The 57427-nt window shown below is 52.9% G+C and carries 55 protein-coding genes (1 of these 55 running past the window's edge); 29 read left to right on the top strand and 26 right to left on the bottom strand.

All coding sequences use genetic code 11. The annotated features are described in order from the left end of the window. Positions 1-204 precede the first annotated feature (204 nt). The gene (locus tag FBY13_RS15215) at positions 205-891 is read right to left on the bottom strand and encodes a hypothetical protein (protein WP_145394549.1); all 687 of its coding nucleotides are present in this window, start codon (positions 889-891) and stop codon (positions 205-207) included. A gap of 591 nt (positions 892-1482) precedes the next feature. On the opposite strand from FBY13_RS15215, the gene FBY13_RS15220 reads away from it, so the two are divergent. From FBY13_RS15220 to FBY13_RS15230, 3 genes are all read left to right on the top strand, one after another. After that, on the top strand, positions 1483-1671 hold the full coding sequence (locus tag FBY13_RS15220; protein ID WP_063877794.1) for a YjfB family protein: 189 nt from the start codon (positions 1483-1485) through the stop codon (positions 1669-1671). A 361-nt stretch (positions 1672-2032) separates the two neighbouring features. Continuing rightward, positions 2033-2668 (top strand): LysE family translocator, encoded by a 636-nt coding sequence (locus tag FBY13_RS15225; RefSeq protein WP_145394550.1) that lies wholly within the window; start codon positions 2033-2035, stop codon positions 2666-2668. Positions 2669-2956: 288 nt separating this feature from the next. Further along, positions 2957-3172: a YdgH/BhsA/McbA-like domain containing protein gene (locus FBY13_RS15230; protein WP_063877799.1), complete on the top strand. Its 216-nt coding sequence runs from the start codon at positions 2957-2959 to the stop codon at positions 3170-3172. A gap of 3 nt (positions 3173-3175) precedes the next feature. On the opposite strand, the gene FBY13_RS23765 is transcribed toward FBY13_RS15230, so the two are convergent. Then, the gene (locus FBY13_RS23765; RefSeq protein ID WP_255474497.1) at positions 3176-3307 is read right to left on the bottom strand and encodes a hypothetical protein; all 132 of its coding nucleotides are present in this window, start codon (positions 3305-3307) and stop codon (positions 3176-3178) included. A 207-nt stretch (positions 3308-3514) separates the two neighbouring features. Between FBY13_RS23765 and FBY13_RS15235 the strand changes: the two genes are divergently transcribed. Next, a complete protein-coding gene (locus FBY13_RS15235) occupies positions 3515-4831 on the top strand; it encodes a PAS domain-containing methyl-accepting chemotaxis protein (protein WP_145394551.1) in 1317 nt (438 codons plus the stop codon). Positions 4832-5003: 172 nt separating this feature from the next. Beyond that, positions 5004-5903 (top strand): LysR family transcriptional regulator, encoded by a 900-nt coding sequence (locus tag FBY13_RS15240; RefSeq protein ID WP_063877801.1) that lies wholly within the window; start codon positions 5004-5006, stop codon positions 5901-5903. Here the strand turns inward: FBY13_RS15240 and FBY13_RS15245 are convergent. From FBY13_RS15245 to FBY13_RS15275, 7 genes are all read right to left on the bottom strand, one after another. Beyond that, positions 5878-6684 carry a substrate-binding domain-containing protein gene (locus tag FBY13_RS15245; RefSeq protein WP_145394552.1) on the bottom strand — a complete coding sequence of 269 codons (807 nt, stop codon included), beginning with the start codon at positions 6682-6684 and terminating at the stop codon, positions 5878-5880. The two genes, FBY13_RS15240 and FBY13_RS15245, sit on opposite strands and share 26 nt — an antisense overlap. Positions 6685-6699: 15 nt before the next feature. Next, positions 6700-8001: an MFS transporter gene (locus FBY13_RS15250; protein ID WP_096012585.1), complete on the bottom strand. Its 1302-nt coding sequence runs from the start codon at positions 7999-8001 to the stop codon at positions 6700-6702. A gap of 715 nt (positions 8002-8716) precedes the next feature. Beyond that, on the bottom strand, positions 8717-10096 hold the full coding sequence (locus tag FBY13_RS15255; protein ID WP_145394553.1) for a carbohydrate porin: 1380 nt from the start codon (positions 10094-10096) through the stop codon (positions 8717-8719). A 183-nt stretch (positions 10097-10279) separates the two neighbouring features. Continuing rightward, positions 10280-10585 (bottom strand): PTS lactose/cellobiose transporter subunit IIA, encoded by a 306-nt coding sequence (locus tag FBY13_RS15260; protein WP_145394554.1) that lies wholly within the window; start codon positions 10583-10585, stop codon positions 10280-10282. An 11-nt stretch (positions 10586-10596) separates the two neighbouring features. After that, positions 10597-11979, bottom strand: a complete 1383-nt coding sequence (locus FBY13_RS15265; RefSeq protein WP_145394555.1) for a glycoside hydrolase family 1 protein — start codon at positions 11977-11979, stop codon at positions 10597-10599. A 12-nt stretch (positions 11980-11991) separates the two neighbouring features. Then, positions 11992-13329 carry a PTS sugar transporter subunit IIC gene (locus FBY13_RS15270; RefSeq protein ID WP_063877806.1) on the bottom strand — a complete coding sequence of 446 codons (1338 nt, stop codon included), beginning with the start codon at positions 13327-13329 and terminating at the stop codon, positions 11992-11994. A gap of 12 nt (positions 13330-13341) precedes the next feature. Further along, positions 13342-13656 (bottom strand): PTS sugar transporter subunit IIB, encoded by a 315-nt coding sequence (locus FBY13_RS15275; protein WP_145394556.1) that lies wholly within the window; start codon positions 13654-13656, stop codon positions 13342-13344. 288 nt (positions 13657-13944) lie between these two features. On the opposite strand from FBY13_RS15275, the gene FBY13_RS15280 reads away from it, so the two are divergent. Next, complete coding sequence (locus tag FBY13_RS15280; protein WP_096012587.1) at positions 13945-14910, top strand: LacI family DNA-binding transcriptional regulator; 966 nt, start codon at positions 13945-13947, stop codon at positions 14908-14910. On the opposite strand, the gene FBY13_RS15285 is transcribed toward FBY13_RS15280, so the two are convergent. The 4 genes from FBY13_RS15285 to FBY13_RS15300 form a co-directional block, all read right to left on the bottom strand. Further along, positions 14907-16040, bottom strand: a complete 1134-nt coding sequence (locus tag FBY13_RS15285) for an ROK family protein (RefSeq protein WP_096012566.1) — start codon at positions 16038-16040, stop codon at positions 14907-14909. The genes FBY13_RS15280 and FBY13_RS15285 overlap by 4 nt on opposite strands. A 212-nt stretch (positions 16041-16252) precedes the next feature. Next, on the bottom strand, positions 16253-16993 hold the full coding sequence (gene dnaC / locus FBY13_RS15290; RefSeq protein WP_063877809.1) for a DNA replication protein DnaC: 741 nt from the start codon (positions 16991-16993) through the stop codon (positions 16253-16255). Further along, positions 16993-17529 carry a primosomal protein DnaT gene (gene dnaT / locus FBY13_RS15295; RefSeq protein WP_063877810.1) on the bottom strand — a complete coding sequence of 179 codons (537 nt, stop codon included), beginning with the start codon at positions 17527-17529 and terminating at the stop codon, positions 16993-16995. Before dnaT ends, dnaC begins: the two co-directional genes overlap by 1 nt. Positions 17530-17702: 173 nt before the next feature. Next, positions 17703-18308: a hypothetical protein gene (locus tag FBY13_RS15300; RefSeq protein WP_096012569.1), complete on the bottom strand. Its 606-nt coding sequence runs from the start codon at positions 18306-18308 to the stop codon at positions 17703-17705. A gap of 210 nt (positions 18309-18518) precedes the next feature. On the opposite strand from FBY13_RS15300, the gene FBY13_RS15305 reads away from it, so the two are divergent. The 10 genes from FBY13_RS15305 (at position 18519) to FBY13_RS15350 (ending at position 28725) form a co-directional block, all read left to right on the top strand. Next, the gene (locus FBY13_RS15305; RefSeq protein WP_109717934.1) at positions 18519-19079 is read left to right on the top strand and encodes a DNA-3-methyladenine glycosylase I; all 561 of its coding nucleotides are present in this window, start codon (positions 18519-18521) and stop codon (positions 19077-19079) included. A 116-nt stretch (positions 19080-19195) separates the two neighbouring features. Further along, positions 19196-19858 carry an OmpA family lipoprotein gene (locus tag FBY13_RS15310; RefSeq protein ID WP_063877813.1) on the top strand — a complete coding sequence of 221 codons (663 nt, stop codon included), beginning with the start codon at positions 19196-19198 and terminating at the stop codon, positions 19856-19858. Positions 19859-20018: 160 nt separating this feature from the next. Beyond that, positions 20019-21002, top strand: a complete 984-nt coding sequence (locus FBY13_RS15315) for a LacI family DNA-binding transcriptional regulator (protein WP_096012570.1) — start codon at positions 20019-20021, stop codon at positions 21000-21002. Between the two features lie 68 nt (positions 21003-21070). Beyond that, positions 21071-22096 carry a LacI family DNA-binding transcriptional regulator gene (locus tag FBY13_RS15320; RefSeq protein WP_063877815.1) on the top strand — a complete coding sequence of 342 codons (1026 nt, stop codon included), beginning with the start codon at positions 21071-21073 and terminating at the stop codon, positions 22094-22096. A 138-nt stretch (positions 22097-22234) separates the two neighbouring features. Next, a complete protein-coding gene (locus FBY13_RS15325; RefSeq protein WP_145394557.1) occupies positions 22235-22984 on the top strand; it encodes a sugar phosphate isomerase/epimerase in 750 nt (249 codons plus the stop codon). A gap of 9 nt (positions 22985-22993) precedes the next feature. Continuing rightward, positions 22994-23947 (top strand): sugar kinase, encoded by a 954-nt coding sequence (locus FBY13_RS15330; protein WP_145394558.1) that lies wholly within the window; start codon positions 22994-22996, stop codon positions 23945-23947. 33 nt (positions 23948-23980) lie between these two features. Then, positions 23981-25261, top strand: a complete 1281-nt coding sequence (locus tag FBY13_RS15335) for an MFS transporter (protein WP_145394559.1) — start codon at positions 23981-23983, stop codon at positions 25259-25261. A 71-nt stretch (positions 25262-25332) separates the two neighbouring features. Next, the gene (ghrB, locus tag FBY13_RS15340) at positions 25333-26307 is read left to right on the top strand and encodes a glyoxylate/hydroxypyruvate reductase GhrB (protein WP_145394560.1); all 975 of its coding nucleotides are present in this window, start codon (positions 25333-25335) and stop codon (positions 26305-26307) included. 81 nt (positions 26308-26388) lie between these two features. Further along, positions 26389-27639 carry a valine--pyruvate transaminase gene (locus tag FBY13_RS15345; protein WP_063877820.1) on the top strand — a complete coding sequence of 417 codons (1251 nt, stop codon included), beginning with the start codon at positions 26389-26391 and terminating at the stop codon, positions 27637-27639. A gap of 174 nt (positions 27640-27813) precedes the next feature. After that, positions 27814-28725, top strand: a complete 912-nt coding sequence (locus tag FBY13_RS15350) for an EamA family transporter (protein ID WP_063877821.1) — start codon at positions 27814-27816, stop codon at positions 28723-28725. Positions 28726-28782: 57 nt separating this feature from the next. Here the strand turns inward: FBY13_RS15350 and FBY13_RS15355 are convergent, their stop codons facing one another. Further along, the gene (locus FBY13_RS15355) at positions 28783-29721 is read right to left on the bottom strand and encodes an amidohydrolase (RefSeq protein WP_145394561.1); all 939 of its coding nucleotides are present in this window, start codon (positions 29719-29721) and stop codon (positions 28783-28785) included. 525 nt (positions 29722-30246) lie between these two features. On the opposite strand from FBY13_RS15355, the gene FBY13_RS15360 reads away from it, so the two are divergent. Beyond that, positions 30247-31176 carry an Rpn family recombination-promoting nuclease/putative transposase gene (locus FBY13_RS15360; protein ID WP_145394562.1) on the top strand — a complete coding sequence of 310 codons (930 nt, stop codon included), beginning with the start codon at positions 30247-30249 and terminating at the stop codon, positions 31174-31176. Positions 31177-31385: 209 nt separating this feature from the next. Here the strand turns inward: FBY13_RS15360 and ibpA are convergent, their stop codons facing one another. Then, the gene (ibpA, locus tag FBY13_RS15365; protein WP_014332924.1) at positions 31386-31802 is read right to left on the bottom strand and encodes a small heat shock chaperone IbpA; all 417 of its coding nucleotides are present in this window, start codon (positions 31800-31802) and stop codon (positions 31386-31388) included. Between the two features lie 282 nt (positions 31803-32084). Here ibpA and FBY13_RS15370 point away from each other — a divergent pair, with 282 nt between their 5' ends. Beyond that, positions 32085-32447 carry a YceK/YidQ family lipoprotein gene (locus FBY13_RS15370; protein WP_096012575.1) on the top strand — a complete coding sequence of 121 codons (363 nt, stop codon included), beginning with the start codon at positions 32085-32087 and terminating at the stop codon, positions 32445-32447. On the opposite strand, the gene FBY13_RS15375 is transcribed toward FBY13_RS15370, so the two are convergent. The 6 genes from FBY13_RS15375 to dnaA all read right to left on the bottom strand — a co-directional run bounded on the left by FBY13_RS15375 (position 32428) and on the right by dnaA (position 40976). Continuing rightward, positions 32428-33681, bottom strand: coding sequence for a DUF3748 domain-containing protein (locus tag FBY13_RS15375; protein WP_145394563.1), 1254 nt, complete (start codon positions 33679-33681; stop codon positions 32428-32430). The genes FBY13_RS15370 and FBY13_RS15375 overlap by 20 nt on opposite strands. Positions 33682-33787: 106 nt before the next feature. Further along, entirely contained in the window at positions 33788-34597 is an 810-nt protein-coding gene (gene yidA, locus FBY13_RS15380; RefSeq protein WP_063877826.1) for a sugar-phosphatase, read from the bottom strand. Positions 34598-34786: 189 nt separating this feature from the next. Further along, on the bottom strand, positions 34787-37195 hold the full coding sequence (gyrB, locus tag FBY13_RS15385) for a DNA topoisomerase (ATP-hydrolyzing) subunit B (RefSeq protein ID WP_063877827.1): 2409 nt from the start codon (positions 37193-37195) through the stop codon (positions 34787-34789). Positions 37196-37212: 17 nt separating this feature from the next. Then, the gene (recF, locus tag FBY13_RS15390; RefSeq protein ID WP_063877828.1) at positions 37213-38298 is read right to left on the bottom strand and encodes a DNA replication/repair protein RecF; all 1086 of its coding nucleotides are present in this window, start codon (positions 38296-38298) and stop codon (positions 37213-37215) included. Positions 38299-38464: 166 nt separating this feature from the next. Further along, positions 38465-39565: a DNA polymerase III subunit beta gene (gene dnaN / locus FBY13_RS15395; RefSeq protein ID WP_063877829.1), complete on the bottom strand. Its 1101-nt coding sequence runs from the start codon at positions 39563-39565 to the stop codon at positions 38465-38467. Positions 39566-39569: 4 nt separating this feature from the next. Further along, complete coding sequence (gene dnaA / locus FBY13_RS15400; protein ID WP_063877830.1) at positions 39570-40976, bottom strand: chromosomal replication initiator protein DnaA; 1407 nt, start codon at positions 40974-40976, stop codon at positions 39570-39572. A gap of 597 nt (positions 40977-41573) precedes the next feature. On the opposite strand from dnaA, the gene rpmH reads away from it, so the two are divergent. The 7 genes from rpmH (at position 41574) to FBY13_RS15440 (ending at position 47171) form a co-directional block, all read left to right on the top strand. Beyond that, positions 41574-41714 carry a 50S ribosomal protein L34 gene (rpmH, locus tag FBY13_RS15410; protein WP_003849659.1) on the top strand — a complete coding sequence of 47 codons (141 nt, stop codon included), beginning with the start codon at positions 41574-41576 and terminating at the stop codon, positions 41712-41714. A 14-nt stretch (positions 41715-41728) separates the two neighbouring features. Continuing rightward, complete coding sequence (gene rnpA, locus FBY13_RS15415) at positions 41729-42088, top strand: ribonuclease P protein component (RefSeq protein WP_013023999.1); 360 nt, start codon at positions 41729-41731, stop codon at positions 42086-42088. Next, positions 42052-42309, top strand: coding sequence for a membrane protein insertion efficiency factor YidD (yidD, locus tag FBY13_RS15420; protein WP_006121380.1), 258 nt, complete (start codon positions 42052-42054; stop codon positions 42307-42309). The genes rnpA and yidD overlap by 37 nt, the downstream gene beginning before the upstream one ends. 2 nt (positions 42310-42311) lie before the next feature. Continuing rightward, positions 42312-43958: a membrane protein insertase YidC gene (gene yidC / locus FBY13_RS15425; RefSeq protein ID WP_063877831.1), complete on the top strand. Its 1647-nt coding sequence runs from the start codon at positions 42312-42314 to the stop codon at positions 43956-43958. Between the two features lie 89 nt (positions 43959-44047). Then, the gene (gene mnmE, locus FBY13_RS15430; RefSeq protein WP_096012580.1) at positions 44048-45412 is read left to right on the top strand and encodes a tRNA uridine-5-carboxymethylaminomethyl(34) synthesis GTPase MnmE; all 1365 of its coding nucleotides are present in this window, start codon (positions 44048-44050) and stop codon (positions 45410-45412) included. A gap of 241 nt (positions 45413-45653) precedes the next feature. Then, positions 45654-46244 (top strand): malonic semialdehyde reductase, encoded by a 591-nt coding sequence (locus FBY13_RS15435; RefSeq protein ID WP_063877833.1) that lies wholly within the window; start codon positions 45654-45656, stop codon positions 46242-46244. A gap of 183 nt (positions 46245-46427) precedes the next feature. Further along, a complete protein-coding gene (locus tag FBY13_RS15440) occupies positions 46428-47171 on the top strand; it encodes a 4'-phosphopantetheinyl transferase superfamily protein (protein WP_109717961.1) in 744 nt (247 codons plus the stop codon). A gap of 45 nt (positions 47172-47216) precedes the next feature. Here the strand turns inward: FBY13_RS15440 and FBY13_RS15445 are convergent, their stop codons facing one another. Next, a complete protein-coding gene (locus FBY13_RS15445; RefSeq protein WP_145394564.1) occupies positions 47217-48530 on the bottom strand; it encodes an NCS2 family permease in 1314 nt (437 codons plus the stop codon). A 149-nt stretch (positions 48531-48679) separates the two neighbouring features. Here FBY13_RS15445 and yieH point away from each other — a divergent pair, with 149 nt between their 5' ends. Further along, complete coding sequence (gene yieH, locus FBY13_RS15450) at positions 48680-49342, top strand: 6-phosphogluconate phosphatase (RefSeq protein WP_063877835.1); 663 nt, start codon at positions 48680-48682, stop codon at positions 49340-49342. A gap of 3 nt (positions 49343-49345) precedes the next feature. On the opposite strand, the gene FBY13_RS15455 is transcribed toward yieH, so the two are convergent. Next, positions 49346-50341 (bottom strand): acyltransferase, encoded by a 996-nt coding sequence (locus FBY13_RS15455; RefSeq protein ID WP_063877836.1) that lies wholly within the window; start codon positions 50339-50341, stop codon positions 49346-49348. Between the two features lie 281 nt (positions 50342-50622). Here FBY13_RS15455 and glyQ point away from each other — a divergent pair, with 281 nt between their 5' ends. Together glyQ and glyS are read left to right on the top strand one after the other, a co-directional pair. After that, a complete protein-coding gene (glyQ, locus tag FBY13_RS15460) occupies positions 50623-51534 on the top strand; it encodes a glycine--tRNA ligase subunit alpha (protein ID WP_109717925.1) in 912 nt (303 codons plus the stop codon). Between the two features lie 9 nt (positions 51535-51543). Then, a complete protein-coding gene (gene glyS / locus FBY13_RS15465) occupies positions 51544-53613 on the top strand; it encodes a glycine--tRNA ligase subunit beta (protein ID WP_145394565.1) in 2070 nt (689 codons plus the stop codon). A gap of 321 nt (positions 53614-53934) precedes the next feature. On the opposite strand, the gene FBY13_RS15470 is transcribed toward glyS, so the two are convergent. After that, positions 53935-54675, bottom strand: a complete 741-nt coding sequence (locus FBY13_RS15470; RefSeq protein WP_063877838.1) for a MipA/OmpV family protein — start codon at positions 54673-54675, stop codon at positions 53935-53937. A gap of 622 nt (positions 54676-55297) precedes the next feature. On the opposite strand from FBY13_RS15470, the gene FBY13_RS15475 reads away from it, so the two are divergent. Next, a complete protein-coding gene (locus FBY13_RS15475) occupies positions 55298-55858 on the top strand; it encodes an Ail/Lom family outer membrane beta-barrel protein (protein WP_063877839.1) in 561 nt (186 codons plus the stop codon). A 176-nt stretch (positions 55859-56034) separates the two neighbouring features. On the opposite strand, the gene FBY13_RS15480 is transcribed toward FBY13_RS15475, so the two are convergent. Together FBY13_RS15480 and fdhE are read right to left on the bottom strand one after the other, a co-directional pair. Continuing rightward, positions 56035-56646, bottom strand: a complete 612-nt coding sequence (locus tag FBY13_RS15480) for a glutathione S-transferase (protein WP_145394566.1) — start codon at positions 56644-56646, stop codon at positions 56035-56037. Positions 56647-56685: 39 nt separating this feature from the next. Then, positions 56686-57427 carry the 3' portion of a formate dehydrogenase accessory protein FdhE gene (gene fdhE / locus FBY13_RS15485; protein WP_096012915.1) on the bottom strand. The gene runs 182 nt beyond the window's last position, so 742 of the gene's 924 nt are visible here — the last part of the coding sequence; its start codon lies off the right edge, out of view; it ends in the stop codon at positions 56686-56688.

Consider the following 57427-nt stretch of genomic DNA (forward strand, 5'->3'; position numbering starts at 1 on the left):
CCTGAGTCTGGCACCGAAAATGAAGAGTTAAATAGGCTGTTTTACCGTGTTGCCCTTTATTCTACAAATGAATATCACTCTGTTTAATCATGGAATTTTCACCCTTACATCGTAAGTTTGACGCTCAACATGCTAATTAAACGTAGTTAAGAAAGTCAGGATTAAAGCTTAAAGTGATTGAATTCATAACGCTTAAATTAACTTTTACGACGACCAGCCGCAGGCGTCAGCCATTGATGAGGCGTCTATACCCAGTTGCGTAAGAAATGCACCCATTAGCACTAATTCGCCGATAAACGCAGCGCCATCGGTTGCTAACAATGCCACCGCTTGGGCAGTAATCACGGTTGCCATGAGCACCCAGTTATACCAGGCCATGTTATCCTCAATTGCTCCCAGGATTTGGCGGATACCTGTTAATTTATAAATGGCAGAAATAAGGTTGAAGATTGCCGTTGCAGTATTCAGTGCCCCCTCTGCATTACTGATTGCCTGGAATAAACTGGAGAGTCCGTCCAGTTGAGTTCGGGTAAGGCCGTTAACAACTTCTGTAGCGGCTTCACCACAAACTTTACCTGTGATGCCAAGAAACTGAAAAAAAACGGTAAAACAATCAATCGCCACGATTATTTCTTTACTTGTGCATTCACTAATCGCAACCGATCTTCCGGCTGTTGATACAGAACGCGAACCTGACGAATCCGACCATGGAATATCATACTGACCGTGAACCAAGTCAAACATGTCACGAATTGCTTTATCTTTATCCAGCGTTTCACCAGCGGGAGGCGGATTTTCTGCAACGATTTTGTCGAGAAAAGGCGATGTTACGTTTTGAAATGTTAAAAAGTCTAATTCTTTTAAACTGTTATCAGAAAGAGGCTGGCTCATGAGTGACTATTCCTTTTGATATTTACTAAGAAAGTGGCTGTTTCCGGGTATGCTAACGGGTAATCCTGTTAGTAATTTTATTTAAAGTTAGCCCTTTTCTTTAAAAATTAAGATGGTTGTTTGCCTATTAATTTTTCAATATCAATAGGTGTTTTTTATTTTTTATGCGTTTTTGAGCATTAGTTAAGTTTAGATAGTTTAATGTTTTTAAAGAGTGTGGGAAAATAAAAAAATATAGTTTATTATTCTTTTTAAAATTTTTTATTTATTTTATTCAGTTGGTTGTACATTTTTATACGACGATGGTGGTTAAGGTGGGTAGAGTTTTTCGCTCATAATTTTCATATTTTATATAAGTTTATTTTTTCAGAATCTCAATTTCACGAAAGTACTATGAGCGCGCTGATATCACTATCCTAAAATCCTGTGTGGTGCTTAAATCTGGAAGAAATTTTCCTCTTTTCGTATTCATTCGTCAGAGTTATTAAAGTATTTTAGCCCCAGGCCGATACTTTATGCGCAACTGGCGAAATCCGTCGCCGGTATTATGTGACCCCCGTCTGGGGCTCAGTCAACATAAGGAGCAACTGCATGGATATACAGCAACTCACCACTCTGTCTGCAGGTTTAGAACAATGGCAGGCTCGCGGTGAAGCCAATGCGAATCTGTTGAAAAAAACGCTGAATCAACAGGCAGATACCATCACCACGCTTGTTGAGGGTGTGACAGCTCTTCCCTCTAATCCGGCTGTAGGGCGTAACATCAACACCACCGCCTGATCATGCCGTTACGGATCCCCGGGCGGCTTTCGCTGTGCCGCCCGTTTTAATGCATGGCGTAGTTTATTCCCTTGTCTGAATCTGGCTGAGTCAACGGCCTTGACTCAACGCTTTTATCACCGCAATTTCTTCCAGTATCCGTGAACCTCATCTGGATTAAATAGGGCATCGCTCATCTGTTGCCTGGGAATGCGATGTCTGCGCGCCTGTTATCGATTGGTTATTCAATGCCTAAAATACGTTTATTCGCGACGTACCCTTTAGATGTTCTTCGCACGACATTGAGGGGTTTTTTGACCGCTTTATGCTTCTTCACTATCACGGCCCACGCAGAGCGCCTTAAATCTGAGGAGCCATTGTTATGATGTCTTTTTCAACGGGTTTCCTGTTGAGCCTGTCGCTGTGCCTTGATATCGGCATTGCCAACATTGCCATGATTACGCTGGCGATGCAGCGTGGCTATTTTCAGGGGTTCTGGTTGGGAGTCGGCACCTGTGTGGGTGATTTGATTTATGCCGTTCTGGCGCTGGCTGGCATGGCGGTGTTGCTGCAGTTCGAGGTCGTACGGTGGATCATCTGGATAGGTGGTGGTGCTTTGCTGGTGGGGTTTACCATCAAAATGCTGCTGTCCGCCTTTCGTAACGTCAACGATATCGATACCACGCTGAGTGCGCCCAGACGGTCAATGTGGCGTGAGTTCCGGCACGGTATCGTGCTGGCAATGTCGTCGCCGACTGCCATTGTGTGGTTTGCCACGGTGGGTGGTGCATTGATTTCCCGATTCGGGCAGCAAAGCATTACGGGATCGGCACTGTTTCTGAGCGGTTTTTTTCTGGCGGGGATCGTATGGACAGCGGCCCTGTGCCTGGTCGGTAGCCTCGGCGGCAGGTTGTTAGGGCAAAAGCTATTGAGATATTCCTATATGGCTTCCGCGCTCATCTTTGCCTACTTTGCCTTATATGTGATCGTGTCAGGATATAAAGAATTTATTCTTTAGCACGAGTTGGCATTAGCAACAGGTTGTTAGTCCTGTCACGGCTTGTCCGTTTGCAAAGACGTTTTCTCACGCCACCCACTGTGCCTTGATAGATATCCCGTTCAGCGACGGCCAACATGATCTTCTGCCAGGCCACGCGGCACCGATCACAGGCGAGAGCTATCAGTGCAATAGATAGCATGATTACAATAACTGCACTTATTGTTAACTTTGTATTAATAACATTGGTTATCATAACCCCATCGAAAGCGAATTGCTTTCACACTTACAACATTAAGGAACAGGATTATGAAAACCATTAAAACACTGTCGATTGCTGCCGTTGCTGCACTGTCATTCATGTCGGCCTCAGCTTTTGCACAAACCGTTACCGCAACGGGTTCAACGCTGGACGGTACAGAAGCCAAAATTGCCGCTCAGGCCGAGCAGCAGGGCGCACAGTACAAAATCATCGAAGCCAATACGAACGATCGCGTTCACATGACAGCTGAGCTGTATAAATAAGCGTTACGGATGCGCCGGCGCGAAAAAGGGCTGCTTAATGAGCAGCCTTTTTTGTGTCTGTACAGACAGCAGCGCACCAACCTTGTCAGATTGAATCGCCGCCGTGCGCCGTTTGCGCTCTGCAAGCAGCGTCATGAATAAAAGGCCAGGCTTCCCCGCACATAAACCGCGCCAGATCAGCGTAATCTTGATGCCGTACCCGCTTCATTCAGCCATAACGTAAATTTTACAGAAGAGGTTAGCCCGGTCACAATCTTATGGTTGTTTATTCGCCATTGTCTCAAGCCCGTTCTTTATCCTGCCGATAAACCCTCCAGACCACTCAACATGGCAGTATAAAAAATGACAATTTTTAAAAAAATATTTTCTATTTTTCCTAAACACCAGCATAAACACGCCGCCGATTCGCTCAGAGCTTTGGACGATGCGGTTCCGATCATCGAATTTACCCCGGATGGCACCATCCTTCGGGCAAATGCACTGTTTCTAAGCAAGATGGGTTACGAAGCGCAAGAGATCGTGGGCCATCACCACAGTATGTTTTGCCCGCCATCATTGGTGAACTCATCTGAGTACCGCCAGTTCTGGCAGCGCCTTGCCAGCGGCAAGAGTTTCAGCGGCAAATATCTGCGTCTGGGCAAAGACAGCCATCCGGTCTGGCTGGAAGCCAGCTATGTCCCGGTGAAAGACAAACATGGCCGCGTCATCAAGGTCATCAAGCTGGCGGCAGATATCTCCGAGCGCATCAGTGAGGCACAGCAGCAGGATGCCCTGGTGCAGGCGATCAGCCGCTCAATGGCGGTCATCGCATTTAACAAAGCCGGGGAAGTGTTAGAGGTTAACGAAAACTTTCTCAAAGCAACGGGCTATAAAGCCGACGAGATTCTGGGCAGGCATCACCGTATGTTCTGTTCCGAGGAACTGCGCAGCAGCAAGGAATACCAGCAGTTTTGGCAGCGTCTCAATCAGGGCGAATTTTTCTCTGGGCAGTATCCGCGACTTAATCGTCATGGCGAAACTATCTGGCTGCGCGCGACGTATAACCCGGTTTTCGATGCCGATGGCCGGTTATATAAGATTGTAAAATTCGCCAGCGATGTTACCGAGCAGGTGCTGCAAAACCAGCAAGAAAATGAAGCGGCTCAGCACGCGTGGAAGATGGCGCAGCAAACCCGCGAAAGCTCGGTAACGGGTGCGGATGTGATTGAAGACAGCGTCAGAACCATGGCCGAGATCGCCAAAGAGATGAACAGCGTTTCCGCTGACGTCTTTGGGTTAAACGGCCAGTCAGATCGCATTGCCGATATGGTGCACACCATTCGCAACATCGCTGAGCAGACGCGTTTTATCGCATTAAACGCGGCAATTGAGGCAGCCCGTGCCGGCACGTCCGGCCGCAGTTTTGCCATCGTGGCCGCCGAGGTGCGTACTCTGGCTGCCCGCATCAATGAAGCCACTGAAGAGATAGGTCGCGTAGTCTCCAGCAATAATCAGCTGGCAAAAAAGGTGCTGGAAGATATCGAAAATAACCTGAAAAACACCGCTCGCGGCGTCAACCTGATGCGCCAGGCCGGAGAGGTTATCGCCAGCATTCAGAGCAATTCGGAGCGGGCAGAAGAGGCGGTCAGAAACGTTTCACGCTCGACGTCGCCTATTTAGCGCTTAACCCTGCAGCAGCAGGTCACCCGTCTGCGCGGGTGACCTGCTGCCTGTCCGGCTGTTTTCTGTCAGGCGCTCCGCCAACATTTCACTTTGTTTGCCACCATTCGATAAGGCACTATTAGCCCTCTCTGTCCCTGCCACATCATTGTTGAAAGGAACGCCAGCCCACATGCCCGTCAATTTCGATCTCAACGATCTGTATGCGTTTCGCGCCCTGGTTGAATATGGCAATTTCCGTATCGCCGCGGAATCCATCTGCCTGTCCCAGTCGGCGCTGAGCCGCAGGATTGAGAAGCTGGAAACGGCGTTGGGGATAAAGCTGTTTGACAGGACCACCCGCCGGGTCACGCTGACGCTTTACGGCCAGACGTTCGCCGCGCGTTCCGAGCAACTGCTGACCAACTTTGAAGAAGTGATGGCGGATATCAGTAAAGTCAGCCAGGACAGAACCGGACTGGTGACGGTTGCCACGGTGCCTTCCGCCGCCTATTACTTTATGCCGGATGTGATTCGCCGCTTTCAGGTGCGCTATCCTCGGGTGCGGGTCAAGATTATTGACAGTAGCGCAGGCAACGTTATTGAAGCTGTCACCAGTGGTCAGGCAGATTTTGGCATTTGCTTCTCGGGCAATCCGCCGCCCAATACTGAGTTTTTACCGCTGGTGGAGGATGTTTACGTCGTGGCTTGCCGACACGATCATCCCCTTGCTAACCGCAAAAGCCTGACGTGGCAGGAGTTTTACCAGCAGGATTATGTCGGACTGGATAAGACCTCTGGCAATCGAAATCTACTGGATTCCGCACTGGGCCATGTTGTTCCGGCGCGCCCGAGCATCTGCGAAACCCGGCATGTAACAACGATGCTGGGCATGGTCGAAGCGGGAATCGGCATTGCTGCCGTTCCCGCGATGTCGATGCCGTCATCAGGCCATTCGGTGCTGGTTCACCTGCCGCTTACCGATCCGGTCGTGAAACGCACCGTTGGCCTGATCAGGCGCAGTGGACGCATACAGTCTTATATCGCTGCAGAGCTGGAAAAGCTGATTACTGAACAGTATCACTCTGCTTAACGGGTTGCTGCGCGTTGACCGAGTGCAAACCCGTGGCATGGACGACTTCCTGAGCCGGGGCAGACGCCAGGAAATCCAGTAACGCTTTGCCTTCCTCAGGATGGTCTGCTTTGGCAGGAACCGCGCCGGCAAACCGGGTGATGTACTGCACGTCCTCAGGCAGTTCACCTACAAAGGTCACGCCCGGCACGGGCAGGAGTTCACTGACCTGCTGGAAGCCCAGCGCATAGTGGCCTTTTGCCACTTCAGACGCTACCGGGATGCGTTCCACCTCGTGCGCTTTGTCTTTCACCTTGTCTTCAATGCCTAACTTTTTAAACAACTGGCTGCTAATGTACTGACCGCTGGCGCTGTCTGAGTAGGCAATCGACTTCGCATTTAACAGGGTTTTACGCAGATCGGCATCCGTTTTGATATTGGGTTTAGCATCCCCTTTCTTCACGACAATCCCGATCGGCGAGTCAGCCAGCTCAACGCGGGAGTCCGGTTTTATCCACTTACCTTTTTCCAGCTGACTAAGCGCATCGCCGACCATAATCACCACATCGGCTTTTTCCCCGCGCGCCAGACGGTTGGGAATCGCCTGCGGTGTTTTACCCATCGACGGCCCGGACACCAGAATAATGTTGTCGCCACTTTTAGCTTCAAACTGCGGTGTGAGTTTTTCCAGCGCGGCTTTAAAGCCGCCAGAAATCATCACGGTCACCTCTTTTGCCAGCACACCGGTGCTGACGGAGGAAAGGACCAGCGTGGCAAGGAGTGAACGGTAAATTATTTTCATTATGTAATCCCTGACTTAGTGTTTAACGGCGGTTTGAAGATTTACAGTGCTGCGCCGGTACAGATACAGCGTTGCCAGTAAGGCGCAGACGGCAGCAAAGCTCATCCAGTAACCCGGGGAGGCTTTATCGCCTGTGTACTCAATCAATGCGGTTGAAATCACCGGCGTAAAGCCGCCAAAGACGGCGGTTGCCAGGCTGTAGGCCAGTGAAAAGCCCGCCACCCGAACTTCCGCTGGCATGATTTCAGTCAGTGCCGGAATCATCGCGCCGTTATACAGACCATAGATAAATGACAGCCACAGCAGAACGGTGAGCATCATGGAAAAGCTGGGTGCAGCAGCCAGCATCGACAGGGCTGGGTAGGCGGTCGCCAGCGCGATCAGCGTCATGGTAACCAGTACAGGTTTACGTCCGAAACGGTCAGACAGCGCCCCGCCAACCGGTAACCAAAGGAAGTTAGAGATGGCAACCAGCAGCGTGACTAACAGGCTATCGGAGGCGCTGAGCATCAGCACTTTCTTGCCGAAGGTCGGCGCATAAACGGTGATCAGATAAAACGCTGTGGTGGTCATGGCCACCATCAGCATGCCTGCAATCACAACCTGCCAGTTGGCCAGCAGAGTTTTAAACACGTCGCGCATCGCCAGATGATGACGGCGGGCGTTGAACTCCTGGGTTTCTTCCAGCTTGCGGCGCAGGAAGAAAATGAAAGGCACAATCATGCAGCCAAACAGAAACGGAATCCGCCAGCCCCATTCACGAATCGCGCTCTCTTCCAGCACGGCGTTCAGGGCAAAGCCCATCGCGGCGGCGACCATAATGGCCACCTGCTGGCTACCTGACTGCCAGCTGGTATAAAAGCCTTTGCGGCCCGGTGTGGCGATCTCAGCCAGATACACAGAAACGCCACCCAACTCCGCTCCAGCGGAGAAACCCTGTAGCAGGCGGCCGATTAACACCAGCATCGGTGCCCAAAGCCCGATGCTTTGATAAGACGGAATCAGGACGATCAGAAAAGTACCTGCTGCCATAATCGACAGGGTGACGATCAGACCTTTACGTCTGCCGACCTTATCAATGTAGGCGCCCAGCACCACTGCGCCGACAGGACGCATCAGAAAGCCCGCGCCGAAGACGGCGAAGGTCATCATCAGCGAGGCAAATTCACTGCTCGCCGGAAAGAAAGTGTGGGCGATATAGGTGGCATAGAACCCAAACAGAAAAAAGTCGAACTGTTCCAGAAAGTTGCCCGAGGTAACGCGTAATATTGCGCCGGCTCTGGCGCGGGTGGTCATCGGTGAAGTCGAGGAATGCATCGGTATCTCCAGTTTATCGTTGACGCTTTTTGCCGCGTCTGTTGCTGAAGACTGGATCAGGTAAATAAAGTAAATAAGCGCAATAAACTCATCGACTAATGCGCGCTGTGCATCAATGGCAGTTAACAATTACCTGAGGCTATGCGCAACAAGCCTTTAACAAGATAGCGAGATAAGCGCTTACAGATGAGGGCCGGGAAACTTAATGCGCGTTTTGTGACAGGGTTCATACGGGTATTTGAATCAGAAAGCACAGCGTAAAGCGTTTGTAAGGCTATATCAGTCGATGCGGACGCTCAGGGCTTAATGGCCGCAAAAAAGGGAGAGCAGTAAGACGTGCCAGCGCCGCTAGCCAGGCGATCAGCGCGGCTGAAAAAGCGCCGTTTCCACGGTGCCTCGCGCTATAAAATTTCAGCCCAGCCAGGCGAGAAAATCCCCGTATGTCGACATATCTGGCTTCGCTGTCCTGAATAGCCTGAACCGATGACGTTGTTGCTGATAGCCTTCAGGGTGCATTTCTTATCTGAGGTCATGATGTGAAACAGCAGGGATACCGTTGAGACAGCAGGGCGTAACAGCAAGCGTGATCCTGACGACATAAAAGCCGATCGGGCATACGGCAGAAACGCCCGAACGGGGGGGTTTATCAACGTTGCTGATAAACTTCTGTGCCTGTCATTCGTGAGAACGGGGTTATAAGGCTTGTCGCCTGTCCTCAGAACCAGGCTTCCCACATTGCACCCAGATTGAAGTCGTCCTGGATGTCGTTTTCACGGCCATTCACGCGCGCGGTGCGCGCATCGTCGACTTTGCCGCCGGTGACATAGAAGCGCAGCATGGGGCGAAACTCCGGTCCCATATCAATGGCGATGTTTTGCGACAGGGTCAATTTCCAGCCATTGTTACTGCCGCCTTCATCATAATTTACGCGCTGATAACCGGCTTCCAGCCAGGTTGAATGGACGTCATTCCAGAAATACATCGGGCGAACAATCGCGGCGTAGTTTTTCCGATTGTCGCTTTTCAGTCGACGGTTGTCGTAATCGTGATAACCCAGCAAATACTCCACCTGTGCCTGCTGGGTAAACTGATGCTTACCTTCAAAGCTGGTGTAGACAGTGCGAAGGCCCTCGGTTTTGCTGAAAACGCTGTTATCCGAGTTGTCAGAGTAGCGGGTAATCACTTTATTCACGCCGTGGTCGTTGGTGTGGCTCAGCACAAACGCGCCCTGCCAGGCTTTCAGGCGATCGTCACTGTCCACCGCTTTGGAGTCGAAACCATAATTAGCGTAGATCTCCAGATCCAGTGCGCCCAGCTTCATGCCGTGAATTTTAGACGTCGCGGCGTAGTTGCCTTTATCCCCGGTACCCGAACCGCCCGTACAGGTGATGCGCGACGGATTGGACTCGTCGCTGAGCACTTCAGGGCTACAGGATTCCACGGCAGCAACAGCAGCAACGTCAAATTTTATCCCGCCCACGTCGAAGTTTTTCACCCCCGCGCCCTGGCCATCATGGTTCATCCAGAAATAATCATTGATGTTCTGCTGTGGACGCTGATGAAAGTCCCGTCCGGCCCAGAGATAGGCGTCAGGATTTGATGCCAGCACATTGGTGACGCCGGCATAGGCTTTTTTCAGGTTAACTTCATCGCCCCAGTGATCGATCATCACATTGACGTCCCAGAGGGCGCCACTTTGGCTCTTAAATGCTTTGGAGAGCTGGAACTCGCCACCGTTGCCTTCGTTGCCCAGACGACCGATACCGGAGGCCCCGTTGTAAGAGCCGTCTACGCCAACATATTTCTGATCGCCGCTTTGGTAATGCGCACCGTAGCGTGCGTAGCCGCTGAACGTCACCCCAAACGGAATAGCCCGGTCCGGTGACTGAACCGGACTTTGTGGTTCGGTCACCTCATCCGTTGTCTTCGCCACTGCCGCATCCCTCTTTGCCTGACGTTCTGCCAGGGCTTTATCAATGGCTTTGGCGACGATAGCGTCGATTTGTTCCTGCGTAAATTCCTGTGCTGCGCTCACAGCAGGGCACAGCGCGGCGACCACCGCCAGAGGTAATGGAAGGTTTCGAATAATATTCATGGTTGTCTCGTTTGCACAGCGTCCTTCAGGTTGATTATGTTCAACCCGAATAACGGCGTGTGTTAATGAACAGACAATAACCATCCTGCACCGGTTAATTGATCACCAGAACAAGTTGATTTTTATATTATAGTATTTTCCAGAGGACGCTTATTTTTCCGTTTTTCTCCTGTGATATATGTTTTATTGCCGTTGATAGAGATGAATAATTTCTTCTGAGAGTTCACGCGCCAGTAACGACGTCATTAAATGATCCTGAGCATGAACCATAATTAACGTCATAGGCTGTCGCCCTTCGCCAGCGTCCTGCTCAATTAATCGGGTTTGCATTTGATGAGCCAGGCGAGAATAGTTATCGGCTTCCCTTAGCCGATCTTTGGCCTCGTCGACGTTACCCTTTCTTGCCGCCTGCAGGGCTTCGAAACACAGGCTGCGGGCATGTCCTGCATTGACGATGATCGTCATTACGGCCTCTTCAAGTTCAATCATAATCGCTGCTCTCAATTAAAACCGTTATTTGCGGCAACCTCAGCAAACCATTTGCCGCTCTTTTTAATCGTACGTTTTTGCGTTGCCAAATCTAACTGCACAAAACCGTAACGGTTTTTATAGCCGTTCAGCCATGACCAGTTATCGATAAATGTCCACATATGATAACCCAGGCAGTTACAGCCTTCGCTAATGCCTTTATGGAGCCATTTAAGATGTTCGGAAACAAATTCGATACGATAATCATCCAGTATTTCACCGTTCTGGATAAAACGCTGTTCATTCTCTACGCCCATGCCATTTTCAGAAATAAAACAGCGTGGATTCCCATAATTAACGCGTAGGTTGGTCAGAATATTGTACATACCGGGCGCGTAAATTTCCCATCCGCGGTATGGATTCATTTTTCGTCCTGGCATTTCGTAATGATCGAATAACCATTCCGGCATAAAAGGTGCCTCAGGATTGACGGCGCTATCCCGACACTTAACACGGCGCGGCTGATAATAGTTAACGCCCAGCAGGTCGATGATGCCATCGGCCATGACTTCGCGGTCCCCGGGCTGGCAGCGCGGAAGCTGATGGTACTGACTCAGTAAACTCATCAGATCCATTGGGTATTCGCCCTTAAGAACCGGATCTAAAAAGCTGCGGTTAAACAGCAGGTCTGCATGATGCGCGGCTTGTACATCTGCCGGATTCGCCGAGCGCGGATAGGACGGCGTGAGATTCAGCACTACGCCAATCTCGCCGTCATAACCGCCGTTACGCCAGGCCCGCACCGCCAGCGCGTGAGCCAGCACAGTGTGCCAGGCCACGGTCGCGGCGCGTCTGAAATCCACCACGTTCGGGTAGTGAAAATCATACAGATAGCCACCTTCGACCGGCACAATCGGCTCGTTAAAGGTAAACCAGTGCTTCACCCTGTCACCGAACAGGTCGAAACAGCGCTGGGCGTAGCGGCTAAACGCTTCCACCACTTCACGGTTCTCCCAGCCGCCTTTTTCCTGCATGGCCAACGGCATATCGAAATGAAACAGGGTTATAAAGGGCGTAATGCCCTGCGCCAGTAACGCATCGATCACCTTGTTATAAAAATCCACGGCTTCGGGATTCACTGTATCGGTGCCGTCAGGCATCAGGCGCGCCCAGCTCAGCGACGTGCGAAAGCTGTTGTGTCCTAACTGCTTCAGTAACGCGATATCGTGCTGCCAGTGCTGGTAAAAGCCAGAGGTGTTCTGCGGGCCAATGCCCTGATGGAAACGGTGGGGTTGCCGTGCAAACCAGCGATCCCAGGTGGTCGGGCTTTTACCGCCATTCAGGCTGTCACCTTCGGTTTGCAACGCCGAACTGGCGCTGCCCCACCAGAAATTTTCAGGAAAACGGTAGTTCATGTCACTGGCTCCTTAAGCGTGTGGATGACCGTGCACGGGATGGCCTGCAGGCGCGGCATCCTTGATTTTTTTCTCTTCTGCCTTAATCAGACTGCGTTCATAGGCTCGCAGGAAGGGTAGGTACATCAGCGCCGACATCAGCATACAAACAAGGCACATTACCAGCGGGCTGAGCGCCCAGTTGGCTGCCCAGGATGCACCAATCGGGGCGGGTGTGGTCCAGGGCGTGAGCGAAACCACCTGAGCGATCCAGCCGAGTTTTGTCGCGGTGTACGCCAGCACGGCGTTAATCATCGGAACGCACACGAAGGGAATAAACAGCAGTGGATTCATAATGACCGGGGCACCAAACAGGATTGGTTCATTGATATTAAAAAAGCTGGGTACCACGCCCATTTTACCGATGGTGCGCAGATGCAGCACCCGGCTACGCAGCAGGAGGAAGGCCAAGGGTAAGGTGGAACCCACGCCGCCAATCAGCAGGTAGTGATCCCAAAAGCCCTGCAGGTAAACATGCGGCAGGGCGGCACCGGCGGCCAGGGCTGCCTGGTTAGCAGACAGGTTAGCCATCCAAAAGGGGTTCATAATGCCGGTGACGATCAGGGCACCGTGAATACCGGCAAACCAGAAAATCTGACAGAGCAGTACGGAAAGTAAAATGGCGGGCAAGGAGTCCGAAGCAGAGACCAGCGGCTCCAGTAAATGCATGATGGCCTGCGGCATAATCATGCCGGTTTGCGCTTCGATAAACAGGTTGAGCGGATGTAACGTTGCGATAATCACCAGGACTGGGATCAGAATCTCAAAGGAGCGGGCCACGCCGGTGGGCACTTCTTTGGGCAGTCGGATAGTGACATTATTTTGCTTTAGCCAGGCATAAACCCGGGTGGCGTAAATGGCGGTAATCAAGGCAGTAAAAATCCCCTGACCGGAAAGATACTGGGTTGAGATCTTTTCATCCGCATAGGGCGCGGCCACCAGTAAAAACGCCATAAACGCCAGCAAACCCGACATAATGGGGTCAAGGTTAAACTGGCGGCCCAGGCTGGCACCAATCCCGACCGAGATGAAAAAGGTCATAACGCCCATGCTGAGATTAAATGGCAGCATCAGCTGTTGGCGATAGGTGATGGAAAAGTCGAGCCACGCACGGGCAACGCTGTTAGTGGTGTCCGCTGAAAATGGCGGGAAGATAAATACCAACATAAACGACCCGATAATCATAAACGGCAGTGCCGCCGTAAAGCCGTCACGAATCGCTATCACATACTTTTGCTGACCTAACTTTCCGGCGAGTGGCGTAATGGACTGTTCAATTACCGTCACCATCGACTGATATAACGAACTCATAATGACACCTTTCTAGTGTGCCGCTTCAATAAGCGACAGAGCGTAATCCAGCACCTTGTCACCGCGTTGCATGCCGTAATCCGTCATATCAATAGCCCGGACAGGAATGCCGTGGGTGGCAGCTTTTTCAGAGAGCATGGCTAACATGTACTTTACTTGTGGGCCGAGCAGGACAACCTGATAGTTTGGAAACTGCGTATCAAATTCTGAAACGCCCCAGGCATCGATCTGCACACTGAGACCACGCTGTTCCGCAACCTCTACCATTTTACGTACCAGCAGGCTGGTGGACATGCCCGCTGAACAACACAACATAATCCTGATCATGAGTAACGCTCCTTTAAATGAAAACGTGGACGGATATGATTTGATACGATACGGAAACCGGTTTCCATTTGTCGCAAAAGGAACTGTGACAGGCGTCATGATCTTAAGGAAACGAGGTGTTTTATTACGATTCAGATCACGTAATTGGGGTTTTTTGTCGGAAATTGAGAAGAGATGGAAAATCGGTTTCCACAAAAAAATGAAAACGCTATACTGCCAATGGTGATAATTTGAGCCGCAGCGTTAGTCAGTAATTCAGGGGGGCTGTGGTTTTTTTAGGGGAAAATGATGTCTACTATCAACGATGTATCGCGTCTGGCTGGTGTGTCAAAAGCCACGGTGTCACGCGTGTTGAGTGGGTCACGCGGCGTAAAAGAAGCCAGCCGCGTCGCAGTATTAAAAGCGGTGGATGAACTGAATTATCGTCCAAACGTGATCGCTCAGTCCTTGCTGAGCCAGTCCACCGGTTGTATTGGCGTAATTTGCGCGCAGGACAATATTAACCAGACGACCGGTTATCTTTATGCGCTGGAAAAACATCTTAGTCAGCACCAAAAACACCTGTTGCTCCGTTTCGCGAACAGCAAATCGGAAGTGATGCACTGTCTGAATGAGCTGACCTGTGGCTTGTGTGATGATGTATTGATTATCGGCGCTCGCTTCCCGCTCAATCTTCAGCAAAAAAACGTGATTCTGGTGGATTGTCTGGAAACAGGGGATGACGTGAGCAGTATCCAGTTCGATCACGCTTTCGCTGCTGAAACCGCCTGTCACTATCTGATAAGCCAGAATCGCCGCCAGATCGCCCTGATCCATCCTGACGGAATGGGTTTTTCCGAGCAGGTGCTGCTGGGCTATAAGCACGCCCTGGAAAAAAACTTTCTGCCTTTTAACCGTAACCTGGTGTTTATGGACTCCACATCCTCCTCGGTCGCCCTACAGGAGTTGTTGAATAACGCGTCCACGCTGAACTTTAGCGCATTGCTGGTGGCGGATGAACAGCAGGCCCAAAAAGTCATTCCACAGCTGCAGGCATTCAACAAACAGGTTCCCACCGATATTATGGTTTTTAGCCTGGCTGGATCGCTGAATTTGCCCGGCATCCCAACCATTCCGGCGATTGAGTATTCAATGGACGCCATGGCTGCGCGCATCGTTAAGGCACTGACGGAACAGACGCGAAGCGTGCTGAACGCCTATGTGATGCGGGGTGACCTGATTATTCCCGATTTTCGCCAGCGCGAGCACCGTTAATCCATACGTTGCTCCATCTGCTCAATGATTGCCAGCGCCAGGCCTGTTGCCGGCGCAAGATGTGAGGTCAGGAAATGCACCTGAGTATGGGCGGCAATAAACGCCAGTTTGTTTGCCTGCGTCTGATTCAGTACGGCCTGGCAAAATGTCGGACTGATGCTCCAGGGGCAATCAATAATGATATTGGCGGGATTCAGTAACAGCATGATCTGGCTGAGCGCGATGCCCAGATAGTTGCCCGCCAGTTGCATGACTTCGTTCACCACGTTAGGTGCGCTGTCACGGCTTTGCCAGGTCAATCCCGGCTGACGCTGAGCCAGTTGCTGATTAATGGCGGGTTTGCTGATCATGGCTTCCAGACAACCCTGACGGTTGCAGCTACAGCGAGGGCCATTAGGTTGCACGGTAAGGTGACCGGCTTCACCTGCGGTCCAACTGTTGCCCGTGAAAACGACACCGTGCTGTACCAGCGCACCGCCAATGCCTTCAGCGATACGTAAATAAAAATGCCCGCTCTCGGCGGGCAATTTAAGTTGTTGCACAGACAGCAGCGCAGCCGCTCTGACGTTATTCATAATGCGAATCGGCAACTGTACCTGTTTGCGTAGGTTGCTCGCCAGGTCAACGTCCTGCCAGCCCAAATGGGTGGATAAATGCATCCAGCCCCGCCTGGGATCAACGACGCCAGGAAAACCCAGCCCGATGCCTAACAGACCCGGCCACTCCTCGGTAAGTTTGTCACATAAGGCGGCCACCTCGGCCAACAGCGGCCCCGGCCTGCTGGTATCTGTACGCAGGGTTTGCTCGGCAATCGTCTGGGAAAAATAATCACACACCTGCCAGTGAATCAGGTTCTTTTCCACCATGATGCCGGCGCTGACCAGCTTTTCCGGGCGCAGGGTGATATGAATTTTAGGGCGGCCCGCCGCAGAGACGCTGGCCTTTCCCAGCTCCTGCACTAAATCCTGTTCCAGCAGGTCATCAATAATCTGCGACACGGTATTTTTACTGATTGCCAGTATGTGTGCCAGATCCTGACGCGACGTGATACGCAGCTGACGCAGTTGTGCCATCACCCGCTTTTGGTTATTCAGCCGCATTAATGCAGGCCCTTTGCCAGTTACTTTCATGGCGGCTTACCCCAGATGTGAAAATCGGTAGCGGACCTACCAACGATGAAGTCTTATTAGTTTGATGTCTAATCAAAACTTAGCATTGGGCAGATAGGCTGCCAAACGGCAATAGCATCTGGACGGGGGAATTAAGTCAGAAATGGGTGCCAGGCCACACGATTGTGTAATGGCAGGATAACGTGCTGGCCCGCCTTAGCGGGCAGCACATATCAGTATTCATCACCGCGAACGCGGCTGCGATAGCTTTCCCAGTCAAAGCGAACCCACAAACTGTTGCCCAGGCGCATACGATCCATAACGCGCTCACCCAGCAACGCATTCATACCGGCGTGATCAAGGTTAGAGAGCATACCTGTGGGGCGTTTTGAGGATGAACGGCGGTCCACGATCTGGTTAATAATCACTTTCTCGTAGCGCGATTCACTTTGCATACCGATCTCATCGATCACCAGCAAATCAACGCTGCTGAGATCCTGAATCAGTCGCTCTTCCGTGATTCCGCTGCTGCCGCTAAAGGTGCCTTTCATGCTCGACATCAGGTCAGCTACCGTGACGATGAGCACGCTCTTACCCCGTAAAATCAGGTCGTTACCAATGGCTGCCGCCAGGTGATTTTTACCGGTACCGGGACGGCCTGAGAAAACGAAGCTGGCAATACTGCCGTCAAATTCTGCCGCGTACTGGCGAGCAAGTTCCAGGGCTTTGCGCTGGCCTTCGTTTTCAACCCGATAGTTATCGAACGAGCAATTGATGTGTAACTCGCGAATACCAGAACGGCCCATGATACGCTGCATTTTCATGGCGCGGTTCTCACGCACAATGGATTCTGAGCGCAGGCGGCCTTGTTCCTGATTCCAGGCCAGTAACTCTTCACCATTGGTGAACTTTGGGCGAGTGCCCGCGGGCATCATCCGTTTCAGACGGTTAAACAGATCGTTCGGCGTTTTCATTATTCACCCCGGAAACCATCAGGAATTGTGCTGTCAGGATTCGGCAACTGCGTAATATCACGTCTGGGCTGTCCGCCATTCGCGGCGCGGTTCATCTGCAGGCTGCGCGCCAGTTTCTGCTGCCACTGCACATGATGAAACAGACGGCCTTCGGCCTGCCAGTAAGCCACAAAAGCAGCCAGTTCGGCCGCCGTGACCGGCTCGCTTAGCGCCACGCCCCAGATGGCCGCCTGACGCGTAAAGTCAGCGTCCGGTTGCCAGCCATCATACATGGCGAATTTACCCACCGGCGTATGCAGCGTAGCAGAAACATCGTCATACAGGCTGTCATCCAGCGCCACATCAGTGGGTTGCTGAGAGGCTGCCTCAAGTGCCAGCAGCCGTGCCAGACGTGCTGGCGTGATGGCGTACATCACGGGCGTGTAATTTTCCAGCACCGCCAGCGTGCCGTCTTCAGCCTGCTGCAAGGCGCTGAGTGGATCCTGACGGAAAGCCTCAAGACCAATAAGCGTTGACGTTAAGATTTTGACTGACATGAAAAGACCTGCGGTTAACTTACACCGAACACCGAATAAAATAATCCGGTGCAGAAGCGCATATTGTACCTTTTTTAACGCGCAGGATCGCTGAAAAAGCGTTGTGGATAGCAACCCAACCTAATGCGTTAGCACAACCGTTGGGTTGACGTGGCAGTGTTTACCTGGCGCGTTTAGCGCCGGGTTTGCCACAGATAGCGAAGCCCGGCCAGCCAGCACAGGCTGTAACCCAGCAGTTCAACGCCTTCTTCAGCCATATTTTTGACGCCTCGATTATAGTGATCGGGCATCAGGTGCTCCCACAGCGCGTTCATACCAAACAGCCGGGAGAAAACCAGCACAATCATCAATCCGGCCGCCATGACGGGCCAACGATTGTGATTCAGCAAATCCGCCAGCGCGCTGATGGTTTGCTTAGGTGTTCGCATGGCTACCGCTAAACTGCCCAGCGCAATCGCCAGCGCAAACCACACCCAGCTACCATGACGGATGAGATCGAAGAAAAAATCCAGTTCACGGATAAGCATACAACTGTAAAAACCGGCAATTAAGGTTAATCCACCCCGTTGTTCGGGCCGATGACGGGCGGCAATAAAAAACAGCGCGGCAAGACTGACCAATAACAATTCCTGCACGGTTTCGGTAAAAGACGCTTCATGCAGCGCATTATCCATCCAGACCACATCCACATAGAGGGGTCCGATCATTAAGGTGATAAACAGAGAAGTAAAAAGAAATACCGTGAGCTCACGGCCAATAAGGATTACATCGTTACGCATGGAGTTACCTGAAAATGACTATCGTTATCATTATATTTTTATTCGTCGCACCTGCCTTCGCTTTTTATGCGTGATCGATTCAGCGAACAACATAACCTGCGTTGATAGCTGAAGCGGCCTCGCAAATTACGCGGCTTAGGGTTCAAAACGTCAGGGATTGCCTCTACTATCGGGGAAATCAAAATAGCGCGCTATATAAGGACTAATGCAATGCAACGATGTGGCTGGGTAACGCAAGATCCTGTCTATCTGGCCTACCATGACAAGGAGTGGGGCATCGCGCAGAGAGATAAACAGGCGCTGTTTGAAATGTTGTGCCTGGAAGGCCAGCAGGCGGGGTTGTCCTGGATTACCGTGCTGAAAAAACGCCAAAATTACCGCGCCGCGTTTCACCAGTTTGATCCGCAGGCCATTGCGTTGATGGATGAGCAGGATATCGCGCAGCTTATGCAGAACAGCGGCATTATCCGTCATCCAGGCAAAATCGCGGCGATTATTGCAAATGCCCGAGCCATGTTGGCAATGGAAGCAGAAGGCGAGGATTTTGCCCGTTTTGTCTGGCAGTTCGTCGATAATCAGCCCATTGTCCATCACTTCGCCGACTATAAACAGAGCCCGACAACCTCCGCGCAGGCCACTGCGCTTTCAAAAGCACTCAAAACACGTGGTTTTAAATTCATCGGCCCGACAATTTGTTATTCATTTATGCAGGCCTGCGGCCTGATTAACGATCATCAAACCAACTGTTTTTGCCATCCTGACAACATTTAACGCCGATCCTTTACAAAATAAGACATTGTCTCAGGATTTTCCTCACTTTTGCGCGGCATAATCAGTACCACTTAGGGGATAAGATGCCTCGTTGTGATGAACGTAAGGGATAAATAATGCAGAAAAAGTTAATTGCTCTCACCCTGTTGTTAAGCGGTAGCCTGGTGATATCGGGTTGTACCACCAATCCTTACACTGGCGAATCTCAGGCCGGTAAATCCGGTGTAGGTGCAGGCCTTGGCGCATTAGTGGGCGCAGGCGTTGGCGTACTTTCTTCCTCGAAGAAAGATCGCGGTAAAGGGGCATTAATTGGTGCGGCCAGCGGCGCGGCATTAGGCGGCGGCGTGGGTTATTACATGGATGTCCAGGAAGCGAAACTGCGCGACAAAATGAAAGGAACCGGCGTTAGTGTGACCCGTCAGGGCGATAACATCGTGCTGAATATGCCGAACAATGTAACCTTTGATTCCAGCAGCAGCAGCCTGAAACCGGCGGGGGCCAATACATTGACCGGTGTGGCAATGGTGCTGAAAGAGTATCCCAAAACGGCCGTCAATGTTGTGGGACATACTGACAGTACCGGCTCGCGTGCGTTAAACATGCGTCTGTCGCAGCAGCGTGCCGAAAGCGTTGCCAGCGCGCTGATCGTTCAGGGTGTTGCAGAGAACCGTTTGCATACTCAGGGCGCAGGGCCAGACAGCCCGATTGCCACTAACAGTACTGAAGCCGGTAAAGCGCAGAACCGCCGCGTTGAAATTACGCTCAGTCCGTTGAATTGATTATCCCGCCCCCGTCTCCGGGGGCGAAATACGGCTCGCTGTCATTTTTTCGACAATTTTCGGTAATAAAATTGGCAAGGGTTCCAGTTGGGAACCTGCGCACGGTGCCTGTCAACGCTTTATGCCAGAATGATTCAAATTGAACAATGGATAACGCATCATGTCACTGAAAGCCATTGCGTCAGTATTAGGTCTCTCCGTTACCACAGTGAGCCGTGCACTCAACGGTTATGAGGATGTGGCCAAACAAACACGCCAGCGTGTGGAAGAAGAAGCACAGCGACGCGGCTACCGTCCCAATGTTGCCGCCCGACGTTTAAAAACCGGGCGTGCCAACGCGGTAGGACTGGTTTATCCGATGAGCGCTCCGCCACTCAGCGACACGCACTTTAACAAGATATTAGTGGCGCTCGATCAGCGTCTTTCTCACTACGATATCGATCTCCTGTTATTAACCGATAAACCGCATGACGGGCAGCGTTCACTGATTCGCATGCTGCGCAGCCGGGCGGTCGATGCGATCGTCGTAACGCACACCTCGCCTCATGACGAGCGCCTGCTCAGCCTGCAGCAGAAAGGTTTTAATTTTCTGACGCTGGGACGGAGTGATGCACAGCAGGATCATGCCTGGTTTGACGTTGACAATGCCGCCGGTTCGGTTCTGGCCGTGAAGCACTGTCTGGCGCTTGGCATGCAACGTATCGCCTGGCTCGGTGGCAACGAGACCTGCACGTTTGTGCGCGATCGCCGCCAGGGTTATCTGAATGCGCTGGATTCCGTGCCACCTTATGCCACCGCCGTGGTTGAACCGTCGCGTCGGGCGGGTTATCAACAAATTACAGACTGGCTGGCGCAAGGGCTGCAACCTGAGGCAATTATCACCGATTGCAGCGCGCTGGCGGAAGGCGCGCTAATGGCATTGCAGCAGGCGGGTCGCCTGCAGGGTAAAGACGCCATCACCTTAATTGCGTGGGACGGGCTACCGGCTGATGCCATTATCGATTACCCGATTATCGCCATTCGCCAGGCCAGCGAGCAGCAGAGAGGGGAGCAGGTAGCGACGATGATAATGCGCCTGCTGGAAGGCGCGCCGTTGGCGCAACTGCAGGTACTGTGGCAACCCTGGCTGCAACTTCCCCAATGACGCTATCTTTTTTGCCATGTTGTATGCCTGTGGTAGTCTCGCCGGATGCTTAATTTGCGGAAGACTTTATGAAAACCAGGCCGTCTCGCGCCACGATCAGCGATGTTGCTCACGCGGCAAAAACCGGTAAAACCAGCGTCTCACGCTATTTAAACGGTGAGCAACATTTGCTCTCTGCCGATTTAAAAGCGCGCATCGAGCAGGCGATTAGCGATCTTAACTATCGGCCAAGTCAGATGGCGCGTGGCCTGAAACGCGGGCGTACCCGACTGATTGGCCTGATCATCGCCGATATTACGAATCCCTATTCTGTGGACGTGATGTGCGGCATTGAAGCCGCCTGCCGCGAATGTGGCTTTACATTGCTGATGTGTAATACCAATAACGAAGTCGATCTGGAGCAGCATTACCTGCAGTTGCTGAGCAGCTATCAGGTTGAAGGCATTGTGGTCAATGCGGTTGGCATGCATGAAAAGGTCCTGAGCCGGTTACAACAGTCGTTGCTGCCCATGGTACTGATCGATCGAAAAATCCCTGATTTCCCATGCGATGTTGTCGGGCTGAATAATGCCGAAGCGGCAGAAACGGCCACCGGCCATCTTATTGATAACGGCTATGAGTCACTGCTGTTTCTCAGTGAACCGCTTGGAAGCGTGAATACGCGTCGGGAACGACTACAGGCGTTTCGCCAGCGTTTAGCTGCGCATCCCGCGATCGTCCATGAGAACGCCGAGGTCGCGCTGCACCAACCGGAGCTGATGGATAACGTCCTGCGCGACTTTCATCAGCGCCATGCGGGAAAACGCTGTGCGGTAATGGTTGCCAATGGCGCGCTAACCCTGCAGGTGGCCCGCTCTCTCCAGCGTCTTGCGCTGCACTGGGGCAGCGACATTGGTCTGCTGGGATTTGACGAGCTTGAGTGGGCTGCATTGGCCGGGGTGGGTATTACTACCTTAAAGCAGCCGACCTGGCAAATCGGTTATCACGCGCTTGAGCGTCTTATTTCCCGTATCGACGGTCACGATCATCCCCCTTGCGAACAGGTTTTCTCGGGCGAACTGATTGTTCGCGGTTCCAGCCAACGCCTGCGCTGATTTTCAGACTCTTCCTTTCGATTACGTGCTCACTTCGTGAGCACGATCATAATTCCGCGTTTTGCCACTTTGCTTTGGAACCGGTTCCATTTAACGTTTTTGTAACGCAAATGCCGATTTTCACATCAGGAGCCCGTAATGAAGCCCGAAATCATCGTCGTGACCGCTGCTTATGGTCATCAACAGGTTGCTGCACTGGGCGGGCAGTTAGCGCTTTTGCCCATTATCCAGCAGGCCGGTGCCGACGGTGTGGAAATCCGCCGTGAACTGTGTGATGACACCACGCTAACGCATTTACCCGCGCTGGCGCAGGCGGCGCGGCAGCACCAGTTACGCGTCAGTTATTCGGTGCCCGACACCTTGTTCAGCGAGGACGGCAGGCTAAACCCACTGTTGAAAAGCTACTTTAGCGAAGCACTTCAGCTCAATGCACAACGGTTGAAAGTGGCGCTGGGAAACTTCACAGGTGCGCTGTACAGCGAAATGCTGCGTAAGCTTATGACGGAATATGGCATTCCCCTCACCGTAGAAAATGATCAAACGCGCTTTGGTAAGCAGCAGCCCATGTTGCGTTTCTTCAACGCTGCCCAGGAGGCGGCGCTGCCGATCGGCATGACGTTTGATATGGGCAACTGGTACTGGATGGATGAAGACCCGCGCCAGGCGGCGGACCTGCTGGCGGGCCATGTGGATTACGTGCATGTCAAAGCGGCGGCGCCGCAGGGAACCAGCTACCGCGCGATAGCGCTGGATGACGCTCCGCCTGGCTGGCAAAGCCTGTTACACCGGTTACCTGCAACAGCGCCTCGCGGCATTGAGTTTCCGCTGGAAGGCAACGATTTGATTGCGGTTACGCGCCATTATGTGACGCTGCTGCGTAACGTCTGAGGAGTACATATGACAACCCATTCAAACGGCACGCTTGATGTGATCACCATCGGTGAGGCCATGGCCATGTTTGTCGCCCGTGAAACGGGCGATTTGGCCGCTGTAGAAACCTTTGTTAAGCGTGCCGCTGGCGCTGAACTGAATGTGGCAATCGGTCTGGCGCGCCTTGGCCTGAAAGTGGGCTGGGTAAGCCGCATTGGGCAGGACGCCTTTGGTCGCTTTATCTGTCAGGTGCTGGACAAGGAAAATATTGACCACCGCCAGGTGATCGTCGACTCGCAGTATCCCACCGGTTTCCAGCTTAAATCCAAAGTCGATGACGGTTCAGATCCGCTTGTGGAGTACTTCCGTAAAGGCTCCGCTGCCAGTCATCTGTCGCCAAAGGATTTTGACCACGACTATTTCGGTTCCGCGCGCCATTTGCATCTTAGCGGCGTGGCGGCGGCGATTTCAGACAGCTCGCTTGCGCTGACAAAGCAAGCGGCTAAAGAGATGCGGGCACGAGGCAAAACTATTTCGTTTGACCCCAATCTGCGACCTGTGTTGTGGCGCAGCGAAGATGAAATGCGCAAGCAGCTCAATCTGTTAGCGGAATACGCTGACTGGGTACTGCCTGGAGAAAAAGAGGGCTATATCTTAACCGGCTATCGTCAGCCGCAGGATATCGCCGATTTTTATCTCGATAAGGGCGTGAAAGCGGTCATCATTAAAACCGGTTGTGACGGTGCCTGGTACAAAACGGCCAGCGGTGAGCAGGGCCAGGTTGAGGCGATGAAAGTCGATAACGTCGTTGATACTGTGGGGGCGGGAGATGGTTTTGCCGTGGGTGTGGTGAGTGCGTTGCTGGAAGGGAAGCCACTGGTACAGGCGATTCGCCGGGGTAACAAAATAGGTTCACTGGCGATTCAGGTTATTGGCGATAGCGAAGGTTTGCCGACACGTCAGCAGTTAGGCGATGCGTAGCCCAGCCCGCAAACACAGACAGAGGAGTTTCCGATGAAAACGCAGACTATCGCGCCAAAACGCTGGTGGTTCATCATGCCCATCGTGTTTATTACTTACAGCCTTGCCTACCTTGACCGTGCAAATTTTAGTTTTGCGTCGGCAGCGGGCATTAATGACGATTTGGGCATCACGAAAGGCATGTCATCATTACTGGGCGCCCTGTTCTTTCTGGGGTATTTCTTTTTCCAGATCCCCGGGGCAATTTATGCCGAACGCCGCAGTGTAAAAAAACTGATTTTCTGGTGCCTGATTCTGTGGGGTGGCTGTGCTTCACTGACCGGTATCGTCAGTAACATTCCCATGCTGGCGGCCATTCGTTTTGTTCTTGGCGTTGTCGAAGCCGCCGTGATGCCCGCCATGCTGATTTATATCAGTAACTGGTTTACTAAATCTGAACGCTCGCGGGCCAATACCTTTCTGATCCTGGGCAATCCGGTCACGGTATTGTGGATGTCAGTGGTGTCCGGTTATTTAATCGAGGCCTTCGGCTGGAGGGAAATGTTCATTTTTGAAGGCATTCCCGCGGTTATCTGGGCCGTGGCCTGGTGGTTCTTAGTGCAGGACAAACCGTCGCAGGCGCGCTGGATGAGTGATGCAGAAAAAGCCGCGCTGCAGGCTGAGCTGCAAAAAGAGCAGGAAAGTATTAAGGCGGTACGCAACTACGGCGAAGCCTTCCGCAACCGCAATGTCATCATTCTCTGTTTGCAATATTTTGCCTGGAGCATTGGCGTTTACGGTTTCGTACTGTGGTTGCCTTCAATTTTGCGTAATGGCACTCAAATGGGCATGGTTGAAGCCGGCTGGCTGTCAGCCGTACCTTATCTGGCGGCCACCATTGCGATGGTGCTGGTTTCCTGGGCCTCAGACAAAACGCAAAACCGTAAGCTATTTGTCTGGCCACTGCTGCTGATTGGTGCACTGGCGTTCCTGGGCTCGTATCTGGTCGGCTCCGGCAATTTCTGGCTATCCTATACATTACTGGTGATTGCGGGGGCGGCGATGTACGCGCCATATGGACCGTTCTTTGCCATTATTCCGGAAATGTTGCCGCGTAATGTCGCGGGTGGTGCAATGGCATTGATTAACAGTATGGGCGCGCTGGGTTCCTTTATCGGTTCCTGGATTGTGGGTTATCTGAATGGTGCGACCGGCAGTCCTTCTGCCTCCTATATCTTTATGAGTGGCGCGTTACTGCTGTCAGTGGTACTGACGCTTATCGTCAAACCCGCACAGAATAAGACGCCGCCGCTTCACGGGGCGAAACCGGCCTGAAAGCGTAAGCGTTAGCACCTTCTCCGGGCGGCCTTAGCGTTGCCCGTCATTCATTTACAGGGAGCCATCTGATGAAACCCGCCGTCATTCTCTATAAAAAATTGCCTGACGATCTGCGTACGCGCCTTGCAGAACATGCCACGGTGACCGAAATCGACGATCTGTCGCCAGAAAGCCAGCAGCAGCATGAAAAGGCGCTGCAACAGGCCGAAGGATTATTAGGCTCGGGCGGTAAAGTCAATGGGGCGCTGCTGGCAAAAATGCCTAAGCTACGGGCCTGTTCCAGCGTTTCTGTGGGCTATGACAACTTTGATGTAGAGGCGCTAAATCAACGTGGCGTGGTGCTAATGCATACGCCAACGGTGCTGACAGAAACAGTCGCCGATACCATTATGGCACTGGTCCTCAGCAGCGCACGACGCATTCCGGAACTGGATGCCTGGGTGAAGGCGGGTAACTGGCAAAAAAGCATTGGCCCGGATCGCTTTGGTACCGATGTGCACCATAAAACCTTGGGAATCCTTGGGATGGGCCGCATTGGAATGGCGCTGGCCCAGCGGGCGCATTTCGGTTTTGGCATGAAAATTATCTACCAGGCTCGCCGCCAGCATGAGCAGGCCGAATCACAGTTCGCGGCGCAACGCTGTGAATTGGAAACGCTGCTAAAACAGAGCGACTTTGTCTGCATCAGCCTGCCGCTGACCGAAGAAACCCACCATTTGATTGGCGCGGAACAGTTAAAGCTGATGAAGCCTGATGCCATACTGATCAATGCCGGTCGTGGCCCGGTGGTGGATGAAAAGGCGCTGATTGCCGCCCTACAGGACGGTACTATTCGTGCCGCCGGACTGGATGTGTTCGAGAAAGAGCCCTTACCCACTGACTCGCCACTGCTGTCGTTGCCGAATGTGGTGACGCTGCCGCACATTGGTTCAGCAACCCATGAAACCCGATACGGGATGATGCAGGATGCGGTGGAAAATCTGATCGCAGCGCTGAACGGCAAAGTAGAAAAAAACTGCGTTAATCCGCATGTGCTGACGTAATCCCTACGGCTTTCCATTGCGCCCGCCGGGAGCGGGCGTTATGGTGGTTCCCCCATTCTTTATTACAAATTTTTAACCGTTATGGCCTTTTCTCAGTTCGGCGACAAATTTACTCAGCATTCTGGCATCTCACGTCTGATGGAAGACATGGGCGCAGGCTTACGTACGCCTGGCACTATCATGCTCGGCGGCGGCAATCCTGCGCAGATCCCGGCAATGAACGACTATTTTCAGCAGTTGCTGCAGCATATGCATGATGAGGGCAAGCTGAGTGAGGCCCTGTGCAATTACGATGGCCCACGCGGTAAAGCGGTGCTGCTGGATGCGCTGGCGGCGATGCTGCGCGAGCAGCTTGGCTGGTCCATCACTGCACAGAATATCGCCCTGACCAATGGTAGCCAGAGCGCGTTTTTCTATCTGTTTAATCTGTTTGCGGGCCGCCGCAGTGACGGCAGCAAAAAACGTGTGCTGTTCCCACTGGCACCAGAATACCTGGGTTATGCCGATGCGGGCCTGGATGAGGACCTGTTTATTTCGGCTAAACCGAATATTGAGTTGTTGCCGGAAGGACAGTTCAAGTATCACGTCGATTTTGAACATTTACCTATGAATGACGACGTCGGCCTGATTTGTGTCTCGCGCCCAACGAATCCCACCGGCAATGTGATTACTGATGATGAGCTGCTGCAGTTGGATGCGCTGGCGCAGCAGCATGAGGTTCCGCTACTGATCGACAATGCTTATGGTGTGCCGTTTCCGGGCATTATTTTTAGCGATGTCCGGCCTCTGTGGAATCCCAATATCATTCTTTGCATGAGTCTGTCCAAGCTCGGTCTGCCTGGCGCGCGCTGCGGCATTATTATCGCTGATGAAAGCACCATTGCGGCGATTGGCAACATGAACGGCATTATCAGCCTGGCACCAGGCAGTATTGGCCCGGCCATCGCCTGTGAAATGATCCAGCGTGGCGATTTGCTGCGACTGTCTGAAGCGGTGATCAAGCCTTTCTATCAGGACAAGGTTAGGCAGACGATCGCCATTATTCGTCGTTACTTAACTGCGGATCGCTGCCTGATACATAAACCCGAAGGGGCAATTTTCCTCTGGCTGTGGTTTCGCGATTTGCCGATCAGTACTGAGTTGCTGTATCAACGACTTAAGGCGCGAGGCGTGCTGATGGTACCCGGACACTTTTTCTTCCCTGGGCTGGAACATGACTGGCCGCACACACATCAGTGCATGCGTATGAACTATGTGCCGGATGCTGAAAATATTGAAAAAGCGGTACAGATCCTTGCAGAAGAAGTGGAAAACGCCTGGCGCGACAGCTGATTTTGCGGCTGCATCATCACAAAAGGCCGCCGTGTGCCCATGGCTAACCTGTGCTTTAACGTGAAGCTGCCTCAACCTGGTGTTGCCGGGCAGTAGACGACTATTTTTGCATTATCGGTCAACGCGGTTGGGCTCATGGCTGTTGTGGCCTGAGACGAGCAAAAGGAGTGTGCTGTGTCGGGAAAAGATATGCTGTTGGCCCTTTGCGTGGTGGTTGCCTGGGGCGTGAACTTTGTGGTGATCAAACTGGGCCTGCAGAATATGCCGCCCTTCTTGCTGGCCGGACTGCGTTTTGCTCTGGTCGCCTTTCCCGCCATTTTGCTGGTGCGTCGTCCTGCCGTACCACTGCGCTGGATTTTACTGTACGGCATGACCATCAGTTTTGGGCAGTTTGCGTTTCTGTTTTTGGCGATCAAGCTGGGCATGCCGGCAGGCCTGGCCTCGCTGGTGCTTCAGGCACAGGCGTTCTTTACGTTGCTACTCGGGGCACTGTTTCTGGCAGAGAAACTCCGCTGGAATCATATCGTGGGTATTATTATCGCCACTCTGGGTATGTTTTTGTTGGCGACCTCGGGAATGGCGGGCCAGAGTGCAGCCGGTATTACGCTGACGACGATGATGCTGATGCTGGCGGCGGCGTTCTCCTGGGGACTGGGCAATATCACCAATAAGATCATTACGCGTCACTATCCCGTACCGGTGATGTCATTGGTGGTCTGGAGCGCCCTGGTTCCGGTTCTTCCTTTTATTGGCTGTTCGCTGCTGTTTGACGGTGAATCGGCGATAATGAGTAGTCTGACGCAGATTAACCTGCAAACGATACTGGCGCTCGTTTATCTGGCGTTTGTCGCGACCATTATGGGCTACGGCATCTGGAGTACCTTGCTCAGCCGCTATGAAACATGGCGCGTTGCGCCGTTGTCTCTGCTGGTGCCTGTGGTGGGGATCGTCAGTGCGGCCTTGTTGTTGGGGGAAACGCTATCACTCCAGCAGGTTGTGGGCGCAGCGGTAATTATTGTCGGGCTCCTGGTGAATATGTTTGGTGGCATGATCAGGCAGCGATGGTTTATGCGTTCGCAAACATAAATCATCCGGCTGAGATTGCAGGCATCTGACGAGCGTACCATATCCTTTACTGCATGTTTATCCGAGGGCGCGGTTATCAAAGCCGTAGAGCTCAGATGGGTTATCACGCAGAATTAACATCCTGTCTGCGGACGAGGGTGCCCAGCGCGCCAGTAAATCGAGTATGGCGGCATCATCGGGCTTATCGTGTTCTTCTTTTGTAGGATGTGGCCAGTCACTTCCCCACAACAGGCGGTTAGGCCGAATCCTTACCAGTTCCGCGGCGACCTGACCCACGTCCTCATAGCCCGGGGGGCCGACGCGGGACTTGATGTATGGCCCAGACAGTTTTACCCAGGTGTTACCTGCTTCAAGGAGACGGGTTACTGTCTGGAAACAAGGAGATGTGATTCCCTCTGGTTGCGGAATATGCCCCATATGATCGATAACCAGTTTTGTGGGCAGCGCCGCCAGGCGCGATTCCAGCTCAGCCAGTTTTTCGCCGGGCGCAACGACCTGAATATGCCATCCCCACTGTGCTATTCGGGAAGCAAGAGGCTCCAGATTATCCAGAGATGTTCCTCCTCTGCTCAGATTAAAACGAATACCACGTACGCCATGCCGATCCATTTCTTGTAGCTCTGCATTACTCACTGACGTATCGATAACGGCCACGCCCCTTGCATGGCCTGCACTCTGCTTAAGGCCCTCCATCAACAGCCGGTTATCTGTGCCGTAGGTTGAAGGCGTGACAATGACCATGCGGTGAAGTCCCAGGCGGGCTTGCAACGAGGAGTAATCGGCAAGCGATGCATTGGCGGGTTGTAAGCTTGCACCGGGTACAGCAGGATATTTATCGTCATAAAGGTGCATATGGCAGTCCACGCTGCCTACGGGGACGTTCAACACAGGTTGTTTTTCCCCTGAGCTAAAAGGCGTGTTGCTGAGGGCGTTAAAAACGGTAAGCGCACTTAGTGCACCTCCGGCTTGTAAAATAAAGCGTCGGGTTATTGCCATAAAGAGACTCCACGTATGTCGGAAAGGACGTTTAATGCAGTGTCGTATTCGATAATAATCTAACCTGTCCTTTTGGTAGCCTCTAGCAATAAGCGTTTTTCGTCAACACGATTGATCCGGCTAAACGTGATCCTGTATGAGCCTATGGGAATTAAACAGTATAATTTTTTTCAAAAAATTAATTCTTATGATCAACTTCTGAATAAGTTGTTATTACATAAACATGATTTACATGAAAATATAGATTGAGTTATCTAAGCATTATTCATCATGGAATTTTTTGTGATGTATCTGCTTTTTTAAAATCATGGAGGCGCTGGTCTTTTTTAGTAGAACCCGATTGGCAAGCGCTAATATGGAACCCATTACTCATAAAAGAGCGTTAACCTGGACACCTCGCCCTCTGCATGAAAGTATCACCCTCCCTGGCAAGATAAAAGACCAGATACATCGCACGACGCTCTCAACCTTTTGCGTTATTCCCGGGTTGAGAAACGCTGATTCTTATCATTCAGGCCCGATGCCATGAAGAAGAAAAACTCAACGCCAACACCACACGATGCGACTTTCCGCCAGTTTTTAACCCAGCCTGAGATTGCGCGCGATTTCATGGATCTTCATCTTCCTGACGAGCTGCATGCTATTTGTGATCTGAGTACCTTAAAGCTGGAGTCAGGTTCCTTTGTCGAAGCGGATCTGCGTCAGTATTTCAGCGATGTGCTTTATAGCCTGAAAACCGCATGCGGTGAGGGATATATTCATGTGCTGATTGAGCACCAGTCTTCGCCCGATAAACATATGGCGTTCCGGCTTCTGCGCTATGCGGTTGCGGCGATGCAGCGCCATCTCGACGCCGGTCATAAAAAGCTGCCGCTGGTTATACCGGTGCTGTTTTATATGGGTAAACGCCGGCCCTATCCTTATTCCACCTGCTGGCTGGATGAATTTATCCAGCCGGCGCTGGCCAGCAAACTGTACAGTACATGTTTTCCCCTGGTTGATATCACGGTTATACCTGATGATGAAATCGCGGGCCATCGCAGTATGGCCGCACTGACCCTGCTGCAAAAGCACATCCATCAGCGCGATCTCGCCGATCTGATGGACAGACTTGTCCCTGTGCTGCTGTCCGGTTATCTTTCATCATCACAGGTCGTATCCTTAGTACATTATATTATGCAGGCGGGGGAAACCCTGGCCGTCGAGGCTTTTATCCAGGAACTCGCCCGGCGGGTACCGCAACACGGAGACGCGCTAATGACTATCGCACAGCAGCTTGAACAAAAAGGCATTCAGAAAGGCATTGAGCGAGGGATTCAGCTCGGACGACAGGAAGGCCGCAATGAAGGTAAACGCGAAGTCGCGCGAACCATGCTGCAGAATGGTCTCGATCTCTCTACCGTAATGAAAATGACGGGCCTGAGCGAAGAAGAGCTGGCACAGATTCAGCACTGATTTTAACGCCACCGCAACGTGCTCCATGAGGCTATTGCAAACCTGATGCCTCATTATGCTTCGCTTTGCCCGTTCCCGCGTCAGTCGCCGCATCGCCCTGATACACGCTTCAACGAGGCAGGGCTGCAAAACGTCTTTATTGCCAATGTCATCCATAAAAAAACGGCCACAGCAGCAATGCTGTGGCCGTTATCCAGAATGACTTAGTTTTATTTCAGAATTTCAATCCGGCGTGGTTTTGCTTCTTCAGGCACCAGACGCTCAAGATCAATGCTCAATAACCCATTTTCCAGACGCGCATCACGCACGACGATATGGTCAGCCAGCTGGAATTTGCGCTCGAAATTACGCTCGGCGATGCCCTGATAGAGATACTTACGTTCAGTCTGCTCTTCTGGATGGGCACCACGCACGATCAGCACGTTATCGTGGGCAGTAATATCAAGTTCACTCTGGGCAAAACCGGCCACCGCGATGGTAATGCGATAATGGTTTTCATCAACCAGTTCGACATTATAAGGAGGATAACCCCCATTGCTCTGATTTTGATTGGACTCAAGCAGGTTGAACAAACGATCAAAACCGATAGCAGAGCGATAAAGTGGAGACAGATCAAAGTTACGCATAAAAATACTCCTGAATGTCAGCAAGTTTTGGCAACCTTCCAGCAGTGGACAGGTTGTGTCGTACCGCATTGCCCCTTACGGCGGCAACCTTAACGGCCTGCTATAAAAATGGGTGCAGGTAACATGCTTTCAAGGTGCCGTACGTAATTTTTTCGCCAAATCGGTGAAATGACATACACTCAGGGGTACATAGCCGGACCAGAACGGACTTCACTAGCGGGTGATAAGGTATTCTGGCGAGCCAACTCAGTCAGGTGTTGCCAGGACTGAAGGGATGACGATATGAAAATGATGAAAAGGTTACCGCTGGCAGGCGTGATGTGCTGCGCGGTCGTTTCAAGTGGATGTTCCAGTGTGATGACGCATACCGGAGCAAGCCAGGGCTATTATCCGGGCACGCGCGCCAGCGCTGATATTCTTACCGACAGCAATGCCAGTTGGGCGCTTAAGCCGCTGGCGTTGGTTGACCTGCCTTTTTCTGCGGTAATGGATACGCTGTTGTTACCCTGGGATTATTATCGTAGCGATAGCGACCAACGTCTGGATTCACCGCGCGCCCGGGTGCTGCAGAGTGAAAAGCTGGCGCACACCGAGGAAAACCTGGCCCATGCTCAACCCATGCCCGCTATGCAACCGCAACGGTAAACAGTTGCCGCCAGCCCTCTTTTTCACGCATAAAAGCAATCTGCTTTCCGTCTGGTGACCAGACCACGGCCTCACCGGACGGTGCCTCACGACGTCGTACCGTCAAGCGTTGACACTCACCGGTTGCCACGCGGCAAAGCATAACGCTGTTATCGCAGATAAAGGCAATGGCTTCGCCACAGGGCCGCCAGCTAAACGCCGACTGGATGCTGCTGGGCAGGCGGGTCACCTGATGGGGTTTGCCGCCGTTAGGCGACACGCGCCAAAGCTGGATCACCTGCTGGCTGTCTGCCATTAAAAACGCTATCGCACTGCCATCTGGCGAACTTCGCAGCCAGTGGCGAGGTTGTAACGCCAGCCCTTGAGTCGTCGTTATGCGGCGTTGCCGAACGCCAGCCGGCGGCGCAGGTAGATGATCGTTATCACCTTCCAGCGGTAAACCTCCCGGCATTGCATACGCTTCCAGCGCTTCAGGCAGATCGACGACAAACACTTCGGGACACTTTTCTCCTGTAGTGGAAAAGGTGTCACCGATAAAGGCGATGGCCCAGCGTTGCCAGCTACCGTCAGGTTTTTGATAGCCCTGGTTGCCAATCCAGCACTCTTCATATGCCCGGTTGATGTGGTCGCTACCCGGCTGCGGACTGGCGGTCGTTTCACTAATTAACACGCAAAAATGGCTGCCATCGTATTCGCGCGGGTGCTGCTTTTCTGGCTTAACCGATCGCAGTGGTACGGCGATGCCGACATTACGCAGGTCAAGACGCTGATCCCGTTCGTGCATTACGTGATCGTTATAGGTGAAGCTAATGCGTGTGCCATCCGGGCTAAAAACATGCACGTGGGAGCCGCCACGCAGGGCACCTGGCGTGAAGGGCGGCGTGATATCGCATGCATCCAGGTTTTCGGCCTGGCCCTCTGCCACGATCACGCCGCGCCGATGATGAAAATCGTAATGCCAGCTTTCGTCAGGGTGCTCAGGCCCATGGATACAAACGTAACGTGGGGGCAATGTCGGACTTACGGTGACGACGCCAACGTGCGCGCCATCCTTTGCCTGATATAACACCTCCACTTCGCCCGTGTTCACATTCACGCGCTCAATGGTCTGGCTGGTAAAAGAAGCGCCGGAAGGCCGCACATCAAATGCCAGCCACTGGCTGTCAGCGGTCCAGACGTTGATGTTCGTCAACTGATGGTGGCGCGATGCAAAGGTGATCTGTTTTTCAGACATAGCAAAATCCAGTGAACAGGGGGCGGCAAATTACGCGCGTGTATTTATGGATGAAACAGCCTCATAAGAGGCAATCAACGGCGGCCTCACCGTGCGTCAGAACAGGCTAAAGCACCCATTTTTCAATCGCGTGCGCAACACCATCTTCCCTGTTGGTTTTGGTGACGAACTGCGCAATCTGCTTAACCGATTCAATGGCATTGCCCATTGCCACACCGGTGCCTGCGTATTCAATCATGGCCAGATCGTTTTCCTGATCGCCTATCGCCATCACTTCTTCCGCTTTAAGTCCCAGTTTTTCAGCCAGCATTTTTACACCGTAGCCTTTATTCACCCGGCGATCGAGGATCTCCAGGTAATAGGGCGCACTCTTCAGGATGGTGTAAGTTTGATGTGCATGTTGAGGTAACTTTGCAATCGCCGCATCGAGCAGGGCGGGCTTATCAATCATCATCAGTTTCGGGAAGCGGGTGGTCGGGTCCATCTCTTCCACGGCGCGATAGCGTACCGGAATACCGGTCAGGCTGGATTCGTGAATAGTGAATTCGCTGATGTCTTTGTTTGGCGTGTAAAGATGCGACTTATCAAAGGCTTGAAAATGCACGCCCAGTTCCCGAGCCAGCTTCTCGACATACAGATAATCGTCATAACCCAGCGTCACATCCGCGACCACCTCGCCATCTTCTGCCCGGTGAACCAGGGCACCGTTATTGCTGATGCAGAACTGTCCGCTGGTTTGCAGATCCAGCTCCATCAGATAACGTTCAATGCCAACGAAAGGCCTGCCGGTCGCTAACACAATGGAAACACCCTTTTCCCGGGCGCGGTTCAGCGCTGTTTTTACCCCTGGCGTGATCTCATGCTGCGGATTCAGCAGCGTGCCATCCATATCAATTGCGATCAGTTTTATAGCCATAGCATCCTCGTTGTGTCAGGTTTGCTGCAATGCTAGCGCGATTCAGCGCATATTGACCAGTTCGTCGGCGCTTTATCGCACGCTTACACCATAATCTGGCCACCGCCCGTCTGGCGATGTGTAAACCGGCGGCAGTGTCAGGCAAAAAAAAACCCTTCCAGGGGAAGGGTTTTGCTCATCGCAGGGCGATTAGATATCAATATTTGCGGCTTTCAGCGCATTCTCTTCGATGAAGGCACGGCGTGGTTCAACCGCGTCGCCCATCAGTGTGGTGAACAGCTGATCGGCGGCAATCGCATCTTTGATGGTCACGCGTAACATACGGCGGCTGTCCGGGTCCATGGTCGTTTCCCACAGCTGCTCCGGGTTCATCTCGCCCAGACCTTTATAGCGCTGGACCGACAGACCGCGACGCGACTCTTTCTCCAGCCAGTCAATCGCCTGTTCAAAACTGCTGACAGGCTGACGGCGTTCGCCGCGTTCGATATAGGCATCTTCTTCCAGCAAACCGCGCAGTTTGCCGCCCAGAGTGCAGATCTTACGGTATTCTGCACCCTGCAGGAACTCGGCATCCAGAGGATAGTCGGTATCCACGCCATGCGTACGGACGCGTAAAACTGGCTCAAAGACGCTCTGCTCACGGTTTTCACGAACCTGTGCCAGATAGGTGCTGCCGTGCGCTTCGCGTTCGGTCAGGTAGCTAACCAGGCCGTTGATCCACAGGGTCACTTGCGCTTCGTTGCTGATATCGCTCAGGGTATCGTGATAGATCAGCGCACGCAGCATGGCGACCGGATAACGGCGCTCCATACGTTTGATCATCTTCTGGGTGCTGTTGAATTCAGCCACCAGTGTTTCCAGTGGTTCGCCGCCTAACGCCGGTGCGCTGGCGGTGGTGTGCAGCGAGGTACCGTCAAGGGCAATAGCAATCTGGTACTGAAGCATTGCCTCATCGTCCTTGATGTACTGCTCCTGCTTGCCTTTTTTCACCTTGTACAGCGGCGGCTGCGCGATATAAACGTGGCCACGCTCGATAATTTCTGGCATCTGGCGATAGAAGAAGGTCAACAGCAGCGTACGAATGTGTGAGCCGTCGACGTCCGCATCGGTCATGATGATGATGCTGTGATAACGCAGTTTATCTGGATTATATTCATCGCGACCGATGCCGCAGCCGAGCGCGGTAATCAGCGTTGCCACTTCCTGAGAAGCCAGCATCTTATCGAAGCGCGCCTTCTCGACGTTCAGGATCTTACCTTTAAGCGGCAGAATGGCCTGATTCTTACGGTTACGGCCTTGCTTGGCAGAACCGCCTGCGGAATCACCCTCCACCAGGTAGATTTCTGACAGCGCCGGATCGCGCTCCTGACAATCCGCCAGTTTGCCTGGCAGGCCAGCCAGATCCAGCGCGCCTTTACGGCGGGTCATCTCACGGGCACGACGTGCAGCTTCACGGGCGCGTGCAGCATCAATAATTTTGCCGACAACGATTTTTGCATCGCCCGGATTTTCCAGCAGATATTCAGCCAGCAGTTCGTTCATCTGCTGTTCAACGGCCGATTTCACTTCTGAAGAAACCAGTTTGTCTTTGGTCTGTGAAGAGAATTTCGGATCCGGTACTTTTACCGAAACCACTGCAATCAGCCCTTCACGCGCATCGTCACCGGTCGCGCTGACTTTGGCTTTCTTGCTGTAACCCTCTTTATCCATGTAGGCATTCAGGGTGCGCGTCATCGCCGCGCGGAAACCGGCAAGGTGCGTACCGCCGTCGCGCTGTGGAATATTGTTGGTGAAGCAGTAAATGTTTTCCTGGAAGCCGTCATTCCACTGCAGTGCCACTTCTACGCCAATGCCATCTTTTTCGGTAGAGAAATAGAATACGGTGGGGTGAATAGGCGTTTTGTTCTTATTCAGATACTCAACAAAAGCGCGAATGCCGCCTTCATAGTGGAAGTGGTCATTTCTTGCATCACGCTTGTCTTCCAGACGAATCGACACGCCAGAGTTCAGGAAGGACAGTTCACGCAGGCGTTTCGCCAGAATGTCGTATTCGAAATCGGTAACGTTGGTAAAGGTGTCATGACTTGGCCAGAAACGGATGCGGGTACCGGTTGCGTCGGTATCGCCAGTGGCCGCCAGTGGCGCTTGAGGCACCCCGTGCACATAGATCTGCTGATGCACTTTGCCTTCGCGACGAATGGTCAGCTCCAGCTTCTGCGACAGGGCGTTAACAACGGAAACACCCACGCCGTGCAGGCCGCCAGACACTTTATAAGAGTTGTCATCAAACTTACCACCGGCGTGCAGGACGGTCATGATGACTTCCGCTGCCGACACACCTTCTTCTTCGTGGATGCCGGTTGGGATACCACGTCCGTCATCCTGTACGGAGACAGAGTTATCCGCATGGATGGTGACGACGATATCTTTACAGTGACCGGCGAGCGCTTCGTCGATTGCGTTATCCACGACCTCGAATACCATGTGATGCAGACCGGTTCCGTCATCGGTATCGCCGATGTACATGCCCGGGCGTTTGCGTACCGCATCAAGCCCTTTCAGGACTTTGATACTTGAAGAGTCATAAGAATTCGACATCAACGTTTCTCGCTCATTTAATCTTTAGGTTGAACCGCTATTTTACCCTGTTCCACGCGGAACATCTTGCCCTTTTCGTCAGTCATGTCGATTACATGCTCCGAAGAGATGGCGCTGACAAAGACCTGTGCCTGGGTAGCTTTCAGTCGTTGCGCCAGCAGGCGACGACGGCTGTCATCCAGTTCAGAGGCAAAGTCATCAATGAGGTAAACACAACGGCGTCCGCTCTGGCGGGTCAGGAACTCGCCCTGCGCCAGACGCAATGCACACATCAGTAGCTTAAGCTGACCGCGTGAGAGTAAATCTTCCACCGGCGTACCTTCGGCACGAATACGGAAATCCGCTTTGTGCGGGCCGCTGGCGGTATAAGTCAGGGCACGATCGCGTTCGAAGTTGCGTTCAAGCAGCTCGCCGTAATCGCTTTCTTTGTCCCAGCCACGCTGGAACGAAAAACGCAGATCAAATTCGGGTAAGAACTGTCCACAGGTGGTGACAATTTCGGCTGAGATGGCCGCGCTGTATTCGGCGCGCCACTGGCTGATCTGCTCGGCCAGCGGGACCAGTTCCTGATCCCAGGGACGAATCTGGCTGTAGCGCGTGACCTGACGCAACGCCGCATTGCGTTGCTTAAGCAGGCGGCGGAGGTTGCTCCAGGCATTAAAAAAGCCTGGCGTATTATGAAAACAGCCCCAGTCTACATAGGCTCTGCGATATTTGGGGCCACCGTTAAGTAGAGTAAAACCTTCTGGCGTAATTAACTGCATCGGCAACAGCTGCGCCAGCTCAGCGACTTTGTGACCATCGCTGCCATCAATGCGGACTTTGCTTTCTCCGGCCCGGTTTTTACTCAGCCCCACCGAGAGCTCGCGCTCCTGACCTTCGAGCCGACCGTGCAGCACAAACGCCGCCTGATCGTGACGAATCACCCGGCCCGCCTGTAAACTGCGGAAAGCACGGCCGTGTCCCAGTGTATAAATCGCCTCAAGCACGCTGGTTTTACCGCTACCATTCGCACCCACCAGAAAATTAAACCCTGGCGCTAACGCTAAGTCAGCCTGTTCAATATTACGAAAATCTTTTATCAGCAGGCGGGTTAAAGCCATGAATCAATCCAGCGTGAAGGGCAAATGAGGTTTATCAAATCTCAGTGGTTCCGGACGTTAGCGGTTCTGCTTGTTTTCACACGCTCAGCGCGCCTGGTGCATACAACGTATGTGACCAGAGAGGCGCACTGAACGGATGAAAATAGCGAACCGATTAGCCCGTGTTCTACAAACGCATTGGCATGACGACATAGGCCGCTGCCGGACTCACCACATCTTCAATCTGCACGCTTGATACCGAATCCGTCAGCAACAGACGCACATTCTCGCACTTAAGGGCATTCAGCACATCCAGTACGTAACTGACGTTGAAGCCAATTTCGAGTTCGCTGCCGTTATAGCTGACATCCAGCATCTCTTCCGCTTCTTCCTGCTCAGGATTATTGGCGGTAATTTTCAGCTGATTTTCGGTGATATGCAGCCGAACGCCGCGAAATTTCTCATTAGAGAGAATCGCCGCACGGGCAAAAGCCTGTTTCAGCAGATCGCAGCCTGCTTCCAGGGCTTTATCCGGGTTCTTAGGCAATACCCGACGATAATCAGGGAAACGGCCGTCCACCAGCTTGGAGGTAAAAATATAGTCGCCAACGTGCGCGCGGATATTACTGCTGCCAATCTGCACCTGAAGCGGCGTATCGCCGCCGTCCAGCAGGCGTAACAGCTCGATGACCCCTTTACGCGGCACAATCACTGAATGGCTTGGCAGCGCCTGGCCAATGGGCATTGAGCAGACCGCCAGACGGTGTCCGTCGGTAGCAACCGTACGCAGCTCTTCGCCTTCCGTCTCAAACATCATGCCGTTCAGGTAATAACGTACATCCTGGTGGGCCATAGAGAACTGGGTGGCTTCGATCAGGCGTTTTAGCGTGGCCTGAGGCAGCGTGAATTCAACTTCGTTCTGCCAGTCATCCAGATTGGGGAAATCACTGGCGGGCAGCGTAGAGAGCGAAAAGCGGCTACGGCCAGAGCGCACTAACATGCGCTCGCCTTCCAGCGTTACGTTTATCTCCGCGCCTTCCGGCAGGCCACGGCAAATATCCAGAAATTTGCGTGCCGGAACGGTCGTCGCGCCGGTCTCGTGCGCCTGGGTTAGCGCAACCCGTGCGACCATTTCCATTTCTAAATCGGTGCCGGTCAGCAACAAAGAGCCTTCATTAACCTGCATCAGCAGGTTGCCGAGGATTGGCAGCGTCGGGCGACCACCTAATGGACCACTGACTTGCTGCAGCGGCTTTAGCAACTGTTCACGTTCAACAATAAATTTCATAGCGTCACGAAGATAATGTTCTGATGAGATTTGAGAAATCTTCTTTGATGTCGTGGCTTTCTTCACGCAACTGCTCAATCTTACGGCAAGCGTGAAGCACCGTGGTATGGTCGCGACCACCAAAAGCGTCGCCGATTTCCGGCAAACTGTGGTTGGTCAGCTCTTTAGCCATCGCCATCGCCATTTGACGCGGACGTGCTACCGAGCGCGAACGGCGCTTAGAGAGCAGGTCTGCGACTTTAATTTTGTAGTACTCAGCAACGGTCTTCTGAATATTATCAATAGTGACCAGCTTCTCTTGCAACGCCAGGAGATCCCGCAGCGCTTCGCGAACGAAATCGATCGTAATCGCCCGGCCGGTAAAATTGGCGTTGGCGATGACCCGGTTCAGTGCCCCTTCCAGCTCGCGCACGTTGGAACGTAAACGCTTGGCAATAAAGAAGGCCACTTCGCCCGGCAGGCGGATATCGTTTTCATCCGCCTTTTTCATCAGGATCGCGACGCGGGTTTCCAGTTCTGGCGGTTCGATCGCTACCGTTAAGCCCCAGCCAAAGCGCGATTTCAGACGATCTTCGACGCCGTTGATCTCTTTAGGATAACGATCCGAAGTCAGGATGATCTGCTGATTACCTTCTAACAGGGCATTAAAGGTATGGAAAAACTCTTCTTGAGAACGCTCTTTGTTGGCAAAGAACTGAATGTCATCGATCAGCAGCGCGTCAACCGAACGGTAGTAGCGCTTAAACTCTTCGATAGCATTATTTTGCAGCGCTTTAACCATGTCCTGCACAAAGCGCTCGGAGTGCATGTAAACCACTTTGGCATTGGGTTTACGCGCAATAATGCCGTTACCTACCGCATGCAACAGGTGGGTTTTACCCAGGCCCGTACCGCCATAGAGAAACAGTGGGTTATAGGCCCCGCCAGGATTGTCAGCCACCTGGCGCGCCGCCGCGCGTGCCAGCTGGTTCGATTTACCTTCGACAAAGTTATCGAAGTTATGGCGATTATTGACGTTAGAACGATAAGTCACATCCGCTGGCGCAGGCACATTATCCCAGCTTGGGCGCATGATCTGCGCAGGTGCCGGGCGGTTTTGAACGGGTGCAGCCGGAGCACTGACGCTGGCCATGACAGGCTGGTTTACCGCTGCGGCTTGTTGAACCGGGCGCGTGCCCACCTCAAAACGCAACAACGGCACGTTGACACCGCAGAATTCATTCAGCAATGCATTGATGCTGTTAAGGTATTTATCCCGAACCCAGTCGAGTACGAAGCGGTTAGGAGCATATAAGGCAAGCGTATTGTCGTTTAATTCAGCCTGAAGTGGACGGATCCACATGCTGAATTCGGTGGCAGGAAGCTCATCCTGCAAACGGGCAAGACACTGTTGCCAAAGCGTAAGTGACACGGCGGACTCCACTCGTACAAATTCGATAAGAAAAGTAGGCGCTAATCTAAGAAACGTTCATTTTTGACACAGACGAAAGAAAGCGCCTGCGACCGCTATCAGCGGTTTTCCATCCTGCAATCATTGGAGGATCGTCAGAGGAAGGGCGGATCATAGCGCAAAGCGCGACAGAGATCTTCCCTTTCTACACAGTTTTTATCCTTTTTATCCACAGGACATGAACGCGGAAGAAAGTTTACGCTTGTGGTAGAAAAAACCACCTGGGATCGCGCTGAATGATTCAATTTTTCGGACGAGCTCTCGTTTTTGCTTACTAACGCGCCCATTTGATCGCAATAAGATCCTGCGCGATCCTTGCGCTTTAACACAGACCCCGTATAATTCTTCCCCCGGCGTTGTCGCGTCATGCTCAATGCCCGGACTCAGCGGGCTGTAATCCGGGTTTCTGGTACCGCGACAAGCGAAGTAAATTGACTCGGGACTGTACAATTATTACAATCCCGCCTCTTTATTAAAGACACATTGAGGCGTCGGTCTGTTTTTTGGTCCGGAAACGCGTCACCCAGTGAAAATTTTCAAGTTTAGGTAGAAATCGCCATGAAACGCACTTTTCAACCGTCCGTACTGAAGCGCAACCGTTCACACGGCTTCCGTGCTCGTATGGCAACTAAAAATGGTCGTCAGGTTCTGGCACGTCGTCGTGCTAAAGGCCGCTCTCGTCTGACCGTTTCTAAGTAATAAAGCTAACCCTGGTGGGTAAGCTCGCATTTCCCAGGGAGTTACGTTTGTTAACTCCCACTCATTTCACTTTCGTCTTTCAGCAGCCACAACGGGCTGGCACGCCGCAAATTACTATTCTCGGCCGCCTCAACGCGCTGGGGTATCCCCGCATCGGTCTTACTGTCGCGAAAAAACATGTGAAACGCGCCCACGAACGCAACCGGATCAAGCGATTGACCCGCGAAAGCTTTCGTCTGCGTCAGCATGAATTACCGTCGATGGACTTTGTGGTGGTTGCGAAGAAGGGTGTTGCCGATCTCGATAACCGTATGTTGGCGGAAGCGTTGGAGAAATTATGGCGTCGTCACTGTCGCCTGGCGCGCGGTTCCTGATCGTCCTGATACGCGTTTATCAACGCGGCATCAGTCCATTACTGGGGCCACACTGTCGGTTTCATCCGACCTGCTCTCAATACGGAATTGAGGCCTTACGCAGGTTTGGCGTGATAAAAGGCAGTTGGTTGACTTTAAAACGCGTATTAAAATGCCACCCTTTGAACCCGGGTGGTGACGATCCTGTGCCGCCAAAAACCTTTGATACCAGAGAACATTAACGATGGATTCGCAACGCAATCTCTTTCTCATCGCTTTTCTGTTCGTGTCTTTCATGATCTGGCAAGCCTGGCAGACGGACCATGCTCCGAAGCCTTTGCAGACCCAGACCACGCAGAACACAAACAGTGCAGCCGGTGATGCTGCAGGCCAGGGTGTACCGGCCAGCGGCCAGGGTAAAACGATCACCGTTAAGACTGATGTCCTGTCATTAACTATCAACACCCGCGGTGGCGATGTTGACCAGGCACAACTGCTGACTTACCCAGATAAGCTGGGTTCTGATAAGCCGTTCGAGCTGCTGGAAACCACACCGTCGTTTGTTTACCAGGCGCAAAGTGGCTTAACGGGTCGTAATGGTCCGGATAATCCTAATAATGGTGCGCGTCCGCTGTATAACACCGCCCAGGACCATTTCGAACTGGCTGACGGTCAGAGCGAACTGCGTGTGCCGATGACGTTCACCGCTGAAAACGGCGTTGTCTATACCAAGACATTCGTGTTCAAGCGTGGCGACTATGCGGTTAATGTTGACTACAACATCAACAATACCAGCCAGCAGCCGCTGGAGTTGTCGATGTTTGGCCAGTTAAAGCAGACCATCGATTTGCCTAAACACCGTGATACCGGCAGCAACAACTTTGCGTTGCACACCTTCCGCGGTACGGCTTACTCCACCAGCGAATCGAAATACGAAAAGATTAAGTTCGATACCATCGCGGATAACGAAAACCTCAATACCAATACCAGCAATGGTTGGGTAGCGATGTTGCAGCAGTATTTTGCCACCGCATGGGTGCCGCGCACCCAGGGCGCGAATACGCTTTACACCAGTAATCTGGGTAATGGCGTTGCCGCCATCGGCTATAAATCCGCGCCGGTAACCGTCGCGCCGGGTGCACAACAGACGCTGGATGCCACGCTGTGGGTTGGCCCGGAAATTCAGGACAAGATGGCTGCCATTGCGCCTCACCTTGACCTGACGGTTGACTACGGTTGGTTATGGTTCATCTCTCAGCCACTGTTTAAACTGTTGAAGTTCATTCACAGCTTTATCGGTAACTGGGGCTTCTCCATCATCATCATCACGTTCATCGTGCGTGGCATCATGTACCCGCTGACCAAAGCGCAGTACACCTCGATGGCGAAAATGCGCATGCTGCAGCCGAAGATTCAGGCGATGCGTGAGCGTTTAGGTGACGATAAGCAGAAGCAGAGCCAGGAAATGATGGCGCTGTATAAAGCAGAAAAAGTGAATCCGCTGGGTGGCTGTTTGCCGCTGGTGATTCAGATGCCTATCTTCCTTGCCTTGTACTACATGCTGTCCGGCTCGGTAGAACTGCGTCATGCGCCGTTCATTTTATGGATCCACGATCTGTCAGCACAGGATCCGTACTATATTCTGCCGATTCTGATGGGCATCACCATGTTCTTCATTCAGAAGATGTCACCGACCACCGTGACCGATCCGATGCAGCAGAAGATCATGACGTATATGCCTGTGATTTTCACCGTGTTCTTCCTGTGGTTCCCGTCAGGTCTGGTGCTGTACTACATCGTCAGTAACCTGGTGACCATCCTCCAGCAGCAGCTGATTTATCGCGGGCTGGAAAAACGTGGCTTACACAGCCGCGACAAGAAGAAAGCGTAAAGCCGTCGCGGGAGGTCTCCCGCGATAAAAACGGTTATGCTCAGGCGGTCAAAGCGACCGCCTTTGTTTTTTGTAGTGAGAGAGAATTTATGAGCCATAGCGATACCATTGTTGCTCAGGCAACCCCGCCCGGACGCGGCGGCGTTGGCATTTTGCGTATTTCCGGTCCGCGAGCCGCCGAGGTTGCGCAGCAGATATTGGGTAAACTGCCCAAACCGCGTTATGCCGACTATTTATCGTTTAACGATAGTGACGGCAGCGTGCTGGATCAGGGGATCGCGCTATGGTTTCCCGGCCCCCACTCATTCACCGGGGAAGACGTGCTGGAATTGCAGGGGCACGGCGGGCCGGTGATTCTGGATCTGCTGCTGAAACGGATTGTGGCGCTGCCGGGTCTGCGCATTGCCCAACCGGGTGAATTCTCTGAGCGTGCCTTTCTGAACGACAAACTCGATTTAGCGCAGGCAGAAGCCATTGCCGATCTGATTGATGCCAGCTCAGAACAGGCGGCACGATCGGCGGTCAACTCACTGCAGGGCGCATTCTCTGTCCGTATTAATCATCTGGTGGAAGCACTGACTCATCTGCGTATCTATGTTGAGGCGGCGATTGATTTCCCCGATGAGGAGATCGATTTTCTGTCTGACGGTAAAATCGAAGGGCAGTTGAATACGGTCATCAGCGATCTTGATGCCGTGCGTGCCGAAGCCAAACAGGGCAGCCTGTTGCGTGAAGGGATGAAGGTTGTCATTGCCGGTCGGCCGAATGCCGGAAAATCCAGCCTGCTTAATGCGCTTGCCGGACGTGAGGCGGCCATCGTGACCGATATCGCCGGTACGACGCGCGATGTACTGCGTGAGCACATTCATATTGACGGTATGCCGTTGCATATCATTGATACCGCCGGGTTACGTGAAGCCAGCGATGAAGTGGAGCGTATTGGTATTGAACGCGCCTGGCACGAAATCGAACAGGCCGACAGAGTGCTGTTTATGGTCGATGGCACCACTACTCACGCAACCGAACCGGCTGAGATCTGGCCAGATTTTGTCGCACGCTTGCCGCCCCAGTTGCCGATTACCGTGGTGCGCAATAAAGCCGACATCACCGGTGAAACACTGGGCCTGACAGAAGTCGATGGTCATTCGCTTATCAGGCTTTCAGCCAGAACCAGCGAAGGCCTGGACACATTGCGCGACCATCTCAAACAGACCATGGGCTTTGCCGATAATATGGAAGGTGGCTTCCTGGCACGCCGTCGTCATCTGCAGGCACTGGAGCGTGCTGCGACGCATCTGGAACAGGGCAAATCTCAGCTCTTAGGTGCCTGGGCAGGCGAGTTGCTGGCAGAGGAGTTGCGCCTTGCGCAGCAGGCGCTCAGCGAAATTACCGGTGAATTTACCTCGGACGATTTGCTGGGACGCATTTTTTCGAGCTTCTGTATCGGCAAATAATGTACAGCACGTAACCCGTCAGCGGCATGGCAAAAACAGAACGCCGCCGCTCACGGGATAAACCGTAATGTGTTGCTTATTCGTTATTGTGGCGTAGGTTATTATTGTTAAGGATGCTCTGCCCCGCGTTTTTTGCTGTGCATTGACGGTCAAAAAACGCGATAAGACGGGCCGGAATGCATCCAAAAACCTGAACTCACCGTATAGGTTGAATACTGGATGTCTTCCCTGGAGAGTTATAATGACTACATCGCTTGATGATAACGCGCTGAATACCCTTTTTTACCATGCCCGCACTCACAATCACTGGCAGCAAAAACCCGTGGACCCGGCCCTGCTGGAGCAACTCTATCAGCTCGTTGCCCTGGCCCCAACTTCTGCAAACTGCTCGCCGGGACGCTTCGTTTTTGTCACCTCCGCGGAGGGGAAAGAAAAGCTGAAACCGGCGCTGGCGTCAGGCAACCTTGAGAAAACCATGAATGCCCCGGTCACCGTTATTATTGCCTGGGACAGCGAATTTTATCAGCACCTGACGATGCTGTTTCAACATGCCGATGCGCGTAACTGGTTTACCAACACACCGGATTTGGTCAAAGAGACGGCCTTTCGTAACAGTAGCCTGCAGGCAGGATATTTTATTCTGGCAGCGCGCGCGTTGGGGCTGGATGCCGGGCCGATGTCGGGTTTTGATCCGTTAAAAGTGAACGAGGCCTTTTTTGCCGATACGACCTGGCAGGCCAATCTGTTAATTAATTTGGGTTATGGCATCCCGGATAAGCTTCATCCCCGTTTACCCCGTCTGAGCCTTGAGCAGGCGTGCCAGTTCGTCTGACATCCCTGAGCGTTACGGTCGTTTCGTAGCGCCCATCCCTGACGGTTTATGCTGCCTGCCGTGCGGGTGTCAGCCTGATGCTTTTCTGAAAAGCGAAGGGTTTACGGTATGCCGAATGCGGCAGCCAGAAAAAGCGCTTATAATCCTGCTGATGATTATCTGACCATTCTCATGGAGCGACAGATGGCTGGTCATTTTGTTCGTTGGGCAGGCAACCCCGGCCAACGGCTCGTTGACATGACAATGACGCAGGACGTTATCGACAGCGTGCGACACGTGGCGGATAAACGTCGCGAGCGCTTTCTGGCGGCGCGCATTATATTGAAGCAGCTCATGCAACGCGTTTATGGCCTTCATCATCTTCCTCCGATAGTTAACTGCCATAACGGCCGCCCGGCCTTCGTGGACCCCGATCTCCCGGACTTTAATATTGCCTACGCAGGGAATACCGTTGGCGTACTGCTGGCTGAAGAGCGCAGTCAGGTTGGGCTGGAGATTGATATCGTGCGGGCGCACAGTCGTCAGACGCAGGAACAGATGATGCAGGGCTTAAGTTCGGGAGAAATCACCTGGATTAATGCCCAGCAAGACGTGCCTGAGGCGGTGACGCAGATTTGGACGCTACGTCGCAGCGTGATGAAACTCCAGGGGGGAGATGAAACAGGACTGACGTCGCTCCAGCTGCTACCCGGCGCCGGACGCCTCCGTTCAACGCTTCATACCGATCTGCAAATTCTGTGTGATGCCGAGCCCACGCTGGTGTGGTCCTGTGCTTTATCACCTCAGGTACGGCACTTGCACTTATGGGAAATAACCGGCGACGGCCAGTGGTCTGAACTGCGTGATATCACCCTGGACAAGCCGGATGCGGGTACGCAGATGATACGTCTGACGACGCTGAATGGACGCGCGCTGGCCTTATCCTGACCGCTGAGGCCAGTCGCCAGCACGCGCAAAGTCGTTTATCGCCGCTTAGTGTCCGTCGATAAACGCGATTTTAAGCACAAACAGTAATGCGACGATCACCACGCAGGGACTGATTTCACGCCAGCGCCCCGTGCCCAGCTTCATCACACAGTAAGCAATAAAGCCCAGCGCGATGCCTTCGGTGATTGAGAAGCTAAAGGGCATCATTGCTGCCGTAACGAACGCGGGGACGGCTTCCGTCAGATCGTCCCATTTCACCCGCGACAGGCTGGCCGTCATCAGTACGCCAACGTAGATCAGCGCGCCTGCTGCGGCATAAGCCGGAACCATGGCCGCCAGCGGCGACAAAAACGTCACCAGCAGGAACAGAAGACCGGTAACCACTGCCATCAGGCCGGTACGACCGCCTACGGCGACGCCAGAGGTACTTTCAATATAGGCCGTAACGGACGAGGTGCCCGCCAGCGCGCCGGTCACAGAACTTATACTGTCGACATACAGCGCCTGCTTCATCCGCGGAAAAGTACCCTTTTCATCGGCGAGTCCGGCTTTATCGGTAACACCAATGAGCGTACCGGACGAGTCAAACAGATTGACCAGCATAAAAGAGAAGATAATGCCGGCCATGCCAACATTAAATGCACCTGTAATATCGACCTGACCGACCACCGAGGTGATTGAAGGGGGCGCAGAGAATACGCCAACAAACTTAACGTCGCCCAGCATCCAGCCAATCGCCGTGGTGACGATCATCGAAATCAGCACGGCGGCGTGAATATTGCGTGACGCCAGAATGGCGATAATAAAGAAACCCAGTGCGCCCAGCAGGACATGATGTGAGCTGAGATTACCCACAGTGACCAGCGTATCCGGGTTCGCCACAATGATGCCGGCGTTTTTTAGCCCCATCATCGCAATAAATAACCCAATGCCAGCGGTAATGCCGACGCGCAGGCTGAGCGGAATGTTGGCGATCATCCAGTAGCGGACGCGCAGCAGCGTCAGGATCAACAGCCCCAGCGCCCCCCAAAAGATTGCGCCCATTCCTACCTGCCATGAGTAGCCCATGGCCCCCACGACGACGAAAGCAAAAAAGGCATTGAGGCCCATCGCGGGTGCCAGCGCCACCGGCAGGTTAGCGAACAGGCCCATCAGAATGCTGCCAAACGCGGCAATCAGACAGGTCGTCACAAACACCGCCTGGGTATTCATGCCTGCGACACCCAAAATCTGTGGGTTAACAAAGACGATGTAGACCATGGTCAAAAACGTGGTAATGCCTGCGATGACCTCGGTACGAACCGTTGTACCATGTTCCTGCAGCTTAAATACGCGCTGAAAAAGGCCGTGTTTGTTCATGCCATTTATCCAGAAGAAAATTTCACCGGCGCGTATCCTGGCGATTTTGCCCCTGCAATACAATGATTTTTCGCAACCGATTGCCATTATCGCAATTCGACAGGGTTACGTTAAAGTGTAAGGGCACCCACATAAAAGGATTGAGTCAGATGTCAGCAGAATGCGTCTTTTTCGATTGCGATGGTACCCTGGTAGACAGTGAAGTACTGTGCACCCGCGCTTATGTCACCACGTTTGCCCGTTACGGTATTACGCTCTCCCTGCAGGAGATGTTTGAAAAGTATAAAGGGGTAAAACTGTATGACATTATCCGCGATGTCGCGGAATCGCACCGGATAACCTTACCGCTGGAGGAGGTTGAACCTGCCTACCGCAGCGAAGTGGCGCGATTATTTGATCTTGAACTGAAGCCGATCGCCGGGGCGAAGGCGCTGGTGGAGCAGATGAAGGTGCCGGTGTGTGTGGTATCCAACGGCACGGTCAAGAAGATGCAGCACTCGCTGGGCTTGACCGGCATGCTGGACTATTTTGCCGATCATCTTTACAGCGGTTACGACATTGGCCACTGGAAACCCGAGCCAGAACTCATGTTTCACGCCGCCCGGCACATGCAGGTCCCTGTTGAACGCTGTATTTTGGTGGATGACTCTGAAGCGGGCGCGCAGGCCGGTATCGCCGCCGGCATGCCGGTGTTCTATTACTGTGCCGATGCACATAACCCGGCGCTTGATCATCCACTGGTCACGGTGTTCACGGATATGGCCGCGTTGCCCGGGCTATGGCGCGCCCGGGGGTGGAATCTGACAACATAGCCCTCAGGTCACCCAGTGCCGTCTGTCTATCCGACTGAGTATCATCGCCAGGAGTAAACTGCCTGCCAGGGTGACTGTGAACACGGCAGGCAGATCCAGCCAGGGCCGCGTCATATCGTCATAGTGGTTGGTGCGGATGAAATGAATAAACAGCGCGTGAAAACCGTAAATGGGCAGCGAGTAACGTGAAATCGTCGCTAAACCGGGCAAGGTTCGTTGATTAAAGGCATTTTTGAATACCAGCAGGGCGCTGATGGCCGCAATAAAAACCAGCGGTCCGCAGTAGAGATACCAGGTGTCGTTAAACGCACCGTTGACGATTAGCGCCCGTTTGGTGCCAAGCATAATGCCGGTCACGCAGGCCAGGAAAGCCACCGCCGCGAGCGCAGTCACGCCGCGCCTGTCTGTTTCCATGGTTCCGATAGCCCGGCCTAACAGCGCGTAGAGCAGGTAGTAAATACTGTCTCCGCTCATATACAGGTTAATCGGCAACCAGTGGAATCGTCCCCATGACTGATCCATGGTATTGGGATTCGCCAGCACCACCAAAACCAACACCAGCAACGCGACGTAGCGCGGTCGTACGCTTTTTACCTGAATCAGTGGCGACAGCAGGTAAATGCCGATCAGCGCGAAGAAAAACCACAGATGGTAAAACACCGGCTTCTGCAGCATTTTTAAAATCGAGCGTCCTTCACCGATGGGCGTCAGCAGGCTGATATAGACCAGCGAGACGGCACTGTAAAACAGCAGGCACCCCACAAGCCGCCATAAATGACGTGGCTGCGCACTGCGCTCCCCGAAGAACAGGTAGCCGGAAATCATAAAAAACAGCGGCACACAGATGCGCGACGTCGAGTTGAACAGGTTGGCAACGTCCCACCAGTGACCTTTTATCGCCATCGGCCCGGCCAGATACCAGGTGGTAGTGTGAATGACGATGACCATCAGGCAGGCAATCGCCCGCAAATTATCTATCCAGTAAATCTTTTGCGACATGGTTTCCTCTGGCGCAGTGCGTCCCGGTGCAAAGCGTAGCCAGTCGCGTCGCAGTCAACAAGCGCGTTGACAGGGATTCAGAACCCTCTGTGCGCAAGATCGCATGAAAAAAGCCAAACGGCACAGGTTAATTTCGCCGTTCAGCGGCGCTTGGGTGCCGAACGGCGTCCTAAAATCTACGTTCGGGGCTGCACGGCAGGATTTCCGGCTGCACATCGCGCGGTCAAAGGGTATACTGTCGCACTCTTTTTTTATCTAGCCGAACCGCGTGCGAACTCATCATGCAAAAGTTTGATACCAAGACCTTTCAGGGCCTGATCCTGACATTGCAAGATTACTGGGCGCGCCAGGGCTGCACCATTGTTCAGCCACTGGACATGGAAGTGGGCGCTGGTACTTCACACCCAATGACCTGCCTGCGTGCACTTGGCCCGGAGCCGATTGCCGCTGCCTATGTGCAGCCGTCCCGCCGTCCTACCGACGGTCGCTACGGCGAAAACCCGAATCGCTTACAGCACTATTACCAGTTTCAGGTGATCATCAAGCCCTCGCCAGACAACATTCAGGAGCTGTACCTTGGGTCGCTGAAAGCGTTGGGTATGGATCCGACTGTGCACGATATTCGCTTTGTCGAAGACAACTGGGAAAACCCGACGCTGGGCGCCTGGGGACTCGGCTGGGAAGTGTGGCTGAACGGCATGGAAGTGACGCAGTTTACCTATTTCCAGCAGGTCGGCGGCCTGGAGTGCAAACCGGTGACCGGCGAGATCACCTATGGTCTTGAGCGTCTTGCCATGTACATTCAAGGCGTTGACAGCGTTTACGATCTGGTCTGGAGCGACGGTCCGCTAGGCAAAACGACCTACGGCGACGTGTTCCACCAGAACGAAGTCGAGCAGTCTACTTACAACTTCGAATACGCCGATGTGGATTTTCTCTTCACCTGTTTTGAACAGTATGAGAAAGAAGCGCAGCATTTGCTGGCGCTGGAAAAACCGCTGCCACTGCCTGCTTACGAGCGCATCCTGAAAGCCGCGCACAGCTTTAACCTGCTGGACGCGCGTAAAGCGATCTCGGTGACTGAACGTCAGCGCTACATTCTGCGTATCCGCACCCTGACCAAAGCCGTGGCTGAAGCCTATTACGCTTCTCGTGAAGCGCTGGGCTTCCCGATGTGCAATAACAAAAAGTAAGAGGCAGCCATGACTGAGAAAACGTTCCTGGTGGAAATCGGCACCGAAGAGCTGCCACCGAAAGCATTACGTAGCCTGGCGGAAGCCTTCGCGGCGCAGGTTACGGCCGAGCTGGATGCGGCCAATCTGAACCATGGCGAGGTGCTCTGGTTCGCCGCGCCGCGTCGCCTGGCGCTGAAAATCGCGAATCTGAGTGCCGCCCAACCTGACCGTGAAGTTGAAAAGCGCGGGCCTGCAGTAGCCGCAGCGTTTGATGCAGACGGCAACGCGACGAAAGCCGCAGAAGGCTGGGCGCGCGGTAATGGCATTACGGTTGATCAGGCTGAACGCCTGAGCACCGATAAAGGCGAATGGCTGGTTTATCGTGCCCAGGTTAAAGGTGAGGACGCTCAGGCATTACTGCCGGGAATGATTGCCACGGCCCTGAGCAAACTGCCTGTGCCTAAACTGATGCGCTGGGGTAACAGCGACGTGCAGTTTGTGCGTCCGGTGCACACCGTTACCATGCTGCTCGGTGATGAACTGATCCCCGGTACGATTCTGGGCATTCAGTCAGACCGCGTTATTCGTGGTCATCGCTTTATGGGCGAAAGTGAAATCACGCTCGAGAACGCCGATCAGTATCCGGATGTGCTTGAAAAGCGCGGCCAGGTGATTGCCGACTATCAGGTCCGCAAAGCCATGATCAAAGCCGATGCGGAAGCCGCGGCACGTCGTTTAGGCGGCGTAGCCGACCTGAGTGACAGCCTGCTGGAAGAGGTGACGTCGCTGGTGGAATGGCCGGTTGTATTAACTGCCACCTTTGAGGAAAAATTCCTCAAAGTGCCTTCTGAAGCGCTGGTTTACACCATGAAGGGCGATCAGAAATACTTCCCGGTTTATGACGCCGCTGGCAACCTGCTGCCGAACTTCATTTTTGTGACCAACATTGAGTCCAGCGATCCGCAGCAGATCATTTCAGGTAATGAAAAGGTCGTTCGCCCGCGTCTGGCGGATGCCGAATTTTTCTTTAATACCGACCGCAAAAAACGCCTTGAAGATCATCTGCCACGCCTCGACACCGTGCTGTTCCAGAAAGAGCTGGGTTCGCTGCGTGACAAAACTGACCGCATTCAGGCTCTGGCAGGCTGGGTTGCGGCGCAGATGGGGGCGGATGTGAACCACGCGACGCGCGCAGGCTTGCTGTCGAAGTGTGACCTGATGACCAACATGGTGTTTGAGTTTACCGACACGCAAGGCGTGATGGGCATGCACTATGCGCGTCATGACGGCGAAGCCGAAGATGTTGCCGTGGCGCTGAACGAGCAGTATCAGCCGCGATTTGCGGGGGATGATTTGCCCTCCAGCCCGGTAGCCTGCGCACTGGCGATCGCCGATAAGATGGACACCCTGGCCGGTATTTTCGGCATTGGTCAACATCCTAAAGGCGATAAAGATCCCTTTGCACTGCGTCGTGCCGCCCTTGGCGTACTGCGCATTATCGTAGAGAAAAATCTGCCGCTCGATCTGCAAACGCTGACGGAAGAAGCCGTACGCCTGTATGGCAGCAAGCTGAGCAATGCCAATGCGGTTAATGACGTCATCGACTTCATGCTGGGGCGCTTCCGCACCTGGTATCAGGAAGAAGGTCACAGCATTGATACATTGCAGGCGGTACTGGCACGTCGTCCGACCCGTCCGGCAGACTTTGATGCACGCATGAAGGCGGTATCACACTTCCGTACGCTGGATGAGGCTGCCGCACTGGCCGCTGCCAACAAGCGCGTCTCTAATATTCTGGCGAAATCGACCGAACCGCTGAATGACAGCGTGCAGGCGTCATTGTTGAAAGAGAACGAAGAAATCCAGCTGGCCACCTTTGTTACCGCCCTGAGCAGCAAACTGCAGCCTTACTTTGCAGAAGGTCGCTATCAGGATGCGTTAATTGAGCTGGCCCAACTGCGTGAAGCGGTAGACAACTTCTTTGACAAAGTCATGGTGAATGCAGAAGACCAGGCGGTGCGGATTAATCGTCTGACGCTGCTGTCGAAACTGCGCGAACTGTTCCTGCAGGTCGCCGATATTTCACTGCTGCAGTAACCCATGCAGAAGCGCTAAAGAAGGGACGAGAAATCGTCCCTTTTTTTATTCAGTGTGTCCCGTCCTGAATAGCGTTGAGATATTTTAGATTTGAAAAACAGTCGGTCAGGCCTGAATAGCACCACTGCTGCGGCAGGTGATTTTATGCCGTCCGTCTTTTGAACGGGCATCCTTTTCACAAAAGAGTGCAATAGCAGCACATTTTTTCTTTCGTCAGCGTTAAGACGGCCATTTTTATCCGCAACCCGTTTCAGCACGTGTTGCGGAGATCACCGCTTGATGAATCAACCTCGCCCGGCGTTATCGGCCAGATAGCCCGCCTTAAAAGGTCCAGGTCACACCGGAAGAGAGCGTCCAGTAATACTGTTGATCCGTCATCGGACTGTCGCGAAGTGCGCCAGTGAGGAAGGTCACTTTGGGTTGCAGATAAATATGCAAAGGCGTAACAGGATGCCAGTCAAATGCCAAAGCAAGCCACGGCGTAACGCCCTGATGGTTCCAGGAAGATAATCCGCTGCGGGCAGATTCCTGTGCGTTCACACCATAGTAATAGCTTGCCTGTTGCTTATTAAGCCAGTCAACGCCGACCTGTGGATAAACATCTAGCTGCATGAAAGAGACTTGTCCCGCCCATGCGACCGTCCCCAGCACTCCCCGGCTTTCATTCAGCGTATCGGCAGACAGTTCGGTTCTGAAGGCACCCACAGGCGTTATTTTCTGGTAGCTAATGCCGCCCATCATGGTGCTGTGGCGAATACGTAACTGCCGCAGCGCCGAATCAGATGACTGACCGGGATCGAATTCGTTATCCAGATACCACCAGCGCGCTTTGAATTGTGTGGTGTCATCCTTGATGAAATACGCACCGACTTCGGTGCCATCAATGTAGACATGATTGTTGTCATAGCCCACATAAGGCAGGCCTGAATATTGGGTTTTGTACTGGTGATAAGGCGTAAAGTTCGCTTCGCCCTGTGCACCCAGGGTCAGCCCCTCAGCCCAGGCGTGCGTGATATTACCGACCAGGAGGCAACACAATGCCGTTCTGAAGAGTGATTGCATGATAGATATTTATCCGGTTTTCGTCTGCCTGAGGCGATGGACTGTCAGGTCTCACAGTCCGTAAAAGGAATGCGCGTAAATAACAACATTCAGCCTGCTTGATGTCGCCTTTTTCCCCTGGTTTGCGGCCTGCGCGTGCCGTTCAGGCTCAGGAAAAGGCGATGGCAAAAGATATATCGGACTCGATGCCGCAATGCAAGATATGGCGATACTTATTGTCACGGGGTCATCGTCCGCTTATTTTCGCCATTACGGGTCATTCACGGGCTGCGGTGACTCAACATCAACCTGTTCTCAATCAGTTCTGATTTAAGCGACTATTACCCTTTCGTTTATTGTGGGAATGTCGTGTTTTTTGTTAAGGTCCCGCTCCGCCAGATAGCCGTTAATTACCGTTACTTTGCCGTGAGTTAATCACGCCTTTTGTTATCTGTAGTAAAGCTGGAAAAACGATGTCTGGCGTAAATAGCCTGTTTTATTTCGAATGAAAAAGGGCTGAATACTATCGGGCTCACAGCATTTTTCTTGAAAGGATCACGCTGTCAGTCGCAGAGAATGAACAGGACGCGCGCGTCTGTATAGAGACTACAGGCAGCCTGCCTTGTTATATCAGGACAGTTTTATGAAGAAGATTATTATTTCCACTCTTTTCCTCGCCTTACTGAGTGATGCGGTGCCAGCACTGGCGACGCAAACCCTGTCAGTAGGCTATGCGCAGAGTAAAGCGGAAGATTTTAAAAATATGCCCGGTGTAAATCTGCAATATCGCTATGAGTGGGATTCACCGGTTAGCGTGCTTGCTTCTTTCACCACGCTGGAGAACAGTGAAGACAGCAACCGTTCTTTTTTCTCGCTAAATACGTCCGATCATGTCAGCGCAGAATATTATTCTTTGCTGGCGGGCCCGGCATATCGCCTGAATAACATGGTGAGTCTTTACGCGCTTGCGGGTTTTTCCCATACCGCCATGCGCCGTCATTATAACGGTTATGATAATCAGGGAATGCCTCAGCATATTGATTTTTCAGACAGCACTAATGCGTTTGCTTACGGTGCCGGCATTATCATTAATCCGGTTGATTATCTGTCTGTTACGCTGGGTTATGAAGGTTCCCGAACCCGGGTTGAAGATGAGCCGCGCGCAGTTAATGGTATTAACATCGGTGTGGGTTACCGTTTCTGATTACACCTTTAGTCCGACGGCCAGCACTGCAAGCCAGCTGTGCATCGCATCATGCGCGAACTGCACCTTATGCCATTCAGAAGACGGGTAATGCAGAAAATGCGCACTGTGTAATCCTTTCGAAACAGGCTGTCAGCCCTGCTAGCGGCATCAGGGCTGATCATCTGCCTCGCCCATCAGGATGTGGGTGGCGCAGTACGGGCGAAACTTTCGCGCTGAAACAGATTTTCTGCCAGTTTGACTAAGGCCGGACGTTCAACACACCAGTTTGGCACGACGCGACGAAAATTCAGATAGCCAATCATGCAGCCCGTGGCAATATCTGCCAGGTTAAGCGTGCCATTGTTAATCCATTTTCCTTCCGTCACGTAGCCTTCCAGGCTGTCCAGCCCACGCTGAATCTTCTCGCGATGGCGCAGCAAAACCTCTTCTGACTGCATATCGCCAGGCCGCAACTGCTCACGCACAATCACCAGCGCCGCATCACTGATGCCATCAGCCAGCTTCTCTAACTGACGAACCTTCAGTGACTCAAGTGGGTCACCCGGCAGCAGAGCAGGAACCTGACTGCGCTGTTCCAGGTACTCAGCAATGATGCTGGAATCAAACCAGGTCTGCCGATCCTCAGTGACCAGCGCAGGGACTTTCCCTAACGGATTGTATTGCGGAACATGGCTGTCGTCGCTGTAGGGCGAAGCATTGACGAATTCAAACATCATGCCTTTTTCCAGCATAATGATGGAGATCTTTCGTACAAAAGGGCTGGTATAGCTGCCAATCAGTTTCATTGCGTGACTCCGGTTGAGCGGGGTTTCTTCAGCAAAAAACTATTCACCGGGAAACATAAAGGGATTCAGACTGCTTCGTGCAAAGCCTTCCTGCTCCATGCGGGCATCCAGCACCAATGAGGCGAGATCGTCCGCAACGGGTTCCATTGCCGGGTTCTTCTCCTGATACAACATTTTCAGGTAGCTACCGCAATCACCACAGCTTTCAGCTTTAACCGCCGCATGTTCACTGTCCAGCGACCAGTAGTGAAGATCGCGGGATTGCTCACAGTTGGTGCATTTGCTCCGCACCACGTACCACTCACTTTCGCACAGGTTGCAATGCAGGTAACGCGCCCCTTCATGTGAGCCCATGTGCACCATGCTGGCAACCGGCATGCTGTTGCACACCGGGCAGAACTGGCGCTGGTTGCCCATCTCAGCCTGAGCTTTGCCGGGAATCAAGGCCGCCATTTGTGCCCAGTAGATCGACAGTGCAGCCCAGATAAAAGGTGCTTTGTCACTGCTGACCTGAGCATATTCGCCCGCAAAGAGCGCGCTGGCCATCGTTTCCAGCTCAGTGGCAGAGGCTTTTTCCAGGTTCTCCAGTACCGCCAGTGCCTGGCCGCTCATCTCGGGCTTGAGCTCGGCAATCAGCGAATGCAGCAGGCGGTGCCAGTGTGTGTCCCGCGGTAAGGTATGAATATCCAGTGGCGGCTTAGCTGCCTGATTGCTTTGCACCAGACGCGCGTGCAGATTCATCTGCAGGGGATGGTCGTACAGGACAATTTCCTGTGCCTGT

It is taken from the genome of Pantoea sp. SJZ147 (genome assembly GCF_007828605.1).
GTDB classification, from domain to species: domain Bacteria; phylum Pseudomonadota; class Gammaproteobacteria; order Enterobacterales; family Enterobacteriaceae; genus Pantoea; species Pantoea allii.

Bases quoted from the DNA above. Each gene is read 5' to 3' on its own strand.
- FBY13_RS15215 (WP_145394549.1), bottom strand. From the start codon at position 891: ATGAGCCAGCCTCTTTCTGATAACAGTTTAAAAGAATTAGACTTTTTA.
- FBY13_RS15220 (WP_063877794.1), top strand. From the start codon at position 1,483: ATGGATATACAGCAACTCACCACTCTGTCTGCAGGTTTAGAACAATGG.
- FBY13_RS15225 (WP_145394550.1), top strand. From the start codon at position 2,033: ATGATGTCTTTTTCAACGGGTTTCCTGTTGAGCCTGTCGCTGTGCCTT.
- FBY13_RS15230 (WP_063877799.1), top strand. From the start codon at position 2,957: ATGAAAACCATTAAAACACTGTCGATTGCTGCCGTTGCTGCACTGTCA.
- FBY13_RS23765 (WP_255474497.1), bottom strand. From the start codon at position 3,307: ATGACGCTGCTTGCAGAGCGCAAACGGCGCACGGCGGCGATTCAATCT.
- FBY13_RS15235 (WP_145394551.1), top strand. From the start codon at position 3,515: ATGACAATTTTTAAAAAAATATTTTCTATTTTTCCTAAACACCAGCAT.
- FBY13_RS15240 (WP_063877801.1), top strand. From the start codon at position 5,004: ATGCCCGTCAATTTCGATCTCAACGATCTGTATGCGTTTCGCGCCCTG.
- FBY13_RS15245 (WP_145394552.1), bottom strand. From the start codon at position 6,684: ATGAAAATAATTTACCGTTCACTCCTTGCCACGCTGGTCCTTTCCTCC.
- FBY13_RS15250 (WP_096012585.1), bottom strand. From the start codon at position 8,001: ATGCATTCCTCGACTTCACCGATGACCACCCGCGCCAGAGCCGGCGCA.
- FBY13_RS15255 (WP_145394553.1), bottom strand. From the start codon at position 10,096: ATGAATATTATTCGAAACCTTCCATTACCTCTGGCGGTGGTCGCCGCG.
- FBY13_RS15260 (WP_145394554.1), bottom strand. From the start codon at position 10,585: ATGATTGAACTTGAAGAGGCCGTAATGACGATCATCGTCAATGCAGGA.
- FBY13_RS15265 (WP_145394555.1), bottom strand. From the start codon at position 11,979: ATGAACTACCGTTTTCCTGAAAATTTCTGGTGGGGCAGCGCCAGTTCG.
- FBY13_RS15270 (WP_063877806.1), bottom strand. From the start codon at position 13,329: ATGAGTTCGTTATATCAGTCGATGGTGACGGTAATTGAACAGTCCATT.
- FBY13_RS15275 (WP_145394556.1), bottom strand. From the start codon at position 13,656: ATGATCAGGATTATGTTGTGTTGTTCAGCGGGCATGTCCACCAGCCTG.
- FBY13_RS15280 (WP_096012587.1), top strand. From the start codon at position 13,945: ATGTCTACTATCAACGATGTATCGCGTCTGGCTGGTGTGTCAAAAGCC.
- FBY13_RS15285 (WP_096012566.1), bottom strand. From the start codon at position 16,040: ATGAAAGTAACTGGCAAAGGGCCTGCATTAATGCGGCTGAATAACCAA.
- dnaC (WP_063877809.1), bottom strand. From the start codon at position 16,993: ATGAAAACGCCGAACGATCTGTTTAACCGTCTGAAACGGATGATGCCC.
- dnaT (WP_063877810.1), bottom strand. From the start codon at position 17,529: ATGTCAGTCAAAATCTTAACGTCAACGCTTATTGGTCTTGAGGCTTTC.
- FBY13_RS15300 (WP_096012569.1), bottom strand. From the start codon at position 18,308: ATGCGTAACGATGTAATCCTTATTGGCCGTGAGCTCACGGTATTTCTT.
- FBY13_RS15305 (WP_109717934.1), top strand. From the start codon at position 18,519: ATGCAACGATGTGGCTGGGTAACGCAAGATCCTGTCTATCTGGCCTAC.
- FBY13_RS15310 (WP_063877813.1), top strand. From the start codon at position 19,196: ATGCAGAAAAAGTTAATTGCTCTCACCCTGTTGTTAAGCGGTAGCCTG.
- FBY13_RS15315 (WP_096012570.1), top strand. From the start codon at position 20,019: ATGTCACTGAAAGCCATTGCGTCAGTATTAGGTCTCTCCGTTACCACA.
- FBY13_RS15320 (WP_063877815.1), top strand. From the start codon at position 21,071: ATGAAAACCAGGCCGTCTCGCGCCACGATCAGCGATGTTGCTCACGCG.
- FBY13_RS15325 (WP_145394557.1), top strand. From the start codon at position 22,235: ATGAAGCCCGAAATCATCGTCGTGACCGCTGCTTATGGTCATCAACAG.
- FBY13_RS15330 (WP_145394558.1), top strand. From the start codon at position 22,994: ATGACAACCCATTCAAACGGCACGCTTGATGTGATCACCATCGGTGAG.
- FBY13_RS15335 (WP_145394559.1), top strand. From the start codon at position 23,981: ATGAAAACGCAGACTATCGCGCCAAAACGCTGGTGGTTCATCATGCCC.
- ghrB (WP_145394560.1), top strand. From the start codon at position 25,333: ATGAAACCCGCCGTCATTCTCTATAAAAAATTGCCTGACGATCTGCGT.
- FBY13_RS15345 (WP_063877820.1), top strand. From the start codon at position 26,389: ATGGCCTTTTCTCAGTTCGGCGACAAATTTACTCAGCATTCTGGCATC.
- FBY13_RS15355 (WP_145394561.1), bottom strand. From the start codon at position 29,721: ATGGCAATAACCCGACGCTTTATTTTACAAGCCGGAGGTGCACTAAGT.
- FBY13_RS15360 (WP_145394562.1), top strand. From the start codon at position 30,247: ATGAAGAAGAAAAACTCAACGCCAACACCACACGATGCGACTTTCCGC.
- ibpA (WP_014332924.1), bottom strand. From the start codon at position 31,802: ATGCGTAACTTTGATCTGTCTCCACTTTATCGCTCTGCTATCGGTTTT.
- FBY13_RS15370 (WP_096012575.1), top strand. From the start codon at position 32,085: ATGAAAATGATGAAAAGGTTACCGCTGGCAGGCGTGATGTGCTGCGCG.
- FBY13_RS15375 (WP_145394563.1), bottom strand. From the start codon at position 33,681: ATGTCTGAAAAACAGATCACCTTTGCATCGCGCCACCATCAGTTGACG.
- yidA (WP_063877826.1), bottom strand. From the start codon at position 34,597: ATGGCTATAAAACTGATCGCAATTGATATGGATGGCACGCTGCTGAAT.
- gyrB (WP_063877827.1), bottom strand. From the start codon at position 37,195: ATGTCGAATTCTTATGACTCTTCAAGTATCAAAGTCCTGAAAGGGCTT.
- recF (WP_063877828.1), bottom strand. From the start codon at position 38,298: ATGGCTTTAACCCGCCTGCTGATAAAAGATTTTCGTAATATTGAACAG.
- dnaN (WP_063877829.1), bottom strand. From the start codon at position 39,565: ATGAAATTTATTGTTGAACGTGAACAGTTGCTAAAGCCGCTGCAGCAA.
- rpmH (WP_003849659.1), top strand. From the start codon at position 41,574: ATGAAACGCACTTTTCAACCGTCCGTACTGAAGCGCAACCGTTCACAC.
- yidD (WP_006121380.1), top strand. From the start codon at position 42,052: ATGGCGTCGTCACTGTCGCCTGGCGCGCGGTTCCTGATCGTCCTGATA.
- yidC (WP_063877831.1), top strand. From the start codon at position 42,312: ATGGATTCGCAACGCAATCTCTTTCTCATCGCTTTTCTGTTCGTGTCT.
- mnmE (WP_096012580.1), top strand. From the start codon at position 44,048: ATGAGCCATAGCGATACCATTGTTGCTCAGGCAACCCCGCCCGGACGC.
- FBY13_RS15435 (WP_063877833.1), top strand. From the start codon at position 45,654: ATGACTACATCGCTTGATGATAACGCGCTGAATACCCTTTTTTACCAT.
- FBY13_RS15440 (WP_109717961.1), top strand. From the start codon at position 46,428: ATGGCTGGTCATTTTGTTCGTTGGGCAGGCAACCCCGGCCAACGGCTC.
- FBY13_RS15445 (WP_145394564.1), bottom strand. From the start codon at position 48,530: ATGAACAAACACGGCCTTTTTCAGCGCGTATTTAAGCTGCAGGAACAT.
- yieH (WP_063877835.1), top strand. From the start codon at position 48,680: ATGTCAGCAGAATGCGTCTTTTTCGATTGCGATGGTACCCTGGTAGAC.
- FBY13_RS15455 (WP_063877836.1), bottom strand. From the start codon at position 50,341: ATGTCGCAAAAGATTTACTGGATAGATAATTTGCGGGCGATTGCCTGC.
- glyQ (WP_109717925.1), top strand. From the start codon at position 50,623: ATGCAAAAGTTTGATACCAAGACCTTTCAGGGCCTGATCCTGACATTG.
- glyS (WP_145394565.1), top strand. From the start codon at position 51,544: ATGACTGAGAAAACGTTCCTGGTGGAAATCGGCACCGAAGAGCTGCCA.
- FBY13_RS15470 (WP_063877838.1), bottom strand. From the start codon at position 54,675: ATGCAATCACTCTTCAGAACGGCATTGTGTTGCCTCCTGGTCGGTAAT.
- FBY13_RS15475 (WP_063877839.1), top strand. From the start codon at position 55,298: ATGAAGAAGATTATTATTTCCACTCTTTTCCTCGCCTTACTGAGTGAT.
- FBY13_RS15480 (WP_145394566.1), bottom strand. From the start codon at position 56,646: ATGAAACTGATTGGCAGCTATACCAGCCCTTTTGTACGAAAGATCTCC.